Source organism: Kribbella sp. NPDC004536 (assembly GCF_042873835.1).
Lineage (GTDB): Bacteria > Actinomycetota > Actinomycetes > Propionibacteriales > Kribbellaceae > Kribbella.
In genome coordinates this window covers 1122433-1177078 of the sequence record NZ_JBIALY010000001.1, presented here as the reverse complement: position 1 = coordinate 1177078, position 54646 = coordinate 1122433, and the positions used below count along the sequence as shown (strand labels likewise).

63 protein-coding genes and 3 pseudogenes (2 of these 66 running past the window's edge) are annotated in these 54646 nt (G+C 67.7%); 54 read left to right on the top strand and 12 right to left on the bottom strand.

Going from position 1 to position 54646, the window contains the following annotated elements:
• The 35 genes and pseudogenes from ACFYRU_RS05765 to ACFYRU_RS05595 form a co-directional block, all read left to right on the top strand.
• Positions 1-322, top strand: partial view of a hypothetical protein gene (locus tag ACFYRU_RS05765; RefSeq protein ID WP_387653344.1) — the end only. Its footprint begins 380 nt before the window's first position; 322 of the gene's 702 nt are visible here — the last part of the coding sequence; its start codon lies off the left edge, out of view; it ends in the stop codon at positions 320-322.
• Positions 323-584: 262 nt separating this feature from the next.
• Entirely contained in the window at positions 585-4067 is a 3483-nt protein-coding gene (gene rpoB / locus ACFYRU_RS05760; RefSeq protein ID WP_387653341.1) for a DNA-directed RNA polymerase subunit beta, read from the top strand.
• Positions 4068-4135: 68 nt separating this feature from the next.
• On the top strand, positions 4136-7996 hold the full coding sequence (locus ACFYRU_RS05755; RefSeq protein ID WP_387653339.1) for a DNA-directed RNA polymerase subunit beta': 3861 nt from the start codon (positions 4136-4138) through the stop codon (positions 7994-7996).
• A 128-nt stretch (positions 7997-8124) separates the two neighbouring features.
• Complete coding sequence (locus ACFYRU_RS05750; RefSeq protein ID WP_387653336.1) at positions 8125-9414, top strand: nuclear transport factor 2 family protein; 1290 nt, start codon at positions 8125-8127, stop codon at positions 9412-9414.
• Positions 9407-9550 (top strand): hypothetical protein, encoded by a 144-nt coding sequence (locus ACFYRU_RS05745; RefSeq protein WP_387653334.1) that lies wholly within the window; start codon positions 9407-9409, stop codon positions 9548-9550. Before ACFYRU_RS05750 ends, ACFYRU_RS05745 begins: the two co-directional genes overlap by 8 nt.
• Before the next feature lie 481 nt (positions 9551-10031).
• On the top strand, positions 10032-10406 hold the full coding sequence (rpsL, locus tag ACFYRU_RS05740) for a 30S ribosomal protein S12 (RefSeq protein WP_141854829.1): 375 nt from the start codon (positions 10032-10034) through the stop codon (positions 10404-10406).
• Positions 10406-10876 carry a 30S ribosomal protein S7 gene (gene rpsG, locus ACFYRU_RS05735; RefSeq protein WP_141854827.1) on the top strand — a complete coding sequence of 157 codons (471 nt, stop codon included), beginning with the start codon at positions 10406-10408 and terminating at the stop codon, positions 10874-10876. Before rpsL ends, rpsG begins: the two co-directional genes overlap by 1 nt.
• A gap of 122 nt (positions 10877-10998) precedes the next feature.
• A complete protein-coding gene (fusA, locus tag ACFYRU_RS05730) occupies positions 10999-13059 on the top strand; it encodes an elongation factor G (RefSeq protein ID WP_387658016.1) in 2061 nt (686 codons plus the stop codon).
• Positions 13060-13133: 74 nt separating this feature from the next.
• Positions 13134-14327, top strand: a complete 1194-nt coding sequence (gene tuf, locus ACFYRU_RS05725) for an elongation factor Tu (protein ID WP_387653330.1) — start codon at positions 13134-13136, stop codon at positions 14325-14327.
• 351 nt (positions 14328-14678) lie between these two features.
• Positions 14679-14987, top strand: a complete 309-nt coding sequence (gene rpsJ / locus ACFYRU_RS05720) for a 30S ribosomal protein S10 (protein WP_012923688.1) — start codon at positions 14679-14681, stop codon at positions 14985-14987.
• A 17-nt stretch (positions 14988-15004) separates the two neighbouring features.
• Positions 15005-15661, top strand: a complete 657-nt coding sequence (gene rplC, locus ACFYRU_RS05715; protein WP_387653326.1) for a 50S ribosomal protein L3 — start codon at positions 15005-15007, stop codon at positions 15659-15661.
• The gene (rplD, locus tag ACFYRU_RS05710; protein WP_387653324.1) at positions 15658-16350 is read left to right on the top strand and encodes a 50S ribosomal protein L4; all 693 of its coding nucleotides are present in this window, start codon (positions 15658-15660) and stop codon (positions 16348-16350) included. Before rplC ends, rplD begins: the two co-directional genes overlap by 4 nt.
• Positions 16347-16652, top strand: coding sequence for a 50S ribosomal protein L23 (gene rplW, locus ACFYRU_RS05705; protein WP_387653321.1), 306 nt, complete (start codon positions 16347-16349; stop codon positions 16650-16652). The genes rplD and rplW overlap by 4 nt, the downstream gene beginning before the upstream one ends.
• Entirely contained in the window at positions 16652-17485 is an 834-nt protein-coding gene (gene rplB / locus ACFYRU_RS05700; protein WP_209692840.1) for a 50S ribosomal protein L2, read from the top strand. The genes rplW and rplB overlap by 1 nt, the downstream gene beginning before the upstream one ends.
• Before the next feature lie 15 nt (positions 17486-17500).
• On the top strand, positions 17501-17782 hold the full coding sequence (rpsS, locus tag ACFYRU_RS05695) for a 30S ribosomal protein S19 (protein ID WP_130384641.1): 282 nt from the start codon (positions 17501-17503) through the stop codon (positions 17780-17782).
• Between the two features lie 55 nt (positions 17783-17837).
• Positions 17838-18311: pseudogene (rplV, locus tag ACFYRU_RS05690) on the top strand (50S ribosomal protein L22); the annotation flags it as partial.
• A 133-nt stretch (positions 18312-18444) separates the two neighbouring features.
• The gene (rpsC, locus tag ACFYRU_RS05685) at positions 18445-19302 is read left to right on the top strand and encodes a 30S ribosomal protein S3 (RefSeq protein WP_387653318.1); all 858 of its coding nucleotides are present in this window, start codon (positions 18445-18447) and stop codon (positions 19300-19302) included.
• A gap of 3 nt (positions 19303-19305) precedes the next feature.
• Positions 19306-19725: a 50S ribosomal protein L16 gene (rplP, locus tag ACFYRU_RS05680; RefSeq protein WP_387653315.1), complete on the top strand. Its 420-nt coding sequence runs from the start codon at positions 19306-19308 to the stop codon at positions 19723-19725.
• Positions 19725-20003, top strand: coding sequence for a 50S ribosomal protein L29 (gene rpmC, locus ACFYRU_RS05675; RefSeq protein ID WP_387653312.1), 279 nt, complete (start codon positions 19725-19727; stop codon positions 20001-20003). Before rplP ends, rpmC begins: the two co-directional genes overlap by 1 nt.
• Positions 20000-20296, top strand: a complete 297-nt coding sequence (rpsQ, locus tag ACFYRU_RS05670) for a 30S ribosomal protein S17 (RefSeq protein WP_167205878.1) — start codon at positions 20000-20002, stop codon at positions 20294-20296. The genes rpmC and rpsQ overlap by 4 nt, the downstream gene beginning before the upstream one ends.
• Positions 20297-20392: 96 nt before the next feature.
• A complete protein-coding gene (gene rplN, locus ACFYRU_RS05665) occupies positions 20393-20761 on the top strand; it encodes a 50S ribosomal protein L14 (protein ID WP_012923677.1) in 369 nt (122 codons plus the stop codon).
• Between the two features lies 1 nt (position 20762).
• A complete protein-coding gene (rplX, locus tag ACFYRU_RS05660) occupies positions 20763-21149 on the top strand; it encodes a 50S ribosomal protein L24 (RefSeq protein WP_387653309.1) in 387 nt (128 codons plus the stop codon).
• Positions 21149-21721 carry a 50S ribosomal protein L5 gene (rplE, locus tag ACFYRU_RS05655; protein WP_141854800.1) on the top strand — a complete coding sequence of 191 codons (573 nt, stop codon included), beginning with the start codon at positions 21149-21151 and terminating at the stop codon, positions 21719-21721. The genes rplX and rplE overlap by 1 nt, the downstream gene beginning before the upstream one ends.
• 1 nt (position 21722) lies before the next feature.
• On the top strand, positions 21723-21908 hold the full coding sequence (locus ACFYRU_RS05650; protein ID WP_012923674.1) for a type Z 30S ribosomal protein S14: 186 nt from the start codon (positions 21723-21725) through the stop codon (positions 21906-21908).
• A 94-nt stretch (positions 21909-22002) separates the two neighbouring features.
• Positions 22003-22410, top strand: a complete 408-nt coding sequence (rpsH, locus tag ACFYRU_RS05645; protein WP_141854799.1) for a 30S ribosomal protein S8 — start codon at positions 22003-22005, stop codon at positions 22408-22410.
• Positions 22411-22437: 27 nt separating this feature from the next.
• Positions 22438-22980, top strand: coding sequence for a 50S ribosomal protein L6 (rplF, locus tag ACFYRU_RS05640; RefSeq protein ID WP_387653305.1), 543 nt, complete (start codon positions 22438-22440; stop codon positions 22978-22980).
• A 2-nt stretch (positions 22981-22982) separates the two neighbouring features.
• A complete protein-coding gene (gene rplR / locus ACFYRU_RS05635) occupies positions 22983-23366 on the top strand; it encodes a 50S ribosomal protein L18 (protein ID WP_387653304.1) in 384 nt (127 codons plus the stop codon).
• A 30-nt stretch (positions 23367-23396) separates the two neighbouring features.
• Positions 23397-23996 carry a 30S ribosomal protein S5 gene (rpsE, locus tag ACFYRU_RS05630; protein ID WP_141854793.1) on the top strand — a complete coding sequence of 200 codons (600 nt, stop codon included), beginning with the start codon at positions 23397-23399 and terminating at the stop codon, positions 23994-23996.
• Entirely contained in the window at positions 23996-24178 is a 183-nt protein-coding gene (gene rpmD / locus ACFYRU_RS05625; protein WP_387653301.1) for a 50S ribosomal protein L30, read from the top strand. Before rpsE ends, rpmD begins: the two co-directional genes overlap by 1 nt.
• A gap of 1 nt (position 24179) precedes the next feature.
• Positions 24180-24620 carry a 50S ribosomal protein L15 gene (gene rplO / locus ACFYRU_RS05620; protein WP_141854789.1) on the top strand — a complete coding sequence of 147 codons (441 nt, stop codon included), beginning with the start codon at positions 24180-24182 and terminating at the stop codon, positions 24618-24620.
• Positions 24621-24755: 135 nt separating this feature from the next.
• The gene (secY, locus tag ACFYRU_RS05615; RefSeq protein WP_387653298.1) at positions 24756-26057 is read left to right on the top strand and encodes a preprotein translocase subunit SecY; all 1302 of its coding nucleotides are present in this window, start codon (positions 24756-24758) and stop codon (positions 26055-26057) included.
• Complete coding sequence (locus ACFYRU_RS05610) at positions 26057-26629, top strand: adenylate kinase (RefSeq protein ID WP_387653295.1); 573 nt, start codon at positions 26057-26059, stop codon at positions 26627-26629. The genes secY and ACFYRU_RS05610 overlap by 1 nt, the downstream gene beginning before the upstream one ends.
• A 3-nt stretch (positions 26630-26632) precedes the next feature.
• Positions 26633-27454, top strand: a complete 822-nt coding sequence (gene map, locus ACFYRU_RS05605; RefSeq protein WP_387653292.1) for a type I methionyl aminopeptidase — start codon at positions 26633-26635, stop codon at positions 27452-27454.
• Between the two features lie 68 nt (positions 27455-27522).
• Complete coding sequence (locus tag ACFYRU_RS05600; protein WP_387653289.1) at positions 27523-27975, top strand: DUF1707 domain-containing protein; 453 nt, start codon at positions 27523-27525, stop codon at positions 27973-27975.
• A gap of 23 nt (positions 27976-27998) precedes the next feature.
• Positions 27999-28787, top strand: coding sequence for a hypothetical protein (locus tag ACFYRU_RS05595; RefSeq protein ID WP_387653288.1), 789 nt, complete (start codon positions 27999-28001; stop codon positions 28785-28787).
• 58 nt (positions 28788-28845) lie between these two features.
• On the opposite strand, the gene ACFYRU_RS05590 is transcribed toward ACFYRU_RS05595, so the two are convergent.
• Complete coding sequence (locus tag ACFYRU_RS05590; protein ID WP_387653286.1) at positions 28846-29709, bottom strand: NAD(P)-dependent oxidoreductase; 864 nt, start codon at positions 29707-29709, stop codon at positions 28846-28848.
• 76 nt (positions 29710-29785) lie between these two features.
• Between ACFYRU_RS05590 and ACFYRU_RS05585 the strand changes: the two genes are divergently transcribed.
• From ACFYRU_RS05585 to ACFYRU_RS05535, 11 genes and pseudogenes are all read left to right on the top strand, one after another.
• Positions 29786-30109, top strand: a complete 324-nt coding sequence (locus tag ACFYRU_RS05585; RefSeq protein WP_387653283.1) for a winged helix-turn-helix transcriptional regulator — start codon at positions 29786-29788, stop codon at positions 30107-30109.
• A gap of 92 nt (positions 30110-30201) precedes the next feature.
• Positions 30202-30423 carry a translation initiation factor IF-1 gene (infA, locus tag ACFYRU_RS05580; protein WP_012923661.1) on the top strand — a complete coding sequence of 74 codons (222 nt, stop codon included), beginning with the start codon at positions 30202-30204 and terminating at the stop codon, positions 30421-30423.
• Between the two features lie 32 nt (positions 30424-30455).
• Positions 30456-30569 (top strand): 50S ribosomal protein L36, encoded by a 114-nt coding sequence (rpmJ, locus tag ACFYRU_RS05575; RefSeq protein WP_008361054.1) that lies wholly within the window; start codon positions 30456-30458, stop codon positions 30567-30569.
• A gap of 174 nt (positions 30570-30743) precedes the next feature.
• Positions 30744-31115 (top strand): 30S ribosomal protein S13, encoded by a 372-nt coding sequence (gene rpsM, locus ACFYRU_RS05570; RefSeq protein ID WP_141854777.1) that lies wholly within the window; start codon positions 30744-30746, stop codon positions 31113-31115.
• A 35-nt stretch (positions 31116-31150) separates the two neighbouring features.
• On the top strand, positions 31151-31558 hold the full coding sequence (gene rpsK, locus ACFYRU_RS05565; protein WP_131286332.1) for a 30S ribosomal protein S11: 408 nt from the start codon (positions 31151-31153) through the stop codon (positions 31556-31558).
• 25 nt (positions 31559-31583) lie between these two features.
• Positions 31584-32192, top strand: coding sequence for a 30S ribosomal protein S4 (rpsD, locus tag ACFYRU_RS05560; protein WP_141854775.1), 609 nt, complete (start codon positions 31584-31586; stop codon positions 32190-32192).
• A gap of 103 nt (positions 32193-32295) precedes the next feature.
• Complete coding sequence (locus tag ACFYRU_RS05555) at positions 32296-33321, top strand: DNA-directed RNA polymerase subunit alpha (protein WP_130384620.1); 1026 nt, start codon at positions 32296-32298, stop codon at positions 33319-33321.
• An 80-nt stretch (positions 33322-33401) separates the two neighbouring features.
• A pseudogene (rplQ, locus tag ACFYRU_RS05550) lies at positions 33402-33935 on the top strand (50S ribosomal protein L17); the annotation flags it as partial.
• Positions 33936-34094: pseudogene (locus ACFYRU_RS05545) on the top strand (50S ribosomal protein L17); the annotation flags it as partial. It lies immediately after the preceding pseudogene.
• Between the two features lie 60 nt (positions 34095-34154).
• Positions 34155-34967 carry a tRNA pseudouridine(38-40) synthase TruA gene (truA, locus tag ACFYRU_RS05540; protein ID WP_387653276.1) on the top strand — a complete coding sequence of 271 codons (813 nt, stop codon included), beginning with the start codon at positions 34155-34157 and terminating at the stop codon, positions 34965-34967.
• Positions 34960-35556: a class I SAM-dependent methyltransferase gene (locus ACFYRU_RS05535; RefSeq protein WP_387653273.1), complete on the top strand. Its 597-nt coding sequence runs from the start codon at positions 34960-34962 to the stop codon at positions 35554-35556. The genes truA and ACFYRU_RS05535 overlap by 8 nt, the downstream gene beginning before the upstream one ends.
• Here the strand turns inward: ACFYRU_RS05535 and ACFYRU_RS05530 are convergent.
• Entirely contained in the window at positions 35546-37375 is a 1830-nt protein-coding gene (locus ACFYRU_RS05530) for a hypothetical protein (RefSeq protein WP_387653270.1), read from the bottom strand. The two genes, ACFYRU_RS05535 and ACFYRU_RS05530, sit on opposite strands and share 11 nt — an antisense overlap.
• Positions 37376-37531: 156 nt before the next feature.
• On the opposite strand from ACFYRU_RS05530, the gene ACFYRU_RS05525 reads away from it, so the two are divergent.
• A complete protein-coding gene (locus ACFYRU_RS05525; RefSeq protein WP_387653267.1) occupies positions 37532-38053 on the top strand; it encodes a SigE family RNA polymerase sigma factor in 522 nt (173 codons plus the stop codon).
• Entirely contained in the window at positions 38046-38804 is a 759-nt protein-coding gene (locus tag ACFYRU_RS05520) for a hypothetical protein (protein ID WP_387653263.1), read from the top strand. The genes ACFYRU_RS05525 and ACFYRU_RS05520 overlap by 8 nt, the downstream gene beginning before the upstream one ends.
• A 228-nt stretch (positions 38805-39032) precedes the next feature.
• Here the strand turns inward: ACFYRU_RS05520 and ACFYRU_RS05515 are convergent, their stop codons facing one another.
• Positions 39033-39230: a hypothetical protein gene (locus ACFYRU_RS05515; protein ID WP_387653260.1), complete on the bottom strand. Its 198-nt coding sequence runs from the start codon at positions 39228-39230 to the stop codon at positions 39033-39035.
• A gap of 246 nt (positions 39231-39476) precedes the next feature.
• Positions 39477-41078 (bottom strand): hypothetical protein, encoded by a 1602-nt coding sequence (locus ACFYRU_RS05510; RefSeq protein WP_387653258.1) that lies wholly within the window; start codon positions 41076-41078, stop codon positions 39477-39479.
• 53 nt (positions 41079-41131) lie between these two features.
• On the opposite strand from ACFYRU_RS05510, the gene ACFYRU_RS05505 reads away from it, so the two are divergent.
• Together ACFYRU_RS05505 and ACFYRU_RS05500 are read left to right on the top strand one after the other, a co-directional pair.
• Entirely contained in the window at positions 41132-42814 is a 1683-nt protein-coding gene (locus ACFYRU_RS05505) for an ABC-F family ATP-binding cassette domain-containing protein (RefSeq protein WP_387653257.1), read from the top strand.
• Positions 42815-42852: 38 nt separating this feature from the next.
• Complete coding sequence (locus ACFYRU_RS05500; RefSeq protein WP_387653254.1) at positions 42853-44592, top strand: hypothetical protein; 1740 nt, start codon at positions 42853-42855, stop codon at positions 44590-44592.
• Here the strand turns inward: ACFYRU_RS05500 and ACFYRU_RS05495 are convergent.
• Together ACFYRU_RS05495 and ACFYRU_RS05490 are read right to left on the bottom strand one after the other, a co-directional pair.
• Entirely contained in the window at positions 44589-45590 is a 1002-nt protein-coding gene (locus ACFYRU_RS05495; RefSeq protein WP_387653251.1) for a hypothetical protein, read from the bottom strand. The two genes, ACFYRU_RS05500 and ACFYRU_RS05495, sit on opposite strands and share 4 nt — an antisense overlap.
• Entirely contained in the window at positions 45587-46135 is a 549-nt protein-coding gene (locus tag ACFYRU_RS05490; RefSeq protein ID WP_387653249.1) for a TetR/AcrR family transcriptional regulator, read from the bottom strand. The genes ACFYRU_RS05495 and ACFYRU_RS05490 overlap by 4 nt, the downstream gene beginning before the upstream one ends.
• A gap of 122 nt (positions 46136-46257) precedes the next feature.
• On the opposite strand from ACFYRU_RS05490, the gene ACFYRU_RS05485 reads away from it, so the two are divergent.
• Positions 46258-46713: a nuclear transport factor 2 family protein gene (locus tag ACFYRU_RS05485; protein WP_387653246.1), complete on the top strand. Its 456-nt coding sequence runs from the start codon at positions 46258-46260 to the stop codon at positions 46711-46713.
• Positions 46714-46990: 277 nt separating this feature from the next.
• Here ACFYRU_RS05485 and ACFYRU_RS05480 read toward each other — a convergent pair whose 3' ends face one another.
• Complete coding sequence (locus tag ACFYRU_RS05480; RefSeq protein WP_387653245.1) at positions 46991-48304, bottom strand: citrate synthase; 1314 nt, start codon at positions 48302-48304, stop codon at positions 46991-46993.
• A 260-nt stretch (positions 48305-48564) separates the two neighbouring features.
• Between ACFYRU_RS05480 and rplM the strand changes: the two genes are divergently transcribed.
• From rplM to glmM, 3 genes are read left to right on the top strand one after another with little or no spacing between them, the layout of a single operon-like run.
• A complete protein-coding gene (gene rplM, locus ACFYRU_RS05475) occupies positions 48565-49008 on the top strand; it encodes a 50S ribosomal protein L13 (RefSeq protein WP_131286311.1) in 444 nt (147 codons plus the stop codon).
• A 35-nt stretch (positions 49009-49043) separates the two neighbouring features.
• Entirely contained in the window at positions 49044-49565 is a 522-nt protein-coding gene (gene rpsI, locus ACFYRU_RS05470) for a 30S ribosomal protein S9 (RefSeq protein ID WP_141854750.1), read from the top strand.
• A 7-nt stretch (positions 49566-49572) separates the two neighbouring features.
• On the top strand, positions 49573-50919 hold the full coding sequence (glmM, locus tag ACFYRU_RS05465; RefSeq protein WP_387653241.1) for a phosphoglucosamine mutase: 1347 nt from the start codon (positions 49573-49575) through the stop codon (positions 50917-50919).
• A 50-nt stretch (positions 50920-50969) separates the two neighbouring features.
• On the opposite strand, the gene ACFYRU_RS05460 is transcribed toward glmM, so the two are convergent.
• The 5 genes in view from ACFYRU_RS05460 to ACFYRU_RS05440 are tightly spaced (at most 10 nt apart) and all read right to left on the bottom strand, a layout consistent with a single transcriptional unit that may run on beyond the window.
• Complete coding sequence (locus ACFYRU_RS05460) at positions 50970-51770, bottom strand: ABC transporter ATP-binding protein (RefSeq protein ID WP_387653238.1); 801 nt, start codon at positions 51768-51770, stop codon at positions 50970-50972.
• Positions 51767-52606, bottom strand: a complete 840-nt coding sequence (locus tag ACFYRU_RS05455; RefSeq protein ID WP_387653235.1) for an ABC transporter ATP-binding protein — start codon at positions 52604-52606, stop codon at positions 51767-51769. Before ACFYRU_RS05455 ends, ACFYRU_RS05460 begins: the two co-directional genes overlap by 4 nt.
• Positions 52603-53535, bottom strand: a complete 933-nt coding sequence (locus ACFYRU_RS05450) for an ABC transporter permease (protein WP_387653233.1) — start codon at positions 53533-53535, stop codon at positions 52603-52605. The genes ACFYRU_RS05455 and ACFYRU_RS05450 overlap by 4 nt, the downstream gene beginning before the upstream one ends.
• Positions 53536-53545: 10 nt before the next feature.
• Positions 53546-54535 (bottom strand): ABC transporter permease, encoded by a 990-nt coding sequence (locus tag ACFYRU_RS05445; protein ID WP_387653230.1) that lies wholly within the window; start codon positions 54533-54535, stop codon positions 53546-53548.
• Positions 54535-54646, bottom strand: the final stretch of a protein-coding gene (locus ACFYRU_RS05440; protein WP_387653227.1) for an ABC transporter substrate-binding protein. Its footprint extends 1583 nt past the window's final position; only the last 112 of its 1695 coding nucleotides appear in the window; its start codon lies off the right edge, out of view; the stop codon is at positions 54535-54537. Before ACFYRU_RS05440 ends, ACFYRU_RS05445 begins: the two co-directional genes overlap by 1 nt.

Sequence of the window (54646 nt, the reverse complement as noted above, 5' to 3'; positions counted from 1 at the left end):
CAGCTACGACTACCGTGACCTGGACAAAAGCTTCGCCGCCGCGCGCGCGACGATGACCCCGGACTTCGCCGCGAAGTTCGACGAGACCGCGAAGATCGCCGGCGAACTGGCCACCAAGACCAAGGCCACGGTGAAGGCCGACGTCCGCGAGGTGGCGGTCCGGGACGGCAACGCCGACCGGGTCACGCTGATCATCTTCGTCAACCAGACGACCACCAGTACGATCACGAAGGGTAGTCCCCGGGTGGACCTGAACCGGACCCGGTTCACGATGGTCCGAAACGGCCGCCAATGGCTGGTCCAGGAGATCGCCGGACTGTAACCTCTAGGTGACTCCGCACCAGAGGGGCGCCGGACGTCTCGTGGGTGATCTACCCGCTGGAGACCCCGGGTCGGTCCTTGACGGAGAGGGTGGTCCGACGGCAAACTGTTGGACCCCATTGGACAGGCTTGCCTGGATCATGTAGCCTATTGCTTTGCGCTGCCTTTCTCTCGCCTCTGCTCGGGTCTCCGACTTGACTGGGGCGGCTTGGCGTGCGCTCCCAGCACCGATGTGATTTTGCGAGCCCGTGGAAGGACGCCCCTTGGTCGCCTCGCGCAACCCCCAGTCCGACAGCATTTCCAACGTCACCGGCCCCCGCCGCATCTCCTTCGCAAAGATCTCCGAGCCGCTCCAGGTTCCGGATCTGCTTGCGCTGCAGGTGGACAGTTTCGACTGGTTGGTCGGCAACGAAACGTGGCAGGCCCGTGTGGCCGCCGCCGAGGCCGAGGGGCGGTCGGACCTGTCCGGCCCCAGCGGCCTGGAAGAGATTTTCGAGGAGATCTCCCCGATCGAGGACTTCAGCGGCACCATGTCGCTGTCGTTCCGCGACCACCGCTTCGAGCCGCCGAAGAACACGGTCGACGAGTGCAAGGAGCGGGACGTCACGTACTCCGCTCCGCTGTTCGTCACGGCCGAGTTCATGAACAACGAGACCGGCGAGATCAAGAGCCAGACCGTGTTCATGGGCGACTTCCCGCTGATGACCCGCAAGGGCACGTTCGTGATCAACGGCACCGAGCGTGTCGTGGTCTCGCAGCTCGTCCGCTCGCCCGGTGTGTACTTCGAGCGCACCCCGGACAAGACCTCGGACAAGGACATCTTCACCGCCAAGATCATCCCGTCGCGCGGCGCGTGGCTGGAGTTCGAGGTGGACAAGCGTGACATGGTCGGCGTCCGCCTCGACCGCAAGCGCAAGCAGAACGTCACCGTCCTGCTGAAGGCGCTCGGCTGGACCGACGCGCAGATCCTCGAGGAGTTCGGCGACTACGAGTCGATCCGCCTCACCCTGGAGAAGGACCACACCTCCGGGCAGGACGACGCGCTGCTGGACATCTACCGCAAGCTGCGTCCGGGTGAGCCGCCGACCCGCGAGGCCGCGCAGGCGCTGCTGGAGAACTACTACTTCAACGGCAAGCGCTACGACCTGGCCAAGGTCGGCCGCTACAAGATCAACAAGAAGCTCGGCCGGGACGAGGCGCACGACCAGGCGGTGCTGACCGTCGACGACATCGTCGCCACGATCAAGTACCTGGTCGCGCTGCACGAGGGCAAGACCGAGCTGCCGGCACCGCGCGGCGAGATCGTGGTCGAAGAGGACGACATCGACCACTTCGGCAACCGTCGCCTGCGCACCGTCGGCGAGCTGATCCAGAACCAGCTGCGCACCGGCCTGGCCCGGATGGAGCGCGTGGTCCGGGAGCGGATGACGACCCAGGACGTCGAGGCGATCACGCCGCAGACCCTGATCAACATCCGCCCGGTGGTCGCGGCGCTGAAGGAGTTCTTCGGGACCTCGCAGCTGTCGCAGTTCATGGACCAGACCAACCCGGTCGCGGGCCTGACCCACAAGCGCCGGCTGAACGCGCTCGGCCCGGGTGGTCTGAGCCGCGAGCGGGCCGGCTTCGAGGTCCGCGACGTGCACCCGTCCCACTACGGCCGGATGTGCCCGATCGAGACCCCGGAAGGCCCGAACATCGGCCTGATCGGTTCGCTCGCGTCGTACGGCCGGGTGAACGCGTTCGGCTTCGTCGAGACCCCGTACCGCAAGGTCACCGACGGTGCCGTCACCGACCAGGTGGACTACCTGACCGCCGACGAGGAGGACCGGTTCGTCATCGCGCAGGCCAACGCCGCGCTGACCGACGACAACCGGTTCGCCGAGGAGCGCGTCCTGGTCCGCCGCCGGCACGGTGAGGTCGAGCTCGTCCCGGTCGACGACGTCGACTACATGGACGTCTCGCCGCGCCAGATGGTGTCGGTGGCGACCGCGCTGATCCCGTTCCTCGAGCACGACGACGCCAACCGCGCGCTGATGGGTTCGAACATGCAGCGCCAGGCGGTGCCGCTGATCACCTCGGACGCCCCGCTGGTCGGTACCGGCATGGAGTTCCGCGGTGCGGTCGACGCCGGCGACGTGGTCGTGTCCGACAAGGCGGGTGTGGTCAAGGAGGTCTCGGCCGACCTGATCGAGATCGCCGCCGACGACGGTACGTACCAGACCTACCGGATGGCGAAGTTCCGCCGCTCGAACCAGGGCACCTGCATCAACCAGCGCCCGCTGGTCGATGCCGGGCAGCGGGTCGAGATCGGTACGCCGCTGGCCGACGGTCCGTGCACCGACGAGGGCGAGATGGCCCTCGGCCGGAACATGCTGGTCGCGTTCATGACGTGGGAGGGCTACAACTACGAGGACGCGATCATCCTCAGCCAGCGCGTCGTGCAGCAGGACCTGCTGACCTCGATCCACATCGAGGAGCACGAGGTCGACGCCCGCGACACCAAGCTGGGTCCGGAGGAGATCACCCGGGACATCCCGAACGTCTCCGACGAGATGCTGTCCGACCTGGACGAGCGCGGCATCATCCGGATCGGCGCCGAGGTCACCACCGGTGACATCCTGGTCGGCAAGGTCACCCCGAAGGGCGAGACCGAGCTGACCCCGGAGGAGCGGCTGCTGCGCGCGATCTTCGGTGAGAAGGCGCGCGAGGTCCGCGACACGTCGCTGAAGGTGCCGCACGGCGAGGAGGGCACCGTCATCGGTGTCCGCGTCTTCGACCGCGACAACGGCGACGAGCTGCCGCCGGGCGTCAACCAGCTGGTCCGCGTCTACGTGGCCCAGAAGCGGAAGATCTCGGTCGGCGACAAGCTGGCCGGCCGGCACGGCAACAAGGGCGTCATCTCCAAGATCCTGCCGGTCGAGGACATGCCGTTCCTCGAGGACGGCACCCACGTCGACGTGATCCTGAACCCGCTGGGCGTGCCCGGCCGGATGAACGTCGGCCAGGTGCTGGAGACCCACCTCGGCTGGATCGCCTCCCGCGGCTGGGAAGTGGATCCGGAGAACGAGGAGGAGTGGGCGCAGCGGCTGATCAAGATCGGCGCCGGTGCGGCCGAGCCGATGACGAACGTCGCCACCCCGGTCTTCGACGGCGCCACCGAGGAAGAGGTCACCGGCCTGCTGTCCTCGACGCTGCCGAACCGCGACGGCGTCCGGATGGTCAACGGCCAGGGCAAGGCCCGGCTGTTCGACGGCCGTTCGGGTGAGCCGTTCCCGGACCCGATCGGTGTCGGCTACATGTACATGCTGAAGCTGCACCACCTGGTCGACGACAAGATCCACGCGCGCTCGACCGGTCCGTACTCGATGATCACCCAGCAGCCGCTGGGCGGTAAGGCCCAGTTCGGTGGCCAGCGGTTCGGCGAGATGGAGGTGTGGGCCCTGGAGGCCTACGGTGCCGCCTTCGCGCTGCAGGAACTGCTGACCATCAAGTCCGACGACGTCGTCGGGCGGGTCAAGGTGTACGAGGCGATCGTCAAGGGCGAGAACATTCCGGAGCCGGGTATCCCGGAGTCGTTCAAGGTTCTGGTCAAGGAAATGCAGTCCCTCTGCCTCAACGTCGAGGTGCTCTCGTCCGACGGAAGCCGGGTCGAGATGCGCGACAGCGAGGAGGACGTCTTCCGGGCGGCGGAGGAACTGGGCATCGACCTGTCCCGGCGCGAGCCGAACAGTGTCGAGGAGGTCTGAGCGGGTTGCCGCTTGACATCAACAACCAACTCACTCAGACCACTTTTAGCAACGGGAGATAACACATCGTGCTCGACGTGAACTTCTTCGACGAGCTTCGGATCGGCCTGGCCACCGCGGACGAGATCCGCCAGTGGTCTCACGGCGAGGTCAAGAAGCCGGAGACGATCAACTACCGGACCCTCAAGCCCGAGCGTGACGGTCTGTTCTGCGAGAAGATCTTCGGTCCCACCCGGGACTGGGAGTGCTACTGCGGCAAGTACAAGCGCGTTCGCTTCAAGGGCATCATCTGCGAGCGGTGTGGCGTCGAGGTCACCCGCTCCAAGGTGCGCCGCGAGCGGATGGGCCACATCGAGCTGGCCGCGCCGGTCACCCACATCTGGTACTTCAAGGGTGTCCCGTCGCGGCTCGGCTACCTGCTCGACCTCGCCCCGAAGGACCTGGAGAAGGTCATCTACTTCGCGGCGTACATGATCACCGACGTCGACGACGAGGCGCGGCACCGCGACCTGTCCTCGCTCGAGGGTCGTGTCGACGTCGAGCGCAAGCAGCTCGAGAACCGTCGTGACAACGACATCGAGACGCGGATGAAGAAGCTCGAGGAGGACCTGGCGCAGCTCGAGGCCGAGGGCGCCAAGGCCGACGTCCGCCGCAAGGTCAAGGAAGGCGCCGAGCGTGAGGTCAAGCAGCTGCGCGACCGTGCGCAGCGCGAGATCGACCGCCTCGACGAGGTCTGGACCCGGTTCAAGAACCTGAAGGTCCAGGACCTGGAGGGCGACGAGATCCTCTACCGCGCCATGAAGGAGCGGTTCGGCAAGTACTTCGAGGGCGCCATGGGTGCCGCCGCGATCCAGCGCCGGCTGGAGACCTTCGACCTGAAGGCCGAGGCGGACAACCTGCGCGAGACGATCAAGACCGGCAAGGGGCAGCGCAAGACCCGCGCCCTGAAGCGGCTCAAGGTCGTGACCGCGTTCCTGGCCACCAACAACAGCCCGATGGGTATGGTCCTGGACTGCGTCCCGGTCATCCCGCCGGACCTGCGTCCGATGGTCCAGCTCGACGGTGGCCGGTTCGCCACCTCGGACCTGAACGACCTGTACCGCCGCGTGATCAACCGGAACAACCGGCTCAAGCGACTGCTCGACCTGGGCGCGCCGGAGATCATCGTCAACAACGAGAAGCGGATGCTGCAGGAGGCCGTCGACGCGCTGTTCGACAACGGCCGCCGTGGCCGTCCGGTCACCGGCCCGGGCAACCGGCCGCTGAAGTCGCTGTCCGACATGCTCAAGGGCAAGCAGGGCCGGTTCCGTCAGAACCTGCTCGGCAAGCGCGTCGACTACTCCGGCCGTTCGGTCATCGTGGTCGGCCCGCAGCTCAAGCTGCACCAGTGCGGTCTGCCGAAGGCGATGGCGCTGGAGCTGTTCAAGCCGTTCGTGATGAAGCGGCTGGTGGACCTCAACCACGCGCAGAACATCAAGTCCGCCAAGCGGATGGTCGAGCGCCAGCGCGCCCAGGTCTGGGACGTGCTGGAAGAGGTCATCACCGAGCACCCGGTCCTGCTGAACCGTGCACCAACCCTGCACCGGCTCGGCATCCAGGCGTTCGAGCCGCAGCTGATCGAGGGCAAGGCGATCCAGATCCACCCGCTCGTCTGCTCCGCGTTCAACGCGGACTTCGACGGTGACCAGATGGCGGTGCACCTGCCGCTGTCGGCCGAGGCACAGGCCGAGGCGCGGATCCTGATGCTGTCGACGAACAACATCCTGAAGCCGGCCGACGGTCGTCCCGTCACCATGCCGACCCAGGACATGATCATCGGCATCTACTTCCTGACCATGCTGAAGGACGGCGTGAAGGGCGAGGGCCGGGCGTTCGGTTCGGTCGCCGAGGCGATCATGGCGTTCGACCACGGCGAGCTGTCGCTGCAGGCGAAGGTCACGCTCCGGCTGAGCGGTTCGGCCGCTCCGGCGGACGCGATCGAGCTGGCCGACGGTGGCTTCGGGCTGGAGACGACGCTGGGCCGCGCGCTGTTCAACGAGGCGCTGCCGGCGGACTACCCGTTCGTCGACGCCGAGGTGGGCAAGAAGCAGCTCGGTGGGATCGTCAACGACCTGGCCGAGCGGTACACCAAGGTCGAGGTCGCGCACGCGCTGGACGCGCTGAAGGACCTGGGCTACTACTGGTCCACCCGGTCCGGTGTGACGGTGTCGATCGACGACTTCAGCACGCCGGCGTCCAAGCCGGAGATCATGGCCCGGTACGAGGCGCAGGCCGAGAAGGTCCAGAAGCAGTTCGAGCGCGGTCTGATCACCGCGTCCGAGCGGCGCCAGGAGCTGATCGAGATCTGGACCGGCGCCAACGCCGAGGTCGGCAAGGCGATGGAGGAGAACTTCGCCAAGGACAACCCGATCTGGATGATGATCCACTCCGGTGCCCGCGGCAACATGATGCAGATCCGGCAGATCTCCGGTATGCGTGGTCTGGTGGCCAACCCGAAGGGCGAGATCATCGCCCGGCCGATCAAGTCCAACTTCCGTGAGGGCCTGTCGGTGGTCGAGTACTTCATCGCCACCCACGGTGCCCGGAAGGGTCTGGCCGACACCGCGCTGCGGACCGCCGACTCGGGTTACCTGACCCGTCGTCTGGTGGACGTGTCGCAGGACGTGATCATCCGCGAGGAGGACTGCGGGACCGAGCGGGGCCTGCCGAAGAAGATCGGCGAGAAGGGCCCGGACGGCAAGGTCGTACACGCCGAGAACGTGGAGACCAGCGCCTACGCCCGGACCCTGGCGACCGACACCTTCGACCCGGACGGCAAGCTCGTCCTGGCGGCCGGCAGCGACCTGGGCGACGTCTCGATCGCCAAGCTGGTCGCGGCCGGGGTCGAGGAGGTCAAGGTCCGGTCGGTGCTCACCTGTGACGCCAAGACCGGTACCTGCGCCAAGTGCTACGGCCGTTCGCTGGCCACCGGTAAGCCGGTCGACATCGGTGAGGCGGTCGGCATCATCGCCGCCCAGTCCATCGGTGAGCCGGGTACCCAGCTGACCATGCGGACCTTCCACACCGGTGGTGTCGCGGGTGATGACATCACCCACGGTCTGCCGCGGGTGGTCGAGCTCTTCGAGGCCCGCCAGCCCAAGGGCAAGGCGCCGATCTCGGAGGCCGCCGGCCGGATCTCGATCGAGGACACCGACAAGAGCCGGAAGCTGGTGCTGACGCCGGACGACGGTTCCGAGGAGGTCGCCTACCCGGTCTCCAAGCGTGGCCGGCTGCTGATCGAGGAAGGTCAGCACGTCGAGGTCGGTCAGCAGCTGACGCAGGGTACGCCGGACCCGCAGGAGGTTCTGCGGATCCTGGGTGTCCGCAAGGCGCAGGAGCACCTGGTGGACGAGGTCCAGGAGGTGTACCGGTCGCAGGGTGTGGCCATCCACGACAAGCACATCGAGATCATCGTCCGGCAGATGCTGCGCCGGGTCACGGTGATCGAGTCCGGCGAGGCGAACCTGCTGCCGGGTGAGCTCGCGGACCGGATCACCTTCGAGGCGGAGAACCGCCGCGTGGTGGCCGAGGGCGGTACGCCGGCCTCCGGTCGTCCGGTGCTGATGGGTATCACCAAGGCCTCGCTGGCCACCGAGTCGTGGCTGTCGGCCGCCTCCTTCCAGGAGACGACCCGGGTCCTGACCGAGGCCGCGATCCACGGCAAGTCCGACTCCCTGGTCGGTCTGAAGGAGAACGTCATCATCGGTAAGTTGATCCCGGCCGGTACGGGTATGGACCGGTACCGCAACATCCGGGTGGAACCTACTGAGGAGGCGAAGGCCGCGATGTACTCGATGGTCGGCTACGAGTCGTACGACTACGACTTCGGCCCGTCCAGCGGTCAGTCGGTCCCGCTCGACGACTTCGACCTCGGTTCGTACCAGAACTGATTCGAGTCAACTCCGCCGAGGGCGGCACCCCCATGGGGGTGCCGCCCTCGCGGCATTTACCGGCCGCCTTGGTAAAGACACTCGGGGTGGCGGCTGAAAGTGTGCGCGGGATGCGCCAAGATTGGTGCATGACGGATCTGCCGGCCTACCTGCGGCCTTTCGTCTTGGGGGTTCTGGAAGGTTCTGACGTACGCGTCGATCGCCTGGGGGAGATCGACCTGTACCGCCCGCCCGGTACCGCCCGAGGCGGCGCAATTCTCTTCGTGCACGGGGGACCCGGACCGGAAGGCCTCGAGGTGATGCCTCGGGACTGGCCGGTCTACAAGGGCTACGCGACCGCTGCCGCCAGGCGAGGCCTGGTGGCCGCAGTCGTCGACCACAGCCTGATCCACGGACTCGACCGCCTGGTCGTGGCCGCGGACGAGGTGGAGGCCGCGGTCGCCGTACTGCGTTCGGATCCACGGGTCGACCCCGATCGGGTCGGGCTGTGGTTCTTCTCGGGCGCCGGCCTGCTGGCCGGGGAGTGGCTGGACAGCCGCCCCGACTGGCTGCGCTTCGTGGCCCTGACGTACCCGTTGCTCGTCACCCCGCCCGGTGTCGACGACCTGGTAACTGCTGCTGAAGTCATCGGCAAACACAAGGACCTGCCGGTGCTGCTGACAAGAGCCGGACTCGAGCGTGAGGAGCTCGCCGGTCCGGTAGCGGAGTTCGTCTCCGCGGGTGGCGCCGCGCTGGACATCATCGACGTACCGAAAGGGCACCACGGGTTCGACATGCTCGACCACACCGAAGAATCACGCGCCGCCGTGACCAAGGCTCTCGACTGGGCGATCGCCCACCTCGGCGAGCAGCCTGGCGACGACGGCAAGCTCCTCGTCCCACCACCACCGGCCAAGAAGAAGACCACCACCACCGCTACCCGACGTACGACGAAGACCGCTGTCGCCGCCGCTCCGAAGGCACCTGCCGAACCCGCTACTCGGCCGGCCCCGAAGGCTGCCCCGGCACCTGTCGCTCCCGCCCCGGTCGCTCAGGCCTCGATCCAGGCCTCGCTGGCGGACCTCGGTACGGCCACCGTGGCCGCTGTCACCGCCGAGACGCCCGCCGCGCGGGTGATCGCCCGTGAGCACGCGGCGTACGCCGCACACGACCTCGAGGCCTTCCTGGCGATGTACTCGCCGACCGCGCGGATCCTGCTCGCGAACGGCTCCGAGCTGAAGGGCCGCCGGTTCCTGCGCGAGTACTACCGCCCGCGCTTCGACGCCGGCCGCTGCAAGGCCGAGGTGATCCAGAAGATCACCCTGGGGGAGTGGGTGGTCGAACACGTCGACAGCTACGACGACGACGGCTCCACCCCGCAACTGGCCCTCTACCGGGTCGTCGACGGCCTGATCACCGACGTCGAGTTCCGTGCCTGACGGACTCGCCGCGTCACCGGCCGGGTCGCCGGATCCGATCGACCACCTGGCCGAGTTCGACCGGACGGCCGCCGACCTGGCGGCCGTCCTCGGCGACCTGGACCCTTCCCGCCCGGTCCCGGCGGCGCCTGCATGAGACGGTGATCCACCTCGTGGACGCCCTGCAGGCAGCTGCTCCGGAGGGCGGCACTGGTACGGATGTGATACCTCCGGCGGTCCTGTCGGGGACTGCGGCGGAGCTCGACCGGTGCCTGTGGAAGCGCTTGCCGCCGACCGTCCTGACGGTCGACGGAGACCCGGCAGCCGGAGGGGATTTCCTCGCCGGGAAGGCCACTGCGCAGGCCCTGTACACTTGGAGAGCGGACGGTCTCCGACCCCGGTCAGTTACTCATTTTGACCGTGCTTGAGGCACCCGCTAGTCTTAACGATCGTGCCCGGGGTCTTTCCTGGGCCGTCATGCGTGCCCCGAGTCCTTCGGGTCGGGCCGCGTGGCACGGGACTCCTGCCGACAGTCTGGAAGATTACGGCTTCGGTCTGCTCGTGCGCACGCGACACACCCGACCGCGGGGGTCAGGTAAAAGCTACAAACCCAGCCGGACGACAGAAAGAGCTACGCGGTGCCCACCATTCAGCAGCTGGTCCGCAAGGGCCGCCAGGACAAGGTGTCCAAGAACAAGACGCCGGCCCTGAAGGGTTCCCCTCAGCGTCGTGGTGTGTGCACGCGCGTCTACACGACCACGCCGAAGAAGCCGAACTCGGCCCTTCGTAAGGTTGCGCGTGTCCGCCTGACCAGCGGCATCGAGGTCACCGCGTACATCCCCGGCGTGGGCCACAACCTGCAGGAGCACTCGATCGTGCTCGTGCGTGGCGGTCGTGTGAAGGACCTCCCGGGTGTCCGGTACAAGATCATCCGCGGTTCGCTCGACACCCAGGGTGTGAAGAACCGTAAGCAGGCTCGCAGCCTCTACGGCGCGAAGAAGGAGAAGAGCTAATGCCGCGCAAGGGCCCCGCCCCGAAGCGCCCGGTCATCATCGACCCGGTCTACAGTTCGCCGCTCGTCACCCAGTTGATCTCCAAGATCCTGGTCGACGGCAAGAAGCAGATCGCCCAGCGGATCGTCTACGACGCGCTCGAGGGCACCCGGACGAAGACCGGCACCGACCCGGTGATCACGCTGAAGCGTGCGCTGGACAACGTGAAGCCGAGCATCGAGGTGAAGAGCCGCCGCGTCGGTGGTGCCACCTACCAGGTGCCGATCGAGGTCAAGCCGGGCCGGTCGACCACGCTGGCGCTGCGCTGGCTGACGACGTACTCGCGGGCCCGTCGCGAGAAGACCATGTCCGAGCGGCTGATGAACGAGATCCTGGACGCGTCCAACGGTCTCGGTGCGTCGGTGAAGCGCCGCGAGGACACGCACAAGATGGCCGAAGCCAACAAGGCTTTCGCCCACTACCGCTGGTGATCCGGGGTCCGATCCGGACCCCAGCGCTCACCCCTTTGACGCAAGACAGAATCGAGAGGTAGACCACCGAGGTGGCCGTACAAATCACCACCGACCTGGCCAAGGTCCGCAACATCGGGATCATGGCCCACATCGACGCCGGCAAGACGACGACGACCGAGCGGATCCTCTTCTACACCGGTATCACCTACAAGATCGGTGAGGTCCACGAGGGCGCCGCCACGATGGACTGGATGGAGCAGGAGCAGGAGCGCGGCATCACGATCACGTCCGCCGCGACGACCTGCACCTGGAAAGACCACACCATCAACATCATCGACACCCCGGGCCACGTCGACTTCACCGTCGAGGTGGAGCGCTCGCTGCGCGTGCTCGACGGTGCCGTCGCGGTGTTCGACGGTGTCGCCGGTGTCGAGCCGCAGTCCGAGACCGTGTGGCGCCAGGCGGACCGGTACGGCGTCCCGCGGATCTGCTTCGTCAACAAGCTGGACCGCACCGGCGCGGAGTTCATGCGCTGTGTCGACATGATCAAGGACCGGCTGGCCGCGGTGCCGCTGGTGATGCAGCTGCCGATCGGGGCCGAGGCCGACTTCATCGGCGTCGTCGACCTGGTGGGCATGCGCGCGCTGACCTGGCGCGGCGAGACCAAGATCGGTGAGGACTACACGGTCGAGGAGATCCCGGCCAGCCACACCGAGCTCGCCGCCGAGTGGCGCGACAAGCTGATCGAGACCGTCGCCGAGGCCGACGACGAGATCATGGAGCTGTACCTGGAGGGCGAGGAGCCGACCCAGGAGCAGCTGGTCGCCGCCATCCGCCGCGCGACCCTGGCCAGCAAGCTGACCCCGGTCCTGACCGGCACCGCCTTCAAGAACAAGGGCGTGCAGCCGCTGCTGGACGCGGTCAACGCGTACCTGCCGAGCCCGATCGACGTCCCGGCCATCGAGGGCCACGACGTCAAGGACGCGGAGAAGGTCGTGCTGCGCAAGCCGGACGACAGCGAGCCGTTCTCGGCGCTGGCGTTCAAGATCGCCGCCGACCCGCACCTGGGCAAGCTGACCTTCATCCGGGTGTACTCGGGCAAGCTCGAGACCGGCACCCAGGTGCTGAACCCGACCAAGGGCCGCAAGGAGCGGATCGGCAAGATCTACCGGATGCACGCGAACAAGCGTGAGGAGATCGCGTCGATCGGCGCCGGCCACATCGTCGCCGTGATGGGTCTGAAGGACACCACCACCGGTGAGACGCTGGCCGACCCGTCGAACCCGGTCGTGCTCGAGTCGATGCAGTTCCCGGCACCGGTGATCTCGGTCGCGATCGAGCCGAAGTCGAAGGCCGACCAGGAGAAGCTGGGCGTCGCGATCCAGCGGCTCGCCGAGGAGGACCCGACCTTCGTGGTCCGGACCGACGAGGAGACCGGCCAGACGATCATCGCCGGCATGGGCGAGCTGCACCTCGAGGTGCTGGTCGACCGGATGAAGCGCGAGTTCCGGGTCGAGGCCAACGTCGGCAAGCCGCAGGTCGCCTACCGCGAGACCATCACCAAGAAGGTCGAGAAGGTCGACTACACGCACAAGAAGCAGACCGGTGGTTCGGGTCAGTTCGGTCGCGTGATCATCGACATCGAGCCGACCTCGGTGGAGGCCGGTGGCGAGGGCGGTTACGAGTTCGTCAACGCCGTCACCGGTGGCCGCATCCCCCGGGAGTACATCCCGTCGGTGGACGAGGGCGCCCAGGAGGCGATGGAGTTCGGCGTACTGGCCGGCTACCCGATGGTGGACGTCAAGGTCACGCTGCAGGACGGCGCGTACCACGACGTCGACTCCTCGGAGCTCGCCTTCAAGATCGCCGGTTCGATGGCCTTCAAGGAGGCCGCTCGCCGGGCCGGTCCGGTCATCCTGGAGCCGATGTTCGCCGTCGAGGTCACGACGCCCGAGGACTACATGGGTGAAGTGATCGGCGACCTCAACTCCCGCCGTGGCCAGATCCAGCAGATGGACGAGGGCCCCGGTGGCAGCCGGGTCGTCAAGGCTCTGGTACCACTGTCGGAGATGTTCGGGTATGTCGGTGACCTGCGGTCGAAGACCCAGGGCCGCGCGTCCTACTCGATGCAGTTCGATTCCTACGCCGAGGTTCCGAAGAACGTGGCGGAAGAGATCATCAAGAAGGCCCGGGGCGAGTAACAACTCGTTCCTGGCCACCACACCCAAAGCGCGTCGGCGTACGGCGTAGTCAACATTTATCTAGGAGGGCCCCAGTGGCGAAGGCGAAGTTCGAGCGGACTAAGCCGCACGTCAACATCGGCACCATCGGTCACATCGACCACGGTAAGACCACTCTTACCGCGGCGATCACCAAGGTGCTGCACGACAAGTACCCGACGCTCAACGAGGCATCGGCCTTCGATCAGATCGACAAGGCGCCGGAAGAGCGCCAGCGCGGTATCACCATCTCGATCGCGCACGTCGAGTACCAGACCGAGGCCCGGCACTACGCCCACGTCGACTGCCCGGGTCACGCGGACTACATCAAGAACATGATCACCGGTGCGGCGCAGATGGACGGCGCGATCCTGGTCGTCGCCGCCACCGACGGTCCGATGCCGCAGACGCGTGAGCACGTGCTGCTCGCCCGCCAGGTCGGCGTGCCGGCCATGGTCGTGGCGCTCAACAAGTGCGACATGGTCGACGACGAGGAGATCCTGGAGCTCGTCGAGCTCGAGGTTCGCGAGCTGCTCTCGGAGCAGGAGTTCGACGGCGACAACGCGCCGATCGTCCGGGTCGCCGCTCACCCGGCGCTGCAGGGCGACGAGAAGTGGGGCGAGACGATCCTCGAGCTCATGAACGCTGTGGACGAGTACATCCCGCAGCCGGAGCGCGAGATCGACAAGCCGTTCCTGATGCCGGTGGAGGACGTCTTCACCATCACCGGTCGCGGTACGGTCGTCACCGGCCGGATCGAGCGCGGTGTCATCAAGGTCAACGAGACCGTCGACATCGTCGGCATCCACGAGACCAAGCTGACCAGCACGGTCACCGGCATCGAGATGTTCCGCAAGCTCCTCGACGAGGGCCAGGCCGGTGAGAACGTCGGTCTGCTGCTTCGTGGCACCAAGCGCGAAGAGGTCGAGCGCGGCATGGTCGTCATCAAGCCGGGCACCACGACCCCGCACACGAACTTCGAGGCGTCGGTCTACATCCTTTCCAAGGAGGAGGGCGGCCGTCACACGCCGTTCTTCCAGAACTACCGCCCGCAGTTCTACTTCCGTACCACCGACGTCACCGGTGTCGTCACGCTGCCCGAGGGCACCGAGATGGTCATGCCGGGCGACAACACCGACATGACGGTCGAGCTGATCCAGCCGATCGCCATGGAGGACGGTCTGAAGTTCGCGATCCGTGAAGGTGGCCGCACCGTCGGCGCCGGCCGGGTCACCAAGATCATCAAGTGATCTCATGAGGTCCGCGCGGGCTCTCCCGCGCGGACCTCTGCTTTGCGGCTGATCCGGCGCTCAGGTGGTACCGGATCAGGCGTGAAGCCCCCGATTGGCGTTCCGGCGCCGATCTCTGGCACAATATTCAGGTTGCTCAGGCGAGGCCGCCGGGGTGCGCCCCAGATCTTCTTGATCTGGCTGGTGCGCCGGACCGGAGACCATGCCGAGGTTCCGGTCCGAGACCGGGGCCCCGATTCCCACCAGAGTCGAAAAAGCGGTGAGTCACGCGCGTGCCGCGCGCGCGACACACCCGACCGCGGGGGTCGGAGCAACAACCCGGTAGACGATAGAGAAGGACGAAGCGAAGCGATGGCGGGACAGAAGATCCGCATCCGGCTGAAGGCCTACGACCACGAGGTCATCGACAGCTCGGCACGCAAGATTGTCGACACGGTGACGCGTACTGGTGCGAAGGTTGCTGGCCCGGTGCCGTTGCCGACGGAAAAGAACGTGTTCTGCGTCATCCGCTCGCCGCACAAGTACAAGGACAGCCGCGAGCACTTCGAGATGCGCACCCACAAGCGGCTCATCGACATCATCGACCCCACGCCGAAGACCGTCGACTCGCTGATGCGTCTCGACCTGCCGGCCGGTGTCGACATCGAGATCAAGCTCTGAGGGACGCGGAAAGACCAATGAGCAAGCACAAGAACACGAAGGGGCTGCTGGGCACCAAGCTCGGCATGACCCAGACCTGGGACGAGAACAACCGAGTCGTCCCCGTCACCGTGATCCAGGCCGGCCCGTGCGTCGTCACCGGTGTCCGTACCGCGGACCGTGACGGCTACGACGGCGTCCAGATCGCTTTCGGCGACATCGACCCGCGCAAGGTGACCAAGCCCGTCCGCGGCCACTTCGACAAGGCCGGCGTGACCCCGCGCCGCCACTTGCTGGAGCTGCGCACCGCCGACGCGAGCGAGTACACGCTGGGCCAGGAGATCAAGGCCGAGGCCTTCGGTGCCGGTGAGCGCGTGGACGTCTCCGCCACCAGCAAGGGCAAGGGCTTCGCCGGTGTCATGAAGCGGCACGGCTTCGGTGGTCTGCGGGCCACCCACGGTGTGCACAAGAAGCACCGTTCGCCGGGCTCCATCGGCGGCTGCGCCACCCCGGGCCGGGTCTTCAAGGGCCTCCGGATGGCCGGTCGGATGGGTGGCGAGAACGTCACCACGCAGAACGTCTCCGTGCACGCGGTGGACACCGAGCGCGGCCTGATCCTGCTGAAGGGTGCGGTCCCGGGCCCCAAGGGCGGTCTGGTGCTGATCCGCAACGCCGCGAAGGGAGCTGCCAAGTGAGCACCGTCGACGTCGTCGTCGTGAAGGGCGACAAGGTCAGCAAGAAGGGTTCCGCCGAGCTTCCGGCCGAGCTGTTCGACGTCCAGGTCAACGTGCCGCTGATCCACCAGGTCGTGGTGGCCCAGCTGGCCGCGGCCCGTCAGGGTACGCACAAGGCGAAGACCCGGGGCGAGGTGTCCGGTGGTGGCGCCAAGCCGTACCGCCAGAAGGGCACCGGTCGCGCCCGCCAGGGTTCGACCCGCGCGCCGCAGTTCACCGGTGGTGGCGTCGTCCACGGCCCGGTGCCGCGTGACTACAGCCAGCGGACCCCGAAGAAGATGATCGCCGCCGCGCTCCGCGGTGCGCTGTCCGACCGGGCCCGCGACGGCCAGGTGTTCGTGGTCGAGAGCTTCGTGGACGGCGACAAGCCCTCCACCAAGTCGGCCCTGAAGGTGCTGGGCGAGGTGACCGAGCCGGGCAAGGCGCTGGTCGTCGTCGACCGCGCCGACGAGCTCACCTGGCTGAGCCTGCGCAACGCGCAGCAGGTCCACCTGATCGCCGCCGACCAGCTGAACGCCTACGACGTTCTGGTCAGCGACTCGGTCGTGTTCACCAAGGCCGCGCTCGACGCCTTCGTCGCCGGCGCGCCCAAGGGCAAGTCCGTCAAGGCTGTCGCCACGTCGACCGAAGCCGAGGAGGTAGAAGCATGAGCCACGGAATCAACAAGGACCCGCGGGACGTGCTGCTCCGGCCGGTCGTCAGCGAGAAGAGCTACGGCCTGCTCGACGAGCAGAAGTACACGTTCGAGGTCGCACCGGACGCCAACAAGACCGAGATCAAGCTCGCGGTCGAGAAGGTGTTCAAGGTCAAGGTCACGGACGTCAACACCCTGAACCGCAAGGGCAAGCGCCGCCGCACGCGTGCGGGCTGGGGCAAGCGCCCGGACACCAAGCGGGCGATCGTGACCCTCAAGGGCGACGACCGCATCGATATCTTCGGAGGCCAGTCGTAATGGGAATCCGCAAGTACAAGCCGACGACGCCGGGCCGCCGTGGCTCGAGCGTGGCCGACTTCGTCGAGCTCACCCGTTCGACCCCCGAGAAGTCGCTGCTGCGTCCGCTCCCGAAGAAGGGCGGCCGGAACAGCTCCGGCAAGATCACCACCCGGCACCACGGTGGCGGTCACAAGCGGGCGTACCGGCTGATCGACTTCAAGCGCTACGACAAGGACGGCGTGCCGGCCAAGGTCGCGCACATCGAGTACGACCCGAACCGCACCGCGCGGATCGCGTTGCTGCACTACGTGGACGGCGAGAAGCGCTACATCCTCGCCCCGTCCAACCTGCAGCAGGGCACGATCGTCGAGAACGGCCCGGCCGCCGACATCAAGGTGGGCAACAACCTGCCGCTGCGCAACATCCCGGTCGGTTCGACGGTCCACGCGGTCGAGCTGCGGCCCGGTGGCGGCGCCAAGATGGCCCGCTCCGCCGGTTCCAGCATCCAGCTGGTCGCGAAGGAAGGCCGGATGGCCACCCTGCGGATGCCGTCGGGTGAGGTCCGGATGGTCGACGTGCGCTGCCGCGCCACCCTCGGTGAGGTCGGCAACGGCGAGCAGTCGAACATCAACTGGGGCAAGGCGGGCCGGATGCGCTGGAAGGGCAAGCGCCCGACCGTCCGCGGTGTCGCGATGAACCCGGTCGACCACCCGCACGGTGGTGGTGAGGGTAAGACCTCGGGTGGTCGCCACCCGGTGTCCCCGTGGGGCCAGCCGGAAGGCCGGACCCGCACCCGCAAGGAAAGCGACCGCATGATCGTCCGGCGCCGCAAGGCCGGCAAGAAGCGCTGATAGGGAGCCGGCCAAATGCCACGCAGCCTGAAGAAGGGCCCGTTCGTCGACCACCACCTGGCCAAGAAGGTGGAGGTGCAGAACGAGAAGGGCACCAAGAACGTCATCAAGACCTGGTCCCGCCGATCGATGATCGTGCCGGACATGATCGGCCACACGATTGCGGTGCACGACGGCCGCAAGCACGTGCCGGTGTTCGTGACGGACTCGATGGTCGGGCACAAGCTCGGCGAGTTCGCCCCGACCCGGACGTTCAAGGGTCACGAGAAGGACGACCGGAAGTCACGGCGTCGCTGACCCGCAAGGGATTCAGTGACGAAGCGAAAGCAATCTACGGAGAGATTCGAACATCATGAGCGTTCAAGAGCGTAGGGCGATCAGCGCCCGTCGCGAGAGCCTGCTGGGCGAGCAGCCCGGGGCCTTCGCGGTCGCGCGCTTCGTCCGCGTGACGCCGATGAAGGCGCGCCGCGTGGTCGACCTGGTGCGCGGTCTGGGCGTCGACGACGCACTCGCCACTCTGAAGTTCGCCCCGCAGGCCGCTGCCGCGACCGTGTACAAGGTCGTCGACAGCGCCGCGGCGAACGCCGAGGGCACCGAACACCTGAGCCGGGCCGACCTGATCGTGGTCAAGGCCTTCGTGGACGAGGGTCCGACGCTGAAGCGTCACCGCCCGCGTGCACAGGGCCGGGCCACCCGGATCGACAAGCGGACCAGCCACATCACTGTGGTCGTCGGCCCGCGCGAGACCGACGAGCCCGCCGAGAAGGCACCGGTCAAGAAGGCAGCCGCCAAGAAGACGGCGGACGCGGACACGGCCAAGAAGGCGCCGGCGAAGAAGGCGGCCAAGAAGGCTGCCGACGCGCCCGCCAAGGACGAGGCCGCGGCCGACAAGCCGGCCAAGAAGGCGACCGCGAAGAAGGCCGCCAAGAAGGCCACCGCTGAGAAGAAGGAGTCCTGACGTGGGACAGAAGGTAAACCCGCACGGGTTCCGTCTCGGCATCAGCACCGACCACAAGAGCCGTTGGTACGCCGACAAGCTGTACAAGGACTACGTGGGCGAGGACGTCAAGATCCGCCGCCTGCTGAGCAAGGGCATGGAGCGCGCCGGCATCTCCCGCGTGGAGATCGAGCGCACCCGTGACCGCGTCCGGGTCGACATCCACACCGCCCGTCCGGGCATCGTCATCGGTCGCCGTGGCGCCGAGGCGGACCGGATCCGGGGCAGCCTGGAGGAGCTCACCGGCAAGCAGGTGCAGCTGAACATCCTCGAGGTGAAGAACTCCGAGGTCGACGCCCAGCTGGTCGCGCAGGGTGTGGCCGAGCAGCTGTCCGGCCGCGTGGCGTTCCGCCGCGCGATGCGCAAGGCGATGCAGACCACCATGCGTGGCGGCGCCCTGGGCATCCGGATCCAGTGCTCCGGCCGGCTCGGTGGCGCGGAGATGTCGCGGTCGGAGTTCTACCGCGAGGGCCGCGTCCCGCTGCACACGCTGCGGGCCGACATCGACTACGGCTTCTACGAGGCCCGGACGACCTTCGGCCGGATCGGCGTGAAGGTCTGGATCTACAAGGGTGACGTCGCCGGCTCCCGGGCCGAGCGCGAGGCGCAGGCCGCGGCCCGCGCCGCCACCCAGCAGCGCCGGCCGGCTCGCCGCGACGACCGCGGTGGCCGTGGTGGCGACCGTGACCGTGGTGACCGTGGCGGCCGTGGTGGCCGTGGCGACAACCGCCGCGACGCGCGCAACGACAACGCGGCCCCGGCCGCGGAGGTTGCGCCGGCTGCCGACAAGGCGACCGAGACGACCGGAACGGAGAGCTGACCGATGCTCATCCCCCGCAAGGTCAAGCACCGCAAGCAGCACCACCCGGGGCGCTCCGGCGCCGCCAAGGGTGGCACGACGCTGGCGTTCGGTGAGTTCGGTATCCAGGCGCTGGAGAACCACTACGTCACCAACCGGCAGATCGAGGCCGCGCGTATCGCGATGACCCGGCACATCAAGCGTGGCGGCAAGGTGTGGATCAACATCTACCCGGACCGCCCGCTGACCAAGAAGCCGGCCGAAACCCGGATGGGTTCCGGTAAGGGTTCGCCGGAATGGTGGATCGCCAACGTGAAGGCCGGTCGCGTGCTGTTCGAGCTCTCCGGTGTTCCGGAGGACATTGCTCGCGAGGCGATGCGCCGCGCGATCCACAAGTTGCCGATGAAGTGCCGCTTCATCACCCGAGAGGCAGGTGAGAACTGATGGCTATCCAGACCGCCGCCGAGCTGCGGAACCTGGGCCGCGACGAGCTGCTGACGAAGCTCGGCGAAGCCAAGGAGGAGCTGTTCAACCTCCGGTTCCAGGCTGCCACGGGCCAGCTGGAGTCCCACGGGCGGCTGCGCGCCGTCAAGAAGGACATCGCCCGCATCTACACGGTGCTGTCCGAGCGTGCGCTCGGCATCACCGAAGAGGTCGACGCTCCGGCCGAGGCGGCCGCGGACGTGGACGCTGCGGACGACAGTGAGAAGGCGAACGCATGACCGAGAACGTGAAGGACGAGACCGTGAGCACGACCACCGAGGCGCGAGGCCGCCGGAAGACCCGTGAGGGCCTGGTGCTGAGCGACAAGATGGACAAGACCGTCGTGGTCGAGGTCGAGGACCGGGTGAAGCACCACCTGTACGGCAAGGTCATCCGCCGCACCAGCAAGCTCAAGGCCCACGACGAGCAGAACGCCGCCGGCATCGGCGACCGCGTGCTGCTGATGGAGACCCGGCCGCTGTCGGCGACCAAGCGCTGGCGCGTCGTCGAGATCCTCGAGAAGGCCAAGTAGTTCCCAGTCGCTTGCGGCTGGCAACCAACCGAAATTTATTCGTTCCGCAAGGCTCGGCCCAGCTGAGAACCAGCGAGACAACCAGGAGATCAACAGATGATCCAGCAGGAGTCGCGACTGAAGGTCGCCGACAACACGGGCGCGAAGGAGATCCTTTGCATCCGCGTTCTCGGTGGCTCCGGTCGGCGCTACGCCGGTGTCGGTGACACGATCGTCGCCACCGTCAAGGACGCGATCCCCGGCGGTGGTGTGAAGAAGGGTGACGTCGTCAAGGCGGTCGTCGTGCGGACCGTGAAGGAGCGCCGGCGTCCGGACGGCTCCTACATCCGCTTCGACGAGAACGCCGCGGTGATCCTCAAGGCCGACGGCGAGCCGCGCGGCACCCGCATCTTCGGGCCGGTCGGCCGGGAGCTGCGCGAGAAGCGCTTCATGAAGATCATCTCGCTCGCACCGGAGGTGCTCTGAGATGGCCCAGAAGAAGCTGCACGTTAAGAAGGGCGACCAGGTCCGCGTGATCTCCGGTCGTTCCAAGGGCCTCGAGGGAAAGATCATCCAGGTCTTCCCGAACGACGAGAAGGTCATCGTCGAGGGCGTGAACCGGGTCAAGAAGCACACCAAGGTGCAGCAGGCCCAGCGCGGCGGCACCACCGGTGGCATCGTCACCCAGGAAGCCCCGATCCACGTCTCCAACGTGATGCTCGTGGTCGAGGTCGAGAAGGACGGCAAGAAGCAGAAGGTGACCACCCGCGTCGGCTACAACCGCGTCGAGGTGCAGAAGCGCCGTCCCGACGGTTCGACGTACACCGGTTACCGGAGCGTCCGGATCGCCCGGCGTACCGGCGAGGAGATCTGATGAGCACGGCAGTTACCGAGAGCAAGGTCGCTCCGCGGCTGAAGACGAAGTACCGCGAGGAGATCGTCGGCAAGCTGCACGAGGAGTTCAAGTACGCGAACGTCATGCAGGTGCCCGGGCTCACCAAGATCGTGGTGAACATGGGCGTCGGCGAGGCGGCGCGCGACTCCAAGCTGATCGAGGGCGCGGTGAAGGACCTGGCCGCGATCACCGGCCAGAAGCCGCAGGTCACCAAGGCCCGTAAGTCGATCGCGCAGTTCAAGCTGCGCGAGGGGATGCCGATCGGCGCCCACGTGACGCTGCGCGGCGACCGGATGTGGGAGTTCCTGGACCGGCTGCTGGCGCTCGCGCTGCCCCGGATCCGCGACTTCCGCGGCCTGTCCCCGAAGCAGTTCGACGGCACCGGGAACTACACCTTCGGTCTGACCGAGCAGGTGATGTTCCACGAGATCAACCAGGACCGCATCGACCGGGTCCGCGGCATGGACATCACCGTGGTCACCACGGCGACGAACGACGACGAGGGGCGGGCCCTGCTGCGGGCGCTCGGCTTCCCGTTCAAGGAGAACTGACGTGGCGAAGACAGCACTCAAGGTCAAGCAGGCCCGGAAGCCGAAGTTCGCGGTGCGCGGTTACACCCGTTGCCAGCGCTGCGGCCGGCCGAAGGCGGTCTTCCGCAAGTTCGGCCTGTGCCGGATCTGCCTGCGGGAGATGGCGCACCGGGGCGAGCTGCCCGGTGTCACCAAGTCCAGCTGGTGACCTTTTCCACCTCAGCACTTCTCCCCATTCACCACCATCTAGTCACCGTAGGTCGCCGAACGGCGAAACCACGGCGGGAAAGAGGCCCCAGGCCATGACGATGACCGACCCGATCGCAGACATGTTGACGCGTCTGCGGAACGCCAACCAGGCGTACCACGAGTCGACCACGATGCCGTACAGCAAGATCAAGCAGGGCATCGCCGACATTCTCCAGCAGGAGGGCTACATCGCCTCCTACAAGGTCGAGGAGCCCAAGGAGGGCGCCGTCGGCAAGACCCTGATCGTCGACCTCAAGTTCGGCCCGAGCCGGGAGCGCTCCATCGCGGGCGTGCGCCGGATCTCGAAGCCGGGCCTGCGGGTCTACGCGAAGTCGACCAACCTGCCCAAGGTCCTCGGTGGCCTGGGCGTCGCGATCATCTCGACGTCCCAGGGTCTCCTGACCGACAAGCAGGCCAAGAACAAGGGCGTCGGCGGGGAAGTCCTCGCCTACGTCTGGTGACGAAGAACCGGAAGGAGGACCACAAGAATGTCTCGCATCGGCAAGCTCCCGGTCACGGTCCCGTCCGGCGTCGACGTCACGATCGACGGCCAGACGGTCACCGTGAAGGGTCCGAAGGGTCAGCTGTCGCACGTCGTCGCTGAGCCGATCGCGGTCAACCGGGACGAGGACGGCGCGATCGCCGTCACCCGCCCGGACGACCTGCGCAAGAGCAAGGAACTGCACGGTCTGTCCCGCACGCTGATCGCCAACCTGGTGACCGGCGTGACGGAAGGCTACGAGAAGAAGCTCGAGATCGTCGGTGTCGGTTACCGGGTGCTCTCCAAGGGCCCGACCCAGCTGGAGTTCTCGCTGGGCTACAGCCACACCATCACGGTGGACGCGCCGGAAGGCATCACGTTCAACGTCGAGGCGCCGACCCGGTTCTCGGTGATCGGCATCGACAAGCAGTCGGTCGGTGAGGTCGCCGCCAACATCCGCAAGCTGCGCAAGCCCGAGCCGTACAAGGGCAAGGGTGTGCGGTACGCGGGCGAGCAGGTGCGCCGCAAGGTCGGAAAGGCTGGTAAGTAACCATGGCGATCGGACTGCGGCACAACAAGCACTCCGCGAAGAAGACGGCCTCGCGTCTGCGTCGCCAGATTCGGGTCCGGAAGAAGATCAACGGCACGGCCGAGCGGCCGCGGCTGGTGGTCACCAAGTCGTCGCGGCACCTGTTCGTTCAGGTGATCGACGACGTCGCCGGCAAGACGCTGGTGTCCGCCTCCACCATGGAGGCCGACCTGCGCGGCGCGTCGGACAACAAGACCGACAAGGCCAAGACCGTCGGCGGCCTGATCGCCGACCGGGCCAAGGCTGCCGGCATCGACGCGGTCGTCTTCGACCGCGCCGGTAACAAGTACCACGGCCGGATCGCAGCCCTGGCCGACGCCGCTCGCGAGGGCGGGCTCGGGTTCTGACATGGCGTACACAAAGGAAGGTAGTTCGAAATGAGCGGAGGCCAGCAGCGTCGCGGAGGCGGCGCCGGTGGTGAGCGCCGTGGCCGCGACGGTGGTCGCGGTCAGCAGGCGGACAAGACCGCCTACATCGAGCGCGTGGTAGCCATCAACCGGGTCGCCAAGGTCGTGAAGGGTGGTCGGCGCTTCAGCTTCACCGCCCTTGTGGTCGTCGGTGACGGTGAAGGCACCGTCGGTGTGGGTTACGGCAAGGCCAAGGAGGTGCCCGCGGCGATCGCCAAGGGTGTCGAGGAGGCCAAGAAGGCGTTCTTCAAGGTGCCGAGGATCCAGGGCACCATCCCGCACCCGGTCCAGGGCGAGAAGGCCGCCGGCGTGGTCATGCTGCGCCCGGCCGCGCCCGGTACCGGTGTGATCGCGGGCGGTTCGGCGCGCGCCGTACTGGAGTGCGCCGGGATCCACGACATCCTCAGCAAGTCGCTGGGCTCGTCCAACTCCATCAACGTGGTGCACGCCACCGTTGAGGCGCTGCGCAGCCTGGAGACCCCGGAGGCCGTGGCCGCACGCCGTGGCCTGCCGGTCGAGGACGTCGCTCCGGCAGCCCTGCTGAAGGCGCGGGCGGAGGTGGCTTCCTGATGGCACGCCTGAAGGTGACCCAGGTCCGTTCGGGCATCGGTGGCAAGCAGAACCAGCGCGACACGCTGCGCACCCTGGGCGTCAAGCGGATCGGCGACAGCGCCGTCCACGACGACAAGCCCGAGGTCCGGGGCATGGTCCGTGCGGTTCGCCACCTCATCACCGTCGAGGAGGTCGACTGACATGGCGCTCAAGGTTCACCACCTGCGCCCGGCGCCCGGCGCCAAGACCGCCAAGACCCGCGTGGGTCGTGGTGAGGGCAGCAAGGGCAAGACCGCCGGCCGCGGTACCAAGGGCAGCAAGGCGCGCAACAACATCCCCGAGTACTTCGAGGGTGGCCAGATGCCGCTGCACATGCGGCTCCCGAAGCTGAAGGGCTTCAAGAGCAGGAACCGGGTGGAGTTCCAGGTCGTTAACCTGGACAAGCTCGGACAACTGTTTCCCGAGGGTGGCGAGGTCGGCGTGGCCGAGCTGGTCGCCAAGGGCGCGGTCCGTCGTGGTCAGCCGGTGAAGGTGCTGGGTGACGGCGAACTGACCGTGGCACTGCAGGTCTCGGCACACAAGTTCTCGAAGTCCGCCACGGACAAGATCCAGGCGGCCGGGGGAACCACGACCGAGGTGTGACACGAGGTCCAGGGCTCGTAACGATCGGTGCTTGATATCCTGCGCCGGTCGGACGGGCCCTGGCTCGTCTCTTGCCCAGCGGCTTAGCTAGGCCCCTGCCGTGCCCGCGGCAAGGGAAACATGTGGGAGGACAGGGTGTTAAGCGCCTTCGCCAACGCGTTCAAGACGCCGGACCTGCGCCGGAAGATCTTGTTCGTGCTCTTCATCGTCGTGATCTTCCGGATCGGCTCCGTCGTGCCGGCCCCGGGTGTGAACGTTCAGTCGCTGCACACTTGTATCAAGATCTCCCAGGGCGGCCAGAACGCCAACCTGTACAACCTGATCAACCTGTTCTCCGGTGGGGCACTGCTGCAGCTCGCGATCTTCGCGCTCGGCATCATGCCGTACATCACCGCCAGCATCATCCTGCAGCTGCTCACCGTGGTGATCCCGCGGCTGGAGTCGCTGAAGAAGGAAGGCCAGGCGGGGCAGGCCAAGATCACCCAGTACACCCGGTTCCTGACCGTGGGCCTGGCGATCCTGCAGTCGACCGCCTTCGTGGCGCTGGCCCGGACGCCTGGCCGGCTGTTCCAGGGCTGCAGCGAGCCGCTGCTCTACAAGGACGACTGGTTCACCGTCACCGTGATGGTGCTGACCATGACCGCCGGCACCGGCGTGATCATGTGGCTCGGTGAGCTGATCACCGACCGTGGTGTCGGTAACGGTATGTCGATCCTGATCTTCACCCAGATCGTCGCCACCTTCCCGACCCAGCTGTGGAGCATCCGCAAGCAGAAGGGCGTCACCACCTTCGTCGTGGTGATCGCGATCGGTCTGGTCATCATGGCCGCGGTCATCTTCATCGAGCAGGCGCAGCGCCGGATCCCGGTCCAGTACGCCAAGCGCATGGTCGGGCGGAAGATGTTCGGCGGCACCTCGACGTACATCCCGCTGAAGGTGAACCAGGCCGGCGTCATCCCGGTCATCTTCGCCTCCAGCCTGCTGTATCTCCCGGTTCTGGTCAGTCAGTTCCAGCAGGGCAAGAGCTGGTCGAACTGGATCCAAGGAAACCTGGTCAAGGGCGACCACCCGATCTACATGGTGACGTACGTCGCCCTGATCATCTTCTTCACGTACTTCTACGTCTCGATCACCTTCAACCCGAAGGAAGTCGCGGACAACATGAAGAAGTACGGCGGCTTCATCCCGGGCATCCGGGCGGGGCGGCCGACCGAGGAATACCTGAAGTACGTGTTGGACCGCATCACGCTGCCGGGCGCGATCTACCTCGCGGCGATCTCGATGATCCCGCTGGTGGCCCTCGTCCTGCTGAACGCGAGCCAGAACTTCCCGTTCGGTGGTACGTCGATCCTGATCATGGTCGGCGTCGGACTGGACACGGTGAAGCAGATCGAGAGTCAGCTGCAGCAGCGTAACTACGAAGGGTTCCTGCGCTGATGAGAATGTTGCTGATGGGTCCGCCCGGGGCGGGCAAGGGCACGCAGGCAAAGGTGCTTGCGGAACGCCTGAATATCCCGGCCGTGTCCACCGGCGACATCTTCCGTGCGAACGTGAAGGACGAGACGCCGCTCGGTGTCGAGGCGAAGCGCTACATGGACGCGGGCGACTACGTCCCGGACGAGGTCACCAACGCGATGGTGCGGGACCGGCTGTCCGAGGCCGACGCCGGCGACGGCTTCCTCCTCGACGGTTACCCGCGGACCCTGGCCCAGGTCGGCACGCTGGACGAGATCCTCGCCGACCACGGCCACAAGCTGGACGCCGTGGTGGCGCTGGTCGCCGACACCGACGTACTGGTCGGCCGGATGCTCAAGCGGGCCCAGACCGACGGCCGTTCGGACGACTCCGAAGAGGTCATCCGGCACCGCCAGGACGTGTACGCCGCCGAGACCAAGCCGCTGCTCGCGGTGTACGCCGAGCGCGGGCTGCTGGTCGAGGTGGACGGCGTCGGCGAGATCGACGAGGTCAGCGAACGCGTTCTCGCGGCGCTGAAGACCGTCACCGAGTAACCGATGTTCAGGGACCGCGGTATCGAGATCAAGACCCGCGAGCAGATTCTGGCGATGCGCAAGGCCGGCCTGGTGGTCGGCCGCACGCTGGAACTGCTCCGCGGCACGGTCCGGGCCGGTATCAGTACCGCCGAGCTGGACGCGATCGCGGAGGACAACATCCGCTCCTCCGGCGCGACCCCGTCGTTCAAGGGGTACCACGGCTTCACCGGCTCGATCTGCGCGTCGGTGAACGACGAGATCGTGCACGGCATCCCCGGTGGCCGGGTGCTCGCCGACGGTGACCTGATCTCGATCGACTGCGGTGCGATCGTCGACGGCTGGCACGGCGACGCCGCGATCACCGTCGGCGTCGGCGAGGTGGCCGAGGAACTGCTCGAGCTGGCCCGGGTCTGCGAGGAGTCGATGTGGCGCGGGTTCGCCGCGGCCCGGCTCGGCGGCCGGCTGTCCGACATCTCGGCCGCGGTCGAGTCGCACGTCCGCGCGAACTCGTCGTACGGGATCGTCGAGGACTTCGTCGGGCACGGGATCGGTTCGGCCATGCACCAGCCGCCGAACGTGCCGAACTTCGGCCGGCCGGGCCGCGGCCCGAAGCTGGTCGAGGGGATGGCGCTCGCGGTCGAGCCGATGCTGACGCTCGGCAAGCAGGACAACCACACGCTCGAGGACGACTGGACGGTCGTCACCGACGACGGCGAGGCCGCCGCTCACACCGAGCACACGTTCACTCTCACTCCGCAAGGCCCGTGGGTGCTTACCGCCCTCGACGGCGGCGAGGCCGAGCTCGCCGAGCTGGGCGTCAAGTTCGGCCCGCTGTCCGACTGATCGGCGGACCCGTCGGGTCCACCCGTTGGGGGACGCCGTGGGGACCGGAGCTGAGGCACACTTGAGACATGCCTCAGTACCAGCCGCACCAGCGATTCACCGAAGCCGACCGGGACAAGATCGCCGGGCGGTTGCGGGACGCGTTCGCGGACGGCCGGCTGGACCAGCCCGAGTTCTCGTCCCGGCTCGATCAGCTGTACACCGTGCAGACGTACGGCGAGCTCGAACCGCTGGTGCGTGACCTGCCGGCGGTCCGGACGTACGAGACGCCCGCGGCGGTGCAGGACCCGAAGCCGGCGCCGGAGCCGGGGAACTTCCCCGAGCGGCAACGCGACCGCCGCCCGCACCGGCACGGTCTCGGCGCGCTCGGTGGCGGCTTCACCGGCGTGGTGGCGATCAACGTCGTGATCTGGTTCGTGGTCGGACTCGGCAACGGCGGTCACTGGCCGCACTTCTGGCCGGTCTGGCTGCTGATCCCCTGGGCGATCATCGCCCTCGGCGGCCTCGGCAGACGCCGTTGACCGCGACCCCGGTAGCACCCCGCGTGACAGGCTCGCGGTTGCGGGCCGATTTGGCGTGGCAGGTGCACCAGGGGGCCGCGATCGTTTATGTGGGGTGGTTCGTGGTCGCCGTACCACTGGCGATCGTCGGGTTGTTGCTGGAACCGCGGTGGGTGGGGTGGGTGGTGTTCGCGTGGTTCCTGGCGCTGGTTGTGTTCACGGTGGCGCTGCGGATCGGCGACAGCCGGCGGCGGCGCGAGTGGGTGGATGCCGCGGGGCAGCTGGGGTGGCGGATCAGCGCGTCCGGGGACGAGCTGCTGGATCGTTGGCCGTTCCCACCGTTCGACGCAGACCCCAAGGCCGACGTGCTGGACGTGACGTACGGGCGGCATCGTGGGCGGGAGTTCTGGACCGGGCTGTTCCGGCACAAGGTACGGCGGCGTGAGCTCGGCTTCGACTTCCTCGATCTCCAGGTGGATCGGCCGTTGCCGCCGCTGCAGATCCTGCCCGCGGGGCTCGCGCCGGTCGCGGCGGCGAGCCTGCTTCCGCTGCCGGTCGAGGCCGACGGGCTGAAGACGCAGTATCGGCTGTACAACGGGCGCGAGGACCACGCGCGGGCAGTACTGCATCCGCGGGCGGTGGCGGCGCTGGCCGACGTACCGCCGTTCGGCTTCAGCTGCGAAGGGCGGCGGTTCGTCGCGATCCTGCCCGCGTACCGCGAGTCCGGCACCGCCCTCGCCCAACTCGACTCCGCCTGCGACCTGCTCGACCTGATGCCCGAACAGATATGGCGCGCCGGCGAACAGTGGGCAGCCAGCCAACAGGAGCCCTGAGCAGTCCTGCCGCCGCTGAATGCCCGCCTTGATCCGGGCCCGCCTGGCCGGTGGGCGGCTAGCTGGCAGTCCTGAGCAGTCCCACCAGCGCCGACAGCCCGGCTGATCCACGCCCGCTTCCCACCGCCTCGCCGAGCAGGTCGCCCATCGGAGTCAGCAGCCTCGGGTCAACGCCTTGCTGTTGTGCGGTCGTGACCAGGTTCTCGTAGGCAGCTGCTTGCATGGAGAGATTCGAATCGGCCGTACCCACAGGACCGTTGTCGAGTTCCCTAGCCATGTTCGGGAGGCTGGTGAGCATCGCGGTAAGCCAGGGGACCAGGTACTGCTCGGTGAAGGTGGCGGCGGGCAGGCGCGCGCTGGTGATGAGGGCGAGGGCGTGCTGGGCGCCGCCGAACATGCCGTACATCGCGCTCAGCAGGGCGATGTCGTACAGCGCGGCCAGCCCGGGGTCTTCGCCGACGTACGCGGGACGGCCCAGGACCTCGAGCGCCGTACGGTGCTGCTCGAAGACGTCCTGCGGGCCGCTGTAGAAGATGAAGGCGCCTGGTGTACCGATCATCGGCGGGACGGCCATGATGCCGCCGTCGAGGTACGAAGCACCTGCGGAGGTGAGCCGTTCCGCGGTGGCCCTGGACTGTTCCGGGGTGGAGTTCGTCAGGTTGACGATCGTGCGGCCGGTGAGGTCGAGACCGTCAAGCGTGCTCCGGACCGTCTCGTCGACGAGCAGGCACACGACGACCAAGCTGCCCGTCGACGCTGCCTCTGTGGGGGTTGGGGCGCGGGTGGCGCCGAGGGAGTCCAGTTCGGGGGAGCGGCCGGGGGTGCGGTTCCAGACGGTGGTCGGGTGGCCGGCGGCCAGGAAGGCGCGGGCGAGGGCTGTTCCCATCGCACCGAGCCCCAGGACCGTGACAGGTGTCTTCATGCGCTCCACCCTGGCGGCGGCGCTTTAGAATGGACAAGTACCCACTAAATAGTCAGGTACTGTCGGAAAGGTAAGTATGCAGCCCTACACGTGTGGACTGGATGCCGCCGCGGATGTGATCGGCGGGAAGTGGAAGCCGCGGATCCTGTGGGCGCTGCATCACGGGCCGATGCGCTTCGGAGAGCTGCGCCGGGAGATCGCGGGGGTGACCGAGAAGATGCTGATCCAGCAGTTGCGGGAGCTGGAGAGCCGCGACATCGTGCACCGCGAGGTGTTCCACCAGGTGCCGCCGAAGGTCGAGTATTCACTCACCGAACTCGGACAGTCACTCAATGTCGCCCTGATGCCGCTGGATTCCTGGGGTTCGGAGCACCTGACCGAGCTCGAGGCCAGTCGCTAGGCACCGATTGGTTTTCGGGTGTGGTAGTGGCGTACACTCGGTTGTTGGCTCATTTGAGTCATAGTCAGTCACGTCTACAGAAGTGCGAGGACATGCCCAAAAAAGAGGGAGTTATCGAACTCGAGGGCACCATCGTCGAGGCCCTGCCGAACGCGATGTTCCGTGTTGAGCTGTCCAACGGGCACAAGGTGCTCGCGCACATCAGCGGCAAGATGAGGCAGCACTACATCCGGATCCTCCCCGAGGACCGGGTCGTCGTGGAGCTGTCGCCGTACGACCTCACCCGGGGTCGCATCGTCTATCGGTACAAGTAACACCACCAACACCTGTCGAAGAAAGTAGCTCGATGAAGGTCAACCCGAGCGTCAAGAAGATCTGCGACAAGTGCAAGGTGATCCGCCGGCACGGCCGGGTCATGGTGATCTGCGAGAACCCGCGGCACAAGCAGCGGCAGGGCTGACAAGCCTCACGCAGTAACACAGCACTTTCGCACCACAGCGCGCATGCTCGTCCAGGATCCGTTCTGGACGTCGCCCCTGGAACAGAGGCCAGGGCCTTGCCGGTGAACGTTCACCGAGGCGGGCAAGGACGCAGCGCGCCACCACACCTCTGCCGACGAAAGGAACACCGCCACATGGCACGCCTCGTTGGAGTGGACCTGCCGCGCGACAAGCGCATCGAGGTCGCTCTCACGTACATCTTCGGTGTGGGCCGCACGCGCGCCCAGGAAACGCTGAAGAACACCGGGGTCTCCCCGGACAAGCGCGTCCACGAGCTGGGCGACGACGAGCTGGTCAAGCTCCGGGACTGGATCGAAGGCAACTACAAGATCGAAGGTGACCTCCGTCGTGAGGTGACCGCGGACATCCGCCGCAAGATCGAGATCGGGTCGTACCAGGGTCGCCGGCACCGCAGCGGGCTTCCGGTGCGCGGTCAGCGCACCCGGACCAACGCCCGTAGCCGCAAGGGTCGCCGCAAGGCGATCGCCGGCAAGAAGAAGAAGTGACCCGGATGACCGTCAACCCCAGGAGCAACTGACCTATGCCTCCCAAGAGCCGCACCGCGGCCGGCGCGAAGAAGGTGCGCCGCAAGGAGAAGAAGAACGTGGCCGCCGGCCACGCGCACATCAAGAGCACGTTCAACAACACGATCGTGACGATCACCGACCCGACCGGCGCGGTCATCTCGTGGGCCTCCGCGGGTACCGTCGGCTTCAAGGGTTCGCGCAAGTCGACCCCGTTCGCCGCGCAGATGGCCGCCGAGGCCGCCGGGCGCCGGGCGATGGAGCACGGCATGCGCAAGATCGACGTGTTCGTCAAGGGTCCCGGCTCCGGCCGTGAGACCGCGATCCGTTCGCTGGGTGCGGTCGGCCTCGAGGTCGGCACCATCCAGGACGTCACCCCTGTCGCCCACAACGGCTGCCGGCCGCCCAAGCGGCGCCGGGTCTGACCCAGAGAGAGGAAGGTAGCGAACCATGGCCCGTTACACCGGACCTATGACCAAGAAGTCGCGCCGTCTCGGGGTCGACCTCGTCGGTGGCGACAAGGCGTTCGAGCGTCGTCCGTACCCGCCGGGTATGCACGGCCGCGGCCGCCCGAAGGAGAGCGAGTACCTGCTCCAGCTGCGCGAGAAGCAGAAGGCGCGTTACTCGTACGGCGTTCTCGAGAAGCAGTTCCGCCGGTACTACGAGGAGGCCTCGCGGCGCTCCGGCAAGACCGGTGACAACCTGCTGCAGATCCTGGAGTCCCGGCTGGACAACGTGGTGTACCGCTCCGGTCTCGCCCGTACCCGCCGCCAGGCCCGTCAGCTCGTCGTGCACGGTCACTTCACCGTGAACGGCGTCAAGGTGAACATCCCGTCGTACCGGGTTTCGGCGCACGACATCATCGATGTCAAGCAGAAGTCGGCCGAGACGACGCCGTTCATCATCGCCCGGGAGACGCACAGCGAGCGTGTCGTCCCGGCGTGGCTCGAGGTGATGCCGGAGCGGTTGCGGATCCTCGTCCACCAGCTGCCCACGCGGCAGCAGATCGACACCCAGGTCGCCGAGCACCTGATCGTCGAGCTCTACTCGAAGAACTGACCGCGTGCCGGCCGGTGGCCCCCGGGCTGCCGGCCGGTCCGGTGCGTTCTTCACCCTTCGCGGCCTCAAATAGTGGTCGTCGCGAGACAGAAGGAACAAGAAGTTGCTTATCGCACAGCGCCCTACCCTGACCGAAGAGGTCGTCGACGAGTACCGCTCGCGGTTCGTGATCGAGCCGTTGGAGCCGGGCTTCGGTTACACCCTCGGTAACTCGATCCGCCGGACCCTGCTGTCCTCCATCCCCGGTGCCGCCGTCACCAGCATCAAGATCGACGGTGTCCTGCACGAGTTCTCGACCGTTGCCGGGGTCAAGGAAGACGCCACCCAGCTGATCCTGAACCTGAAGGACCTGGTCGTCTCCTCCGAGCACGACGAGCCGGTCACCATGTACCTGCGCAAGCAGGGCCCCGGTGACGTCACCGCCGCCGACATCGCGCCGCCGGCCGGTGTCGAGGTGCACAACCCGGACCTGAAGATCGCCACCCTGAACGAGAAGGGCCGGCTCGAGATGGAGCTGGTCGTCGAGCGCGGCCGCGGCTACGTGTCCGCCGTTCAGAACAAGTCCGCGGACGCCGAGATCGGCCGGATGCCGGTCGACTCGATCTACTCCCCGGTCCTCAAGGTCACCTACAAGGTCGAGGCCACCCGGGTCGAGCAGCGCACCGACTTCGACCGCCTGGTGGTCGACGTCGAGACCAAGCCGTCGATGCTGCCCCGCGACGCCGTCGCGTCGGCCGGTAAGACCCTGGTCGAGCTGTTCGGTCTGGCCCGTGAGCTGAACGTCGAGGCCGAGGGCATCGACATCGGCCCGTCCCCGGTGGACGAGCAGATGGCCGCCGACCTGGCGCTGCCGGTCGAGGACCTGCAGCTGACCGTCCGGTCGTACAACTGCCTGAAGCGTGAGGGCATCCACACCGTGGGTGAGCTGATCTCGCGCAGCGAGCAGGACCTGCTGGACATCCGGAACTTCGGCTCCAAGTCCATCGACGAGGTCAAGCTGAAGCTGGCCGAGATGGGCCTGTCGCTGAAGGACTCCCCGCCCGGGTTCGACCTCCGCGCCGCGTCCGGTGCCTACGGCAACGAGGCGGACGACGAGGACGAGAGCTTCGCCGAGACCGAGCAGTACTGAACTTGTACTGAGCTGACCAAGGCCCGTCGGGCCCTACATCCCTTCGGCCCGACGGGCCTTAGATTCCTGGAGTTATTGAGATGCCAACCCCCACCAAGGGTGCCCGCCTGGGCGGCAGCCCGGCGCACGAGAAGCTGATCCTCAGCAACCTCGCGACGTCGCTGTTCGAGCACGGCGCCATCACCACCACCGCGGCCAAGGCCAAGCGCCTGCAGCCGCTGGCGGAGCAGATGATCACCAAGGCCAAGCGTGGTGACCTGAACTCGCGCCGCCAGGTGATGAAGCGGATCAAGGACAAGAGCGTCGTGCACGTGCTCTTCACCGAGATCGGCGAGCGGTACGCCGACCGCCAGGGTGGCTACACCCGGATCACCAAGCTCGGCCCGCGCAAGGGCGACAACGCCCCGATGGTGAAGATCGAGCTGGTCGAGGCGCTGTCGGACTCGCCGAAGGCGAAGAAGACCGCCGCCAAGAAGGCGCCGGCGAAGAAGGCCGCCGCGGCCGAGACCAAGGTCGAGGACGCGCCGGTCGAGGACGCCGCTGCGGTGCAGGACGTCGTGGCCGGAAAGTACGAGAACTCCGCCGCCCCGAACGCCGACGGCTCCGCGCCGGAGGGCTACACCGTCAAGGGCAACGAGGACTCGATGAAGTACCACGACACCGAGTCGCCGTGGTACGACCAGACGGTCGCCGAGGTCTGGTTCAAGACCGCCGAGGACGCCGAGGCGGCTGGTTTCGCCAAGGCCGGCGGTTCGGACGCCGACGACAAGTAAGTCTGCTGACGAGGCCCCCGCACCACACGGTGCGGGGGCCTCGTTGCGTTAGATTGCGGTGTGCGCTGGCGGATTGATCTTCGGTACGACGGAGCGGCCTTTCACGGGTGGGCCCGTCAGGAGGGTCTCCGGACCGTGCAGGGGTCTCTCGAGGAGGCACTGCGGGTCGTACTGCGCCTGCCCGAGCCGCTGACCGTCACCTGCGCCGGGCGTACGGACACCGGCGTACACGCTCGGGGACAGGTCACCCATGTGGACGTCGACGGCGCTGTGGACCCGCTACGGCTCCTCAGGGGGCTGAACGGCGTACTACCCGCGGATGTGGCTGTTACGGCCGTGACGGCGGCTCCAGAGGGTTTTGACGCCAGGTTCTCGGCGTTGGCCCGGCGGTACGTGTACCGGCTGTGTGACGACCCTGCCGGGTGGGACCCGCTGACGCGAGGGCACGTACTGCGGGTCGGGCGGCCGCTGGACGTCGATCGTATGAACGCAGCCGCGGCCGGTCTGCTCGGAGAGCACGACTTTGCGGCGTTCTGCAAGAAGCGCGAAGGTGCGAGCACTGTGCGGGCCCTGCTGGAGTTCTCGTGGCGGCGGACGGGTGTGGGACAGCTGGAGGGCACCGTGATCGCGGACGCGTTCTGCCATTCGATGGTGCGGGCCCTGGTCGGCTCGATGGTCCCCGTGGGTGACGGGCGGCGGGACGTGACGTGGCCGGCCGCCGTACTCGCCGGGAAGGTACGGGACTCCGCGGTGTCGGTGCTGCCGGCGCACGGGCTGACGCTGGAGGAAGTGCGTTATCCCGCCGACGACGAGCTGGCGGCGCGGGCTTTACAGGCCAGGCAAGTACGAGGCGAGGTACATCAGCGTGGGTGACCACTTCTTCTCGGCAGAGCCTGCTTCCGCGGACGTACGTCGTACGGTCGAAGCCCGGATCTGGGACAAGCCGTATGTGTTCACAACGGCGACCGGGGTGTTTTCACGGGACCGTCTGGACATCGGCACGTCGGTTCTGTTGCGCTCGGTGGAACCCCCTGCTGGCTCCGGGACGTTCCTGGATCTTGGGTGTGGGTACGGGCCGATCGCTTGTGCGCTGGCCGCCGAGGCGCCTGCTGCGAAGGTATGGGCCGCCGATGTGAACAGCCGCGCTCTCGAGCTCACCAGGCTGAACGCAGAGGCCACAGGTGTTTCTGACCGGGTGCATGCGGCGCTGCCTGACGACGTACCGGCTGAGCTGCAGTTCGACCAGCTCTGGTCCAACCCCGCGATCCACATCGGCAAGCCGGAGCTCCACAAGATGCTGCTGAGGTGGCTGACCCGGCTGGCTCCGGACGGCATCGCCTGGTTCGTAGTAGGCAAGAACCTCGGCGGTGACTCCTTGCAGCGTTGGATGACCGACCAGGGCTACCCGTGTGAACGCGTGGCCAGCGCCAAGGGCTTCCGTGTACTACGGGCTACCCGCTGATCCCGGTTCCGCGTTCACTGCTACGGGTGTCAGCCTGCTGCGGACGTGCTTCCGTGGCGCCTGGTGCCTTGGCACGGGAACCCGTCAGCACAGCCTGGCCTGACAGCGCTGCGGCCAACTGCTGCCGGGTCCTGTCGTCCGCGGTGGCCTGTGCACGGAAGGGCCTTCTGGCCTTGTCGATCGTCGCTCGGAGGTTCCGGCTCAGCGCATCCCCGGCCGTCGTACGGCTCCAGGGGTGCAACTTGCGCCGGCCGTTGCCATCGGCACCTACCGCGGCCGCGACCCCCGTCCGTAGTTTGGCGGCAAGGGTCCGGTGGGCCTCACTGTCCGGTTGGCCGCCGGCGTTGGCAAGCCCGAGAGCGGCCGCGGCCTCGAAACGCTGACCTGGTGGTGTGGTGAGCAGCCGGGCAGTGACTTCGTGCGGCTGCATGCCGAAGTACCTCCCCGTCGACGCCGCCAGGGTCGCGACGACCTGCGATGTCACAGTCGGAGTTTGCGCTTCCGGGCTCAACCGCGGGTTGCGGAATCCCAGCGACACAAGCAGTCTGGTCTCCTCGTGCCTGGCGAAGTCGTCGCGGAGCTGCTCGTCGAGGGCCCGGTTGACGGGGTCGTCCAGTCCAGACCCGGGCTCCGGGTTGCAGAGGTACGCGGCCTGGCTCGCGACGGTTCGTACGGCTCGCCTGACTTCCGCGGTCGGGGCCGCGGTGGTGTCCGCGTTCGCCAGTACGTCGATCACCCTCGTACGGTCGAAGGTCAGCGACCGGTCGGCACCGGCGTACCCGGGTACCGCGGCCTCCGCGGGCAGGGACGAGTCCTTCAGGTCGCCGTTCCAGTAGTCGGTGTCGAACGCGAGCTGGAGCGCCCGTGCACCGGAACCACCGCCGGCGCTGAGCGGGGCCTGTCCCTGGGACAAGTCGTGCTGTACGACCCACACCAGCCGGGAGACCTGGGAATAGCCGGGCTGGTCCGTCTGGATCTCGTCCCGGAAGCCGGCGTTGCTGCGGACCGCGATCGCGTACCCGTCCTTGGCCAGGTTCTCTCCGAAGCGGCGGGACCTGCGCTGGATCTCGTTGTACGTCGCCAGATGGCATTCTCCGAACAGGTCCCGGAAGTCCTGGGTCACCTTCGCGCGCAGCCGCGCCACGTGGTCTTCCGGAAGGGTCAGCGCGGACCCGTCCGGCAGGCGCCGCCGACTCGGGTCGTTCTGGATCAGCTGATCGGCGAGGAACTCGAACCGTTCTGCCGGGGCGGTTCGCCGGAGCAGGCCCTCGAGTTCGCCGTCCTGCATCTGGAGTCGTCGGCCCAGCGCCTCGGTGAGGGTACTGACCGCGCCCTGCAACATCGGCTGCCGGTCGGGTATCGACAGGCTGTCGATACCCGGGCAGACGCCGTCCACGCGCGCACTCCTGAGGAGCGGCGCGAGATCGAGGTTCGCCCGGAGACCGGCGTCCAGGGCGGCCGCCGCCGGATCCGTGTCCGACAGCGGCGGCTTCTGCCGCGCGTCCAGGTAGGCCTCGGTGAAGTCGGCAAGTGCCGCTCTGACCATCCGCGGATCCGGACGGGTCTCGCGCCCGGCGATGTGCGCGTCGTACATGGCGTGGCCGGCGGACGACATCCACGCGGCGGTCGCCGCTTGCAGCGTGATGGAGCCGTCGGCGGAGGCCCTGCTCGGGCGTTCGGGGTCGGTCCAGCGGAACAAGGCGAAGCTGTCCCGGGAAAGATGATCGAGGACCTCGCTGTCCAGCCTGAAGGCCCACTCCGCGGCCAGGTTGCCGGCCCGGTCCATCTGGCTCTGGATCAAGATCCGCTCGGTCGCCATCGTGGCTCCGCCCTTCGCGTCGAGGTGACTCCCCGCCGCGCCAGACTAGTCATCGGCAGGTCCACGGCAGGACACCCATAATTGGCGCTGCAGTCACCACGGGCGGGCTGCAACGAACAGGCGTCCAGCGTCGTCCTGAGGGATATGGAGGCAGCCTTGGCGGCAGCGGAGGTGCGGGTCGAGCCGCTCGACTTCGAGGCGTGGGTCACCGAGAAGGCCGACGCGTTGCTGCGGTTCGCCTATGTCCTCACCGGGGACAGGAGCCTGGCCGAGGACGCCGTACAGGATGCGCTGACGACCGCCTGCGCGCGCTGGGGTCGCGTCAGCCGCGCCGACGACCCAGAGGCGTACGTGAAGCGGATGGTGGTCAACGCGCACATCTCCTGGTGGCGGAAGTTCCGGCGACGGGAGGCGCCGGTCGACGATCCGGTGCGTACGGCCCGTGCGGTTCCGGACGGTACGGCGGATCGCGCGGAGGCGGACGCGATCTGGGACCTGTGCGCGACGTTGCCGGACAAGCAGCGCGCTGCCGTCGTACTGCGGTTCTACGAGGAGCTGTCGTACGCCGAGATCGCCCAGCTGCTGCACTGCGCGGAGGCGACGGCTAGGTCGCACGTGCACCGCGCACTGGCGTCATTGAAAACCACACTCAGCAGGGAAGGAGCCGAGGATGCCTGAGAACGACGCTGAGCAGGAGCTCGGCCCCAAGATCAGTGCGGCGCTACAGGATCACGCGGGGTTGACGGGGCTGCAGAAGACGGGGCTGGCGAGCGAGGCGCGTCGTCGGGTGCACAAGCGCCGCCAGGCGTGGTCAGTCGCCGCCGGCGCGGTCCTTGTTGCCGCTGCTGCAGGGGGAGCGTGGGGGATGTTCGGTGGTGAGGCACCGGTCGCCAACAGCAGGAGCGATGCCGGTACTGCTGCTTCTGCCGCTGCACCGTCCGAGAACTCGCAGGGCATCGCACCGAAGAACCCGAAGACCGGCTGCCCGCCACAGGCCTCCATCACCCAGGCGCCGTCGCCGAACGCGTTGCCGGTCGGCACTGGTCTCGACGTGAACACCCCGGTGACTGGTCTGCGTGCATGCCGCTACAACATGTCTGATGGCGCGGTGCTTGGGCAGCAGGTGTTCGACGCTGCTGTGGCTCAGCAGGTGGTGGACGCGATCAAGGTGCTGCCTGAGCGGAACCCGGCACTCCCTGTCTTCAAGTGCGCTCCGCAAACCGCCAAGCCGGCCGAGGCGATCGCGCTCCGCTTCACCACTGCCGGGGGGATCCGGGAGATCTGGGTCCAGTACGACGGCTGCGACTCACCGGGGTTCTTCACCGGGACCCACGTCTACGGTCTGTTCTCCGCCCCACTGAAGCTGTTCATGCTCGGCAACGTCCGCCCAACCAGCGGCACCTACCTGAACGCCTTGAAGGACTGGTAGCCAGAACCTGAGGCCCGGTCAGCCCCGCACTGCACCGGCGGTCAGTCGGCGGTACTGCGGCGGTCAGCGCAGTACCGCACCTGCGGTCAGCCCAGTACTGCGCCTGCGGTCAGCCTCGTACTGCGCTGGCGGTCAGTCGGCGGTACCGTGGCGGCGGTCAGTCCCGTACTGCGCCGGTGGTCAGCCTCGTACTGCGCCGGCGGTCAGTCGGCCGTACTGTGTCGGCGGTCAGTCGACCTCGTTAGCGGGGCGTTGGCGACGGGCAACCAGTGACCGCACGTTGTTCGGCGCCTCGCCGGTCCCCTTGTACGAGCCCGGGCTGTCGGCCGCGGTGTGATCGCCGAGAAACTCACGGAGCTTGGCGAGCTCCGCAGCACTCGGCCCACCCCCCGCCCCCGAAACACCCTCCGCCTGCTGCCCGTCCATCCGCACCTCGTCCTCACTAGCCCCGCCCCGATCATAAAGACCCCCAGGTCCCCGCCCCACCCCCCGAGACCCCGTTGCCCGACTGACCTACGAACCACCCGCCGACAGCCGCACCTACCGACGGCCGGCCGCCTGCCCTACCGAGCGCCCCGGTGGCGGGCTGACGTACCGGGCTCCTGCTGGCGGGCTGACGTACCGGGCTCCTGCTGGCGGGCTGACGTACCGAGCTCCCGATGGTGGGCTGACCTACCGAGCCGGCCCACCACTCGCACGCCGCTCTCCAGCCCGCCACCCCTCACGAGCCCCCGCAGCCGCCCCGGGCTTGCCCGCCGCACCCGCCCCCGAAGCCGCACCCCCACCCCCGGCCCTTCCACCACCCGCACCACCAGCCGCCGCACCACCAGCCGCCGCACCACCAGCCGCCGCACCACCAGCCGCCGCACCGCCCGACACCGCCGCACCGCCCGCCCCCGCACCGTCCGCGGGTCCGGTTCCGGCCGCGGTCGCGGGCGCCGTACCTGCTTCCGTTGCGGCTCCCGCAGAAGCCGCGGCTGCTCGGGCTGCTGCAGCTTCGGTGGCGGCTACAGCCGCGACTGCGGTGAGGGCTGCTGACGTGCCCCGAGCAGCGGCTGCCCCGGCGGCTCCTGCACCTGCTGCTGCACCACCCCCGGCACCCGCGCCAGGTTCCGTCCCGGCTCCCGCGCCAGATCTCGTCCCGGCACCCGCTCCAGGCCCCGCTCCGGCCCCGGCAGCTCCTGGCCCGGCTCCGATCCAGGCATTCGCGTTGGCTTCGGTCGCGGGTCTCGTTTTGGTGCTGGCGTCGGCAGCGGTGGCGGGCTCGGCTTTTGTGGTTTGGGGTGGTGGGGGTGGGGTGCGGGTGTGTAGGAAGTGGCGTAGTTGGGATGGCTCCTGGGCGATGGAGGGGCGGCCGTAGAAGGTCTCGATCTGTTGGACCTGGGCGTGTTCTCGGGCACTCATCGGCATCCGCGGCGGGTGTTCGCCGTGAGCCCGGTAATGCGCCTCGACCGCGGCCAGTTCCTGGGTGAGGCGTTCGACGGCCCGTGCGCCGGTTTCCCGGCCGCGGTCCGTCAACTGGACGATGGTCTCGGCAACAGCCCTGTAAGCGTCGGTCAGCGACCCAAGCTCCTCCCGCAGCGGCTTCGCGAGGCGCAGCCTGATCTGCGAGCGGTGTTCCGGCGGCATCAGATCCTTCAGCCGCGAGTCGATCACCACATCGGCCATCGCGTTGTACCGCTGCGCGAACGGCGTCGAGTCAACCGCCTCCCACACGTCGTCGCTCGAGCGCCCGCTCAGCGTCCGAAGACCGTCCAGCACCCCCTCGACCCCGAGCTGGTACCCGCCGTACGGCGTGACCACGGTCGTGTCGTGGATCCGCGGTACCGCCTCGTCCATTCCGATGTCGCTCAGGATCGTCCGGGCGTACCGGTCGCGGTTGCTGTCGGCGAGACCCTCGGTCAGCGCCTCGCCCTCCCTCGACCGGTACGGAACCGCGTCCGGCGCGTTCTCGTCGCCCTCCTCGTGCAGGTGGTGGTCGATCTCGTGGATCAACAGCAGTGCGCCGCGCCGCGCCGCCCACGTCGTCTCGAGGTCCGTCGGCCGGTTCGCGTCGTACGCGCGGAACACCGGCTCGAGGACGAGATCCCGCCTGAGGGTGAGGGGCCCGCCGAGCTGGGCGACCCCGGCGTGGTCGCCGAGTTCCTCGTACAGCCGCCGGTTCCAGGACGAGGCCCGGCCGGTACGCCGCTCCATCGCGTCGACGACGCGCGCGACCCAGTCGTACTCGCGGGTGCCCGGCAGGATCTCCGGTCCGACGAGGTCGTGGGGCACGCCTCGACAATAACGGTTCGCCCGGATCAGGGGCGGGCCGTCAGACTGGGGGGATGGGTCACGTGGACGTCGCCGGTGTGGGGTACGAGCTGCCGGACGGGAGGGTGTTGCTGGACGACATCACGTTCCGGGTCGGGGACGGGGCGAAGGTCGCGCTGGTGGGTGCGAACGGGTCCGGGAAGACCACGCTGACCAGGATCATCGCGGGCGACCTGAAGCCGCACAGCGGCAGCATCTCCCGGTCCGGCGGGCTCGGCGTCATGCGCCAGTTCGTCGGTTCGGTGCGCGACGAGTCGACCGTACGGGACCTGTTGCTGGGTGTCGCGCCGGAGGCGATCCAGCAGGCCGCGGCGAAGCTGGACAAGGCCGAGCTGGCGATGATGGAGGCCGACGACGAGAAGACCCAGCTCAAGTACGCGCAGGCCGTGGCGGACTGGGGCGAGGTCGGCGGGTACGACGCCGAGGTCCTGTGGGACGTGTGTACTACGGCCGCTCTGGGTATCCCGTTCGACCGCTGCCGCTGGCGTGAGGTGAAGACGCTGTCCGGTGGTGAGCAGAAGCGCCTAGTACTGGAGGCTTTACTGCGCGGCCCGGACCAGGTGCTCATGCTGGACGAGCCCGACAACTACCTCGACGTACCAGGGAAGCGCTGGCTCGAGGAGCAGCTGCGGAACTCCGACAAGACCGTGCTGTACATCAGCCACGACCGCGAGCTCCTCGCGAACACCGCAACCCGCATCGTCACAGTGGAGCTCGGTGCGGCCGGCAACAGCGCGTGGACGCACGGCGGAGGCTTCTCGACGTACCACGAGGCCCGGCAGCATCGTTTCGAACGTTTTGAAGAGCTACGCAAGCGCTGGGACGAGGAGCACGCCAAGCTGCGCGCACAGATGCTGATGTACAAGCAGAAGGCGGCGTACAACTCGGACATGGCCTCGCGGTACCGGGCCGCTCAGACCCGGCTGCGCAAGTTCGAGGAGGCCGGTCCACCACAGGCGTTGCCGCGCGAGCAGAAGGTCAGCATGCGCCTCACCGGCGGCCGTACGGGCAAGCGGGCCGTCGTATGTACGGAGCTGGAGCTGACCGGTCTGATGAAGCCGTTCGACCTCGAGGTCTGGTACGGCGAACGCGTGGCCGTGCTGGGTTCCAACGGCTCTGGGAAGTCCCACTTCCTTCGGCTGCTCGCCAACGGCGGCTCTGACCCGGACGTGGAGCACCAGCCGATCGGCGACGTCAAGATCGCACCCGTGGCCCACACGGGCAAAGCGAAGCTCGGAGCGCGGGTGCGGCCGGGCTGGTTCGCGCAGACGCATGAGCACCCGGAGCTGGTCGGGCGGACGCTGCTGGAGATCCTGCACCGCGGTGACGACCACCGTGAGGGCATGGGGCGCGAGCTGGCGTCGCGGAAGCTCGACCGGTACGAGCTGGCGCATGCGGCCGAGCAGACCTTCGACAGTCTGTCCGGTGGTCAGCAGGCTCGTTTCCAGATCCTCCTGCTCGAGCTGTCCGGTGCGACGCTGCTGCTGCTCGACGAGCCCACCGACAACCTGGACGTCGAGTCGGCGGAGGCGCTGGAGGAAGGTCTCGACTCGTTCGACGGTACGGTCCTCGCCGTCACGCACGACCGGTGGTTCGCCCGTGGCTTCGACCGCTTCCTGGTCTTCGGCGCGGACGGCTCGGTCTACGAACCGGACGAGCCGGTCTGGGACGAAGGACGCGTGGACCGGGCCCGCTGACCTTAGAGTTCTCCCCACACCGTGGAGGGGGAACTCCGATGACAGGCGATCTCGCGGCCCGCTGGGCCCGCACCGTCGTCCCGAGCTGGTTCTACCGCTGGCTGATGCCGGTCGTCTGGCTCGGGGCGATCGTGACCTCGGTCGCGGGCGACGTCGCGCCGTGTTCGGTGGACGACCCAACGGTCTGCGGCCCGGACCGTACGTTCTCGCTCGCTGTCACGGCATGCTTCGCGTCCCTGGTCCTCCTGTGGTGGCGGCCGATCGTCGCCGCGATTGCAGGCCTGCTCTTCATGGTTCTGGACGTGACGTACGACGACGTGGCAGGCGCACGCATCGCATGGACTGTCTACGGCGTGCTGTGCGCCGCCCTGCTGCTCTGGACGTACACAAGCCGTCGCCGCCAACAGGCAGTCACAGCGACTGTGCCTAGACAGGCTGTAAACGTTCCTGCCGCTAAACCGATCGGTGTCACCGGACGGCAGCTTGTGGTGGCCGTCCTGGTTGTCGTGGGAGCCGCAGCGCTCGGCCTGCTGCACTGGCAAAACCAGCGCGAGGACGTGCACGTACGGCGGGCCGTAGAACAGACCGCGGTCGCCAACGGCGTCAACGACGACGGGGATCTCGTACTGCGGCTCCCTGACGGCCGTACGCACCACCTGTCCGTGCTGGACGACTACGACACAGGGGCGCAGATCCCGGTCCTCGTGGACCCGGCCGACCCGGACTGGCTTCGGCTGCGCGCTGAGCCCGCCGACTACACGTACTGGTACACGGTGACCGCGGGCGCCTGGGCTTTGGCCGTCCTGTTGGTACTACGTGACGTCCGGCTTCGCATGGCGCGCCCGCGTACCTCTTGGATCGCCCAGGGTCTGCCGGTCCGCATTGAGCCAGACGCGTCGTCGGCGTTCGCGATCCGCTCGGTCGACAACGCCGTACTGCTCGGTTTTCTGGACACGGAGCTGGACGACGAGGACAGCGACGTACGACTGCTTGACGCATTCACGGCGCTGGACGAGGAGGAGAGCGACGCGCCGGCCAAGCTGAAGCAGGAGTGGGAGGACACGCTTCGCCGCTACCGCGGTGAGGCCCTGCTGGTTGGTGACCTGGTCGAAGGCGGCTGGCCAACCCTTGTGCACGGCGACCAAGTACTACGGCCACTCAGCCCGTTCCGTGCACCACGTCGGCTCCCGTGGCGCGCTGAGTCTGCGGAGGGCCTGCCTACTGACGTCGAACGAACAGTCAAGCCGTCGCTGGAGCCTGCGCGTGACGTACCGACGCTGCCGTGGGAGGTCCCAGTAGAGCCGAGGCCCTGGTGGTTGCGGCCTGCCTTGGTAGCTGTGTTGATCGCAGGACCAGTAGCGGTCGGCGCACTGGCTACCTGGGGTGAGTGGTTCGCAGCGATCGTAGGAACCGCTATCGGTGCGCAGTTGGTGCACTGGCTGGGCGCTCCTGTTTTCTACCGAGTGACTGCGTCAGCCACGGACTTGTGGATACGTAGCTCGTTGTTGGAGCGACGCCTGCCCTGGAGGTCCGTGGAATCAGTCGAGGTAGAGGAAGCCGGAGTGAGCCTGGAGGCCGGCGAGGACTACCACGTGGTCGGCGGGGTCACCGAGAACGAGCGGGCGAAGGTGGCTGCAGTCTTCGAGACCCTCAGGCTGCGTGCGCGCACCGGTCTGCCCGACCAGCCCGTCGTACGGCGGCCGTCACCACTCCTGCTGATCAACGCGGGCTTCGTGGCGCTCTGCGCGCTCAGCCTGTTGCTGGCGCGCACCTACTAGGGCTGCACGCACCAGCCGTCGCGGTACGCGGCCCAGTCCTCGTCGCTGGCGGCGAAGTCGACGTACAGCGCCAGCCCGAAGTTCTGGCGAGACGAGTCGCCCAGGCCGAGCCGGGCGCCGCGCACAGCCGCGGCCACCGTCTCCGCGTGACCCCAGTGCGCTGCGTTGTTCTCCCAGTACGCCGGAAGTCCCATGAGCAGGTCTGTGGTCGGGGGAGTGACCTCCAGCGCCAGCTCGGTCTGCTTGGCGACGTAGCCCCCGTACAGGGACTCCAGCGGCATCGCGGTGTCGTACGACATCACCGCGATCTGGTTGACCCGTTCGGCGACCTGGCGGAAGTAGTCCTGCGACCACCACTTCTCGATCGGGATCGCGTGCAGATACCAGAGCGGGTCGATCTGCGCGGCTGCGACCGACAGCGTCGTACCGAGTGCACGCGTCTCGTCGAGGACCGCCAGGTACCCCTTGGAGCCGGACTGTACGGGCTCGAAGTCGTAGTGGATGCCCTGGAAACCCTGCTGCAGAACGGCTTTCGCCGACGCCACGACCCGCTGCCGGACCGCCGGATCGTCGAGGTCCATCCCGGGATCCTTCCCCGGCCGTACGACGTCCCCGAGCCAGGCCTGCACCCGTACGTCGGGAGCCGCGGCCCGGACCGCTGCCACGAACCAGCGCGCCTTCGGCGATACCTTTGCCAACGGCAACGAACCGTCGTGCTCCAGCGGCCCGGTGTGGACGTACAGGTCGCGGATCCCGGTGCCTTGCAGGCGTTGCGCCAGCGCGGTCACGTCGGCGGCGGTCTTACGGCCGTCGACCCAGGCATGTCCGAGCCACAGCGCGTCCTGGTTGCGGGTCCGCGCGATCGGATCGCCGGAGTACTGGGCGCGGAGCGAGACGGCGTACGTCCCGAGTGGTGCGACGAGCAGTACGACGATCGTCAGCGCGAGCGTCACCAGTACTCGGCGCGGCCGCGACCAGGACCGCCAGCGGCGTCTCACCCGCGCGGTTTCAGACCGTCGTACACCAGGGCGAGCATCCGGTCGCGGGTCTCCGGGGTCAGCTTCGCCGCGGTCGCGCCGCGGGACGCGCCGATCAGCAGTGCGTACACCTCGGGGAACTCCGCGTCGGTCCGGACCGCACCGTGCTTCTGCGCCGCGACCAGCAGCGCGTCGAACGCGGCCCGCATCCCGTCCCCGGCCGCGCGGGCTTCCGCGCCGGCGGTCGCGCCGGACGCGGTCAGTGCCTCGGCGATCGCCAGCTTGGAGGCCGACTCGGACACCACCTGGGTGAAGAAGGCGTAGAACGCCGTCCCCGGGTCGGCGCTGCCGGCGAGCTCGTTGGCGCGGTCCCGCAGCCGTTCCAGCCGCAGCGTCAGCACCGCCTCGAGCAGCTCGGTCTTGGTCGCGAAGTGCCGGAACACGGTCGCGATCCCCACTCCGGCCAGCTTCGCCACGTCGTCGGTCGACGCCCCCGGAGACCGCCCGAACACGTCGTCCGCGGCCGTCATGATCCTCGCCCGGTTGTCCCGCGCGTCTGCTCGCACCCCAGCTCCCCTCCGTCGCCCTCAGCCTAGAAGACGCCGCGAGTGCTGATCCGGTTGTAAACGAAGTAACGACTCCATATATTTGATAATAGTCACTCCGTTTGTCTCGTGTGAGGAACCCGATGACTCCTGAAGAGGTCTTCCTGAAGCTGGTGCACGGCGTCGCCGACCGCGACTTCGCCGTCCTGCCCGGCCTGTACGCCGAGCAGACCGACGTACGGCACCCGATGAACCCGTACGGCGACCACCCGCTGCTCAGCCGGGACGCGCTCCGCGAACACTTCGGCGGCGTCGGCCCGCGCGTCACCGAGGTGGTCCGCTTCCAGCCCGACAACATCCGCGTCCACCCGACCACCGACCCGGAGGTGATCGTCGCCGAGTTCGAGTACGCCGGCACGATCCTCGCCACCGGCGAACCGTTCCGGGTGCCGGCGATCTTCGTCCTACGCGTCCGCGACGGCCTGATCGTCGAGTCCCGCGACTACATCGACCACCTCTCGATGATCCGCGCCCGCGGCCAGCTCGACACCCTCATCACCCACCTCCGGGAACCAACCCCCACCCCAACCACGTCCTAGCCCCCAGAACCCCCAGACGGCCCCGGACCGAGGCACCAACCCGCCCGGGGCCATCTCCAACCCCCCACCCGCGAACCACACCCCTCCGCGCCACCCGCCTCCGGCCCGCTGGGGTGGTGCTGTTTGGGGGACTGGGGATACCTCGCGGGGACTGGCGATAGGCAATTGCCTATGCCCAGTCCCCAGGAGGTCTTCTCAGTCCCAAGGCCTCCGGCAAAAGGAGAGCCGCCGCGGAGCGGGTCTGCTTCGCGGCGGCTGTTGGGGAGTTGCGGGTGGGTCAGCGGTCGCCCATGGGGACGTACTGGACGCCTCGTTGGCCGGTGTAGATCTGTTTGGGGCGGGCGATCTTCTGGTCGCTGTCGCCGAGCATCTCCAGCCACTGGGCGAGCCAGCCGGAGGTGCGGGGGATTGCGAACAGGACGGTGAACATCTCCGGCGGGAACTGCAGGGCCTCGTAGATCAGGCCGGAGTAGAAGTCGACGTTCGGGTAGAGCTTGCGGGAGACGAAGTACTCGTCCTCGAGCGCGATCTTCTCCAGTTCGACGGCGATCTTCAGCAGCGGGTTGATGCCGGTGACCTCGAAGACGTCGTCGGCGGCCTTCTTGATGATCTTGGCGCGCGGGTCGTAGTTCTTGTAGACCCGGTGGCCGAAGCCCATCAGCCGCTCTTCGCCGTTCTTGACGCCCTCGATGAAGGCCGGCACGTTGTCGACGGTGCCGATCCGGCGGAGCATCTTCAGCACCGCCTCGTTGGCGCCGCCGTGCAGCGGGCCGTACAGCGCCGCGATGCCGCCGGTGACCGCGCTGTACGGGTCGACCTGGGTGGAGCCGATCGCCCGGACCGCGTTGGTGGAGGCGTTCTGCTCGTGGTCGGCGTGCAGGATGAACAGGATCTCGAGCGCGCGCACCAGCCGGTCGTCGGCGGCGTACTTGGGCTCGCTCATCTTGAACAGCATCGAGAGGAAGTTCGCGGCGTAGCTGAGCTCGTTGTCGGGGTAGACGTACGGCTTGCCCTGCGCGTGCCGGAACGCGAACGCGCCCAGCGTCGGCATCTTCGCGATCAGCCGGCGGATCTGCAGCGCCCGCGACTCCTCGTTGAAGATCTCCCGCGACTCCGGGTAGAAGGTGGACAGCGCGCCCACCGAGGCGAGCAGCATGCCCATCGGGTGGGCGTCGTACCGGAAGCCCTGCATGAAGGTCTTCAGGTTCTCGTGCACGAACGTGTGATACGTCACGTCGTGCGCCCAGGCCTCGTACTCGGCCTTGTTCGGCAGCGAGCCGTTCACCAGCAGGTACGCGACCTCGAGGTAGTTCGACTGCTCGGCGAGCTGCTCGATCGGGTACCCGCGGTACTCGAGGATGCCCTTGTCGCCGTCGATGAAGGTGACGGAGGAACGGGTGGAGGCGGTGTTGACGAAGCCCGGGTCGTAGGTGGCCAGGCCACCGTCGCCGTCGGTTGCACTGATCTGCTTGAGATCTGCGGCACGGATGGTGCCATCGGTGATGGCAAGGTCGAAGTCCTTGCCGGTCCGGTTGTCCCGGACGGTGAGCGACTGTTCGGTCACGATGCCCTCTTCGGAAGCTGGCGTCATCGCCTGGATGAATGAGGGTAGATCAGCCGGCGGGACGCGGGTCTGGACTGCAATCTTCACCGCTAAACTAGTGCGGTCCTCAGCTCGTTCCAAGCCGGGGTCGGTTCGGCGGGTCAGCTCACTTTGACCCGCGCGTGCCGTCGCCGGTATTCTGGGCTGCTGTTGTGCGTATCAGGTCCAGTACAGACGTCTGTCTTGTCGGCTGACCGCTCGCCGACGTCCAGTTCTAGTCAATCTCTGAGAAACGAAGGTCAACGACCGTGCGCACGTACAGCCCGAAGCCTGCTGACGTCACTCGTGAGTGGCACGTGATCGACGCCACCGACGTCACGCTCGGTCGGCTCGCCGTCCAGATCGCAACCCTGCTGCGCGGCAAGCACAAGCCGACGTTCGCCCCGCACGTGGACGGTGGCGACTTCGTCGTCGTCGTCAACGCCTCCAAGGTGGCCCTGTCCGGCACCAAGCGGACCGACAAGCTGGCCTACCGCCACTCGGGTCACCCGGGTGGTCTGACCGCGACGCCGATCGGCGAGATCCTCGACAAGGACCCGCGCAAGGCCGTCGAGAAGGCCGTCTGGGGCATGCTGCCGAAGAACCGCCTGAGCCGGAAGCTGCTCACCAAGCTGAAGGTGTACGCCGGTCCGGAGCACCCGCACACGGCCCAGCAGCCGAAGCCGTTCGAGATCACCCAGATCGCCCAGTAAGCGATCGACGAACCAGGTAAACGAGGATTCACAGCGTGAGCGACATCACCACCGAGACCGAAGAGTTCGACCCCGAGGTCCCCATCGACAGCGAGGGCCCGGTCGCCTACACCTCCGAGACCAACCCGGCTCCGGAGCAGCGCGCCGAGACGGGTCGGGTCGCGGTCATCAACCCGGCCGGCGCCACTGGTCGCCGCAAGGAGGCCGTCGCCCGCGTGCGGATCGTCCCGGGCACCGGCAAGTGGAAGATCAACGGGAAGGACCTCGACGTCTACTTCCCGAACAAGGTCCACCAGCAGCACGTGAACGAGCCGTTCGTCGTCGCGGGCCTCGAGGGCTCGTACGACGTGATCGCCCGGATCAACGGCGGCGGCATCACCGGCCAGGCCGGTGCGCTGCAGCTCGGCGTGGCCCGCTGCCTGAACGCGGCGGACCTCGAGGCGAACCGCCCGGGTCTGAAGAAGGCCGGTCTGCTCACCCGCGACGCGCGGATCAAGGAGCGTAAGAAGGCCGGTCTCAAGAAGGCCCGTAAGGCGCCTCAGTACAGCAAGCGCTGATCACCTGATGGGGCGTTTGTTCGGCACGGACGGAGTCCGTGGCCTGGCGAACGTGGACCTGACCGCGGAGCTGGCGCTCGACCTCTCGGTCGCGGCAGCTCACGTACTCGGCGAGGCCGGTGCCTTCGAAGGGCACCGGCCACGCGCCGTTGTGGGCCGGGATCCGCGTGCCAGTGGTGAGTTCCTGGAAGCCGCCGTGGTGGCCGGTCTGGCCAGCGCCGGCGTCGACGTCGTCCGGCTCGGCGTACTGCCGACCCCGGCCGTCGCATACCTGACCGGTTCGACCGGTGCCGACCTCGGCGTCATGCTGTCCGCCAGCCACAACCCGATGCCCGACAACGGCATCAAGTTCCTGGCCCGTGGCGGGATCAAGCTCGACGACGTGATCGAGGACGCCATCGAGGCCCGGATGGGCGAGGAATGGCAGCGTCCGACCGGTGCGGACGTCGGCCGGGTGACCGACGACGGGCATGGCTTCGAGACGTACGTCGCGCACCTGGTCCGTTCGGCGCCGAACCGGTTCGACGGGCTGAAGGTCGTCATCGACTGCGCGAACGGTGCCGCCTCGGAGACCGCTCCGGAAGCGCTGCGCCGGCTCGGCGCCGAGGTGATCACGGTCGCCGCCGCGCCGGACGGCCTGAACATCAACCTGAACTGCGGATCCACCCACATCGAGGGTCTGCAGCGCGAGGTGATCGGGCACCGCGCCGACGTCGGCATCGCGCTCGACGGCGACGCGGACCGCTGCCTGGCGGTCGATGCGAACGGTGAACTCGTCGACGGCGACCAGATCCTCGCGATCCTGGCGCTGGCGATGCGGGACAGCGGCCGGTTGTCGAACGACACCGTGGTCGCGACCGTGATGAGCAACCTGGGCTTCGTGCAGGCGATGGTCCGGGAGCGGATCGCGGTCGAGCAGACCAAGGTCGGCGACCGGTACGTGCTCGAGGCGATGAAGGCGGGCGGTCACAAGCTGGGCGGCGAACAGTCGGGCCACGTGATCCTGTCCGACCACGCCACCACCGGCGACGGCACTCTCACGGCGGTCAACCTGCTCGCCCGGGTGGCCCAGACCGGCAAGAGCCTCGCCGACCTGGCCGGCGCGATGACCCGCCTCCCGCAGGTCCTCGTCAACGTCAAGAACGTCGACAAGTCCCGCGCCGGCACCGACCCCGCAGTCCAGTCCGCCGTCTCCGAAGCAACCACCCGCCTCGGCGACACCGGCCGAGTCCTCCTCCGCCCCTCCGGCACGGAACCCCTGGTCCGGGTCATGGTCGAAGCAGAATCCTCCGACACAGCCCAAGAAATAGCCCACTCCCTCGCGGAAGTGGTCGCCAGCTCGCTGAAGCTCTGAATCGAACCAAGTGCGCCGGGAGAGAATCTCTCTCCCGGCGCACTTGCTGTTTACGGCCTCAGTTCGGTGAGGCGGCGTTCGGGGGCGGGGGCGGCTTCGGCCAGGAGTTGGGTGTATTCGTGTTGGGGGTTGAGGATTACGTCGTCGGCGGGGCCTTGTTCTACTACCTGGCCGTGGTAGAGGACCATGATTTCGTCGCTGAAGTGGCGGGCGGTGGCCAGGTCGTGGGTGATGTAGAGGACTCCTAGGTTCTCCTCGCGTTGGAGGGTTGCCAGGAGGTTGAGGACGCCGAGGCGGATCGAGACGTCGAGCATCGAGACCGGTTCGTCGGCGACGAGGATGGCCGGCTCGGGGGCCAGGGCTCTGGCGATCGCTACGCGCTGGCGTTGGCCGCCGGACAGCTCGTGGGGTTTGCGGTGCGCGTACGTCTCGTCGAGGCGGACCCGGCGGAGCAGCTCCAGCACACGGTCGTCGACCTGCGAACGGGTGAAGGCCGGGTGGTGGAGCTTCACCGGGCGGGCCAGGTGGTGGGCGATCGAGTGGTACGGGTTCAGGGACGCGAACGGGTCCTGGAAGACCATCTGGACGGCCTTGCGGTACGTCGCCGCGGCCGCGCCGCGGTACTGCATCGGCTCGCCGTCGACCAGGATCTCGCCGGACGTCGGGCGCTCGAGCTGCAGCAGGAGCTTCGCGATCGTCGACTTGCCCGAGCCGGACTGGCCGACGAGGGCGATCGTACGGCCGGGCTGTAGCTCGAAGCTGACCTCGTCGACCGCGCGCAGCCTGGTCGTACGCAGCCCGTTGCGCAGCCGGTACTCCTTCACAACCGAGCGCATCTCCAGCGCACTCATACTGCCTCCTCGAAACCGGTGCGGACAAAGGCGCCGCGTTCGCCGGTCAGGCTCGGGAACGACGACAGCAACTGCTTCGTGTACGGGTGCTGGGGCTTCGTGTACAGCGTCAGCGCGTCCTCCAGCTCGACGATCGAGCCGTCCCGCATCACCGCGATCCGGTCGCTGATCTCCAGCAACAGCGGCAGGTCGTGGGTGATGAAGACGACCGCGAACCCGAGCTCGGACCGCAGCCGGGTGATCTCGCGCAGGATCTCCCGCTGTACGACGACGTCCAACGCGGTCGTCGGCTCGTCCATGATCAGCACCTGTGGTTCGAGCGCGAGCGCCATCGCGATCATCACGCGTTGCCGCATGCCGCCGGACAGCTCGTGCGGGTACGCGCGCAGCCGGTTCCGGTCGACGCCGACGCGCTCGAGCAGCTCGGCGCACCGCAGCCGGCGTTCCGCCTTGCCGAGCTCGGGCCGGTGCGTGAGGTACACGTCCTCGAGTTGCTCGGCGATCCGCAGTACCGGGTTGAGCGAGTTCATCGCGCCCTGGAAGACCATCGCGATCTTGTCCCAGCGGAACGCGCGCAGGTCGTCGCCGGTCAGCGACGACAGGTCGACGTCGTACCCGTCGCGGGACGAGAACACCACCCGGCCGCCGGTGATCCGCGCCGGCGGCTTCAGCAGCCGGGTGATCGCGTACGCGAGCGTGGACTTTCCACACCCGCTTTCTCCTGCGAGCCCGAGGATCTCGCCGCGTTCCAGCGTGAGCGAAACGTCGCGGACGGCGTGCACAGTGGTCTCGGCGAGGTAGTCGATGCTGAGGTTCTCGATGCTGAGCACACTCATGACTTCACGCTCCACTTGTTGCGCTCGGCCCGGGTCTGCGAACGCAGCTTCGGGTTGATGATCTCGTCGATCGAGAAGTTGATCAGCGACAGCGCCGCGCCGAACAACGCGATCGCCAGCCCCGGCGGCGCGAACCACCACCAGGCGCCGAGCCGGAGCGCCAGCCCGTTCTGGGCGTAGAACAGCATCGTGCCCCAGGTGAACGACCCGGACGCGCCGAGCCCGAGGAACGACAGGCCCGCCTCGCCGAGAATCGCGAAGATCACCGCGAACACCACCTGCGACGCGAGCAGCGGGATCAGGTTCGGCAGGATCTCCACGGCCAGGATCCGCCAGCGTTTCTCGCCGCCGATCCTTGCCGCGAGCACGTAGTCGCGGCTCCGTACGCTGAGCGTGAACCCGCGCAGTACCCGGGCCGACCCGGCCCAGCTGGTGATCGCGAGCACGGTGGCGACCAGCCAGATCGACTTGTTCGGTACGTAGCTGGAGATCACGATCACCAGCGGCAGCCCCGGGATCACCAGCATGATGTTGGTGAACAGCGAGAACGCCTCGTCCGCCCAGCCGCCGACGAACGCGCCGACGACGCCGAAGAACGACGACAGCAGCAGCGTGATCGCCCCGACCACGACACCGATGATCAGCGAGCCGCGGGTGGCGTACGCGAGCTGCGCGAACACGTCCTGCCCGCTCTGGGTGGTGCCCAAAATGAACCCGTGACCCGGACCGGTCAACCCGACGTCCCGCACCGTCGACGGATTGCCGACCAGGAACGGACCGAGTATGCCGAACAGGATGATCACCCCGGCGATAGTCAGGCCGACCGCGAGCTTCAACGTCATCGGCGGTAGTCGGCGCCGGCTCGGCGCGACCGGCGACGGGCCGTCCGCGGTGGCGGCCTGCACCGCTCCTTCAGTAGTGAGAGCCATGGAGCCTTCCTCAGGACCGCGCACGCGTGCGGGGATCGATGACGCCGTACAGGAGGTCGACGAGCAGGTTCGCGCCGAGGACGGCCAGCGTGATGATCAGGAAGACACCCTGCATCAACGCGTAGTCGTTGTTGCCGACAGCAAGCAACAGGGCGGAACCGATACCCGGGTACGAGAACACCGCCTCGGTCACGATCGACCCGGCGACCACGAACCCGAGCGAGATCGCGAAGCCGGACACCGACGGCAGGATCGCGTTCCGGGCCACGTACCGGGACCGGATCCGGCGCGGCGTCAGGCCCTTCGCCTCCGCGGTCACGACGAAGTCCTCGGACAGCGTGGACACCATCATGTTCCGCATCCCGAGCATCCAGCCGCCGATCGACGAGACCACGATCGTCAGCGCCGGCAGCGCGCCGTGGTACAGCACGGACTGCAGGAACGGCAGGCTCCAGCCGGGCGTCACGGAGTACACGTCGTACCCGCCGCTCAGCGGGAAGACCGGCCAGCTGCTGGCCAGCAGGAAGAGCAGCAGCAGCGCGAGCCAGAAGTACGGCACCGACTGCAGCATCGTGGTGAACGGGATCAGGTTGTCGATCCACGACCCGCGCCGCCAGCCGGCCGCGCGGCCGAGCAGGATCCCGACCGCGAACGAGATCACGGTCGCGATCCCGATCAGCCCGACCGTCCACGGCAGCGTCTGCCCGATCACCTGGGACACCGGCGCCGGGAAGTACGCGATCGACGTACCGAGGTCGCCGGTGAGCAGGTGGTGCAGGTAGCGCCAGTACTGCGTCCAGAGCGACGAATCGGTGTCCGTACCGAGCAGCGCCTGGATCGCCGTCCGGGTGGTCGGGGTGACCGGGCCCTTGGTGGCGAGCTTCGACAGCATAAGGTCGACCGGGTTCCCCGGCATCAGCCGGGGAATCAGGAAGTTCAACGTCAGCGCCGCCCAGAGCGCGACCACGTAGAAGGTGAGTTTCCGGAGCAGGTAGCGCATCAGCTGGCGGGCTTGATCGTCTTGAGGACGATCCCGGCGTCCCATGCCTTCCAGGCCGCGGGCAGTACGTACAGGTTGTCCTTGGTCGGCCAGCCGGTCGCGCGCGAGGTG

Excerpts from the sequence above, each read along its gene's own strand:
- infA (WP_012923661.1), top strand. The coding sequence starts at position 30,202 with ATGCCCAAAAAAGAGGGAGTTATCGAACTCGAGGGCACCATCGTCGAG.
- glmM (WP_387653241.1), top strand. The coding sequence starts at position 49,573 with ATGGGGCGTTTGTTCGGCACGGACGGAGTCCGTGGCCTGGCGAACGTG.
- map (WP_387653292.1), top strand. The coding sequence starts at position 26,633 with ATGTTCAGGGACCGCGGTATCGAGATCAAGACCCGCGAGCAGATTCTG.
- ACFYRU_RS05585 (WP_387653283.1), top strand. The coding sequence starts at position 29,786 with ATGCAGCCCTACACGTGTGGACTGGATGCCGCCGCGGATGTGATCGGC.
- ACFYRU_RS05505 (WP_387653257.1), top strand. The coding sequence starts at position 41,132 with ATGGGTCACGTGGACGTCGCCGGTGTGGGGTACGAGCTGCCGGACGGG.
- fusA (WP_387658016.1), top strand. The coding sequence starts at position 10,999 with ATGGCCCACATCGACGCCGGCAAGACGACGACGACCGAGCGGATCCTC.
- rpsG (WP_141854827.1), top strand. The coding sequence starts at position 10,406 with ATGCCGCGCAAGGGCCCCGCCCCGAAGCGCCCGGTCATCATCGACCCG.
- rpmD (WP_387653301.1), top strand. The coding sequence starts at position 23,996 with ATGGCACGCCTGAAGGTGACCCAGGTCCGTTCGGGCATCGGTGGCAAG.
- rplX (WP_387653309.1), top strand. The coding sequence starts at position 20,763 with ATGGCCCAGAAGAAGCTGCACGTTAAGAAGGGCGACCAGGTCCGCGTG.
- ACFYRU_RS05750 (WP_387653336.1), top strand. The coding sequence starts at position 8,125 with ATGACGGATCTGCCGGCCTACCTGCGGCCTTTCGTCTTGGGGGTTCTG.
- ACFYRU_RS05455 (WP_387653235.1), bottom strand. The coding sequence starts at position 52,606 with ATGAGTGTGCTCAGCATCGAGAACCTCAGCATCGACTACCTCGCCGAG.
- rplC (WP_387653326.1), top strand. The coding sequence starts at position 15,005 with ATGAGCAAGCACAAGAACACGAAGGGGCTGCTGGGCACCAAGCTCGGC.
- ACFYRU_RS05445 (WP_387653230.1), bottom strand. The coding sequence starts at position 54,535 with ATGCGCTACCTGCTCCGGAAACTCACCTTCTACGTGGTCGCGCTCTGG.
- rpmJ (WP_008361054.1), top strand. The coding sequence starts at position 30,456 with ATGAAGGTCAACCCGAGCGTCAAGAAGATCTGCGACAAGTGCAAGGTG.
- rplW (WP_387653321.1), top strand. The coding sequence starts at position 16,347 with ATGAGCCACGGAATCAACAAGGACCCGCGGGACGTGCTGCTCCGGCCG.
- rpsK (WP_131286332.1), top strand. The coding sequence starts at position 31,151 with ATGCCTCCCAAGAGCCGCACCGCGGCCGGCGCGAAGAAGGTGCGCCGC.
- ACFYRU_RS05515 (WP_387653260.1), bottom strand. The coding sequence starts at position 39,230 with ATGGACGGGCAGCAGGCGGAGGGTGTTTCGGGGGCGGGGGGTGGGCCG.
- rplF (WP_387653305.1), top strand. The coding sequence starts at position 22,438 with ATGTCTCGCATCGGCAAGCTCCCGGTCACGGTCCCGTCCGGCGTCGAC.
- ACFYRU_RS05530 (WP_387653270.1), bottom strand. The coding sequence starts at position 37,375 with ATGGCGACCGAGCGGATCTTGATCCAGAGCCAGATGGACCGGGCCGGC.
- rplE (WP_141854800.1), top strand. The coding sequence starts at position 21,149 with ATGAGCACGGCAGTTACCGAGAGCAAGGTCGCTCCGCGGCTGAAGACG.
- ACFYRU_RS05610 (WP_387653295.1), top strand. The coding sequence starts at position 26,057 with ATGAGAATGTTGCTGATGGGTCCGCCCGGGGCGGGCAAGGGCACGCAG.
- rplR (WP_387653304.1), top strand. The coding sequence starts at position 22,983 with ATGGCGATCGGACTGCGGCACAACAAGCACTCCGCGAAGAAGACGGCC.
- rplN (WP_012923677.1), top strand. The coding sequence starts at position 20,393 with ATGATCCAGCAGGAGTCGCGACTGAAGGTCGCCGACAACACGGGCGCG.
- ACFYRU_RS05520 (WP_387653263.1), top strand. The coding sequence starts at position 38,046 with ATGCCTGAGAACGACGCTGAGCAGGAGCTCGGCCCCAAGATCAGTGCG.
- rpsM (WP_141854777.1), top strand. The coding sequence starts at position 30,744 with ATGGCACGCCTCGTTGGAGTGGACCTGCCGCGCGACAAGCGCATCGAG.
- rpsQ (WP_167205878.1), top strand. The coding sequence starts at position 20,000 with ATGACCGAGAACGTGAAGGACGAGACCGTGAGCACGACCACCGAGGCG.
- rplO (WP_141854789.1), top strand. The coding sequence starts at position 24,180 with ATGGCGCTCAAGGTTCACCACCTGCGCCCGGCGCCCGGCGCCAAGACC.
- rplB (WP_209692840.1), top strand. The coding sequence starts at position 16,652 with ATGGGAATCCGCAAGTACAAGCCGACGACGCCGGGCCGCCGTGGCTCG.
- rpsD (WP_141854775.1), top strand. The coding sequence starts at position 31,584 with ATGGCCCGTTACACCGGACCTATGACCAAGAAGTCGCGCCGTCTCGGG.
- rpmC (WP_387653312.1), top strand. The coding sequence starts at position 19,725 with ATGGCTATCCAGACCGCCGCCGAGCTGCGGAACCTGGGCCGCGACGAG.
- rplP (WP_387653315.1), top strand. The coding sequence starts at position 19,306 with ATGCTCATCCCCCGCAAGGTCAAGCACCGCAAGCAGCACCACCCGGGG.
- rpsS (WP_130384641.1), top strand. The coding sequence starts at position 17,501 with ATGCCACGCAGCCTGAAGAAGGGCCCGTTCGTCGACCACCACCTGGCC.
- ACFYRU_RS05500 (WP_387653254.1), top strand. The coding sequence starts at position 42,853 with ATGACAGGCGATCTCGCGGCCCGCTGGGCCCGCACCGTCGTCCCGAGC.
- rpsH (WP_141854799.1), top strand. The coding sequence starts at position 22,003 with ATGACGATGACCGACCCGATCGCAGACATGTTGACGCGTCTGCGGAAC.
- ACFYRU_RS05590 (WP_387653286.1), bottom strand. The coding sequence starts at position 29,709 with ATGAAGACACCTGTCACGGTCCTGGGGCTCGGTGCGATGGGAACAGCC.
- ACFYRU_RS05600 (WP_387653289.1), top strand. The coding sequence starts at position 27,523 with ATGCCTCAGTACCAGCCGCACCAGCGATTCACCGAAGCCGACCGGGAC.
- ACFYRU_RS05480 (WP_387653245.1), bottom strand. The coding sequence starts at position 48,304 with ATGACGCCAGCTTCCGAAGAGGGCATCGTGACCGAACAGTCGCTCACC.
- ACFYRU_RS05460 (WP_387653238.1), bottom strand. The coding sequence starts at position 51,770 with ATGAGTGCGCTGGAGATGCGCTCGGTTGTGAAGGAGTACCGGCTGCGC.
- rpsJ (WP_012923688.1), top strand. The coding sequence starts at position 14,679 with ATGGCGGGACAGAAGATCCGCATCCGGCTGAAGGCCTACGACCACGAG.
- rpsE (WP_141854793.1), top strand. The coding sequence starts at position 23,397 with ATGAGCGGAGGCCAGCAGCGTCGCGGAGGCGGCGCCGGTGGTGAGCGC.
- ACFYRU_RS05485 (WP_387653246.1), top strand. The coding sequence starts at position 46,258 with ATGACTCCTGAAGAGGTCTTCCTGAAGCTGGTGCACGGCGTCGCCGAC.
- ACFYRU_RS05450 (WP_387653233.1), bottom strand. The coding sequence starts at position 53,535 with ATGGCTCTCACTACTGAAGGAGCGGTGCAGGCCGCCACCGCGGACGGC.